General features: G+C 59.1%; 52 protein-coding genes and 2 pseudogenes (1 of these 54 only partly in view). 31 read left to right on the forward strand and 23 right to left on the reverse strand.

Annotation, left to right across the window (positions count from 1 at the left end; translation table 11 throughout):
• The 5 genes and pseudogenes from AC1DF8_RS30460 to AC1DF8_RS30480 form a co-directional block, all read left to right on the forward strand.
• Window positions 1-72, forward strand: a pseudogene (locus tag AC1DF8_RS30460) (ATP-binding protein); the annotation flags it as partial.
• A 137-nt stretch (window positions 73-209) separates the two neighbouring features.
• On the forward strand, window positions 210-704 hold the full coding sequence (locus AC1DF8_RS30465; protein ID WP_113014308.1) for a DUF4334 domain-containing protein: 495 nt from the start codon (window positions 210-212) through the stop codon (window positions 702-704).
• A complete protein-coding gene (locus tag AC1DF8_RS30470) occupies window positions 691-1,077 on the forward strand; it encodes a c-type cytochrome (RefSeq protein WP_113014310.1) in 387 nt (128 codons plus the stop codon). The genes AC1DF8_RS30465 and AC1DF8_RS30470 overlap by 14 nt, the downstream gene beginning before the upstream one ends.
• 151 nt (window positions 1,078-1,228) lie before the next feature.
• Window positions 1,229-1,675, forward strand: a complete 447-nt coding sequence (locus tag AC1DF8_RS30475) for an SRPBCC family protein (protein WP_112545319.1) — start codon at window positions 1,229-1,231, stop codon at window positions 1,673-1,675.
• A gap of 104 nt (window positions 1,676-1,779) precedes the next feature.
• Window positions 1,780-2,838, forward strand: coding sequence for an adenylate/guanylate cyclase domain-containing protein (locus AC1DF8_RS30480; protein ID WP_478156308.1), 1,059 nt, complete (start codon window positions 1,780-1,782; stop codon window positions 2,836-2,838).
• A 63-nt stretch (window positions 2,839-2,901) separates the two neighbouring features.
• Here the strand turns inward: AC1DF8_RS30480 and AC1DF8_RS30485 are convergent, their stop codons facing one another.
• The 3 genes from AC1DF8_RS30485 to AC1DF8_RS30495 form a co-directional block, all read right to left on the reverse strand.
• Entirely contained in the window at window positions 2,902-11,397 is an 8,496-nt protein-coding gene (locus tag AC1DF8_RS30485) for a glycoside hydrolase family 94 protein (protein ID WP_478156310.1), read from the reverse strand.
• 394 nt (window positions 11,398-11,791) lie between these two features.
• The gene (gene hmpA / locus AC1DF8_RS30490) at window positions 11,792-13,006 is read right to left on the reverse strand and encodes an NO-inducible flavohemoprotein (protein ID WP_113014316.1); all 1,215 of its coding nucleotides are present in this window, start codon (window positions 13,004-13,006) and stop codon (window positions 11,792-11,794) included.
• On the reverse strand, window positions 12,999-13,685 hold the full coding sequence (locus AC1DF8_RS30495; RefSeq protein ID WP_113014318.1) for a TehB-like domain-containing protein: 687 nt from the start codon (window positions 13,683-13,685) through the stop codon (window positions 12,999-13,001). Before AC1DF8_RS30495 ends, hmpA begins: the two co-directional genes overlap by 8 nt.
• Window positions 13,686-13,713: 28 nt before the next feature.
• Here AC1DF8_RS30495 and AC1DF8_RS30500 point away from each other — a divergent pair, with 28 nt between their 5' ends.
• Entirely contained in the window at window positions 13,714-14,208 is a 495-nt protein-coding gene (locus AC1DF8_RS30500; protein WP_478156313.1) for an RrF2 family transcriptional regulator, read from the forward strand.
• Window positions 14,209-14,236: 28 nt separating this feature from the next.
• Here the strand turns inward: AC1DF8_RS30500 and AC1DF8_RS30505 are convergent, their stop codons facing one another.
• Window positions 14,237-15,256, reverse strand: coding sequence for a LacI family DNA-binding transcriptional regulator (locus tag AC1DF8_RS30505; RefSeq protein WP_478156315.1), 1,020 nt, complete (start codon window positions 15,254-15,256; stop codon window positions 14,237-14,239).
• Between the two features lie 142 nt (window positions 15,257-15,398).
• Here AC1DF8_RS30505 and AC1DF8_RS30510 point away from each other — a divergent pair, with 142 nt between their 5' ends.
• The 5 genes from AC1DF8_RS30510 (at window position 15,399) to AC1DF8_RS30530 (ending at window position 21,815) form a co-directional block, all read left to right on the forward strand.
• Window positions 15,399-17,732 (forward strand): family 78 glycoside hydrolase catalytic domain, encoded by a 2,334-nt coding sequence (locus AC1DF8_RS30510; RefSeq protein ID WP_478156317.1) that lies wholly within the window; start codon window positions 15,399-15,401, stop codon window positions 17,730-17,732.
• A gap of 69 nt (window positions 17,733-17,801) precedes the next feature.
• Window positions 17,802-19,082 carry an ABC transporter substrate-binding protein gene (locus AC1DF8_RS30515; protein ID WP_478156319.1) on the forward strand — a complete coding sequence of 427 codons (1,281 nt, stop codon included), beginning with the start codon at window positions 17,802-17,804 and terminating at the stop codon, window positions 19,080-19,082.
• Between the two features lie 64 nt (window positions 19,083-19,146).
• Window positions 19,147-20,010: a carbohydrate ABC transporter permease gene (locus AC1DF8_RS30520; RefSeq protein WP_112545311.1), complete on the forward strand. Its 864-nt coding sequence runs from the start codon at window positions 19,147-19,149 to the stop codon at window positions 20,008-20,010.
• Window positions 20,007-20,831, forward strand: coding sequence for a carbohydrate ABC transporter permease (locus AC1DF8_RS30525; RefSeq protein WP_112545310.1), 825 nt, complete (start codon window positions 20,007-20,009; stop codon window positions 20,829-20,831). Before AC1DF8_RS30520 ends, AC1DF8_RS30525 begins: the two co-directional genes overlap by 4 nt.
• A gap of 3 nt (window positions 20,832-20,834) precedes the next feature.
• The gene (locus AC1DF8_RS30530) at window positions 20,835-21,815 is read left to right on the forward strand and encodes an ABC transporter ATP-binding protein (protein WP_478156321.1); all 981 of its coding nucleotides are present in this window, start codon (window positions 20,835-20,837) and stop codon (window positions 21,813-21,815) included.
• A 2-nt stretch (window positions 21,816-21,817) separates the two neighbouring features.
• On the opposite strand, the gene AC1DF8_RS30535 is transcribed toward AC1DF8_RS30530, so the two are convergent.
• Window positions 21,818-22,102, reverse strand: a complete 285-nt coding sequence (locus AC1DF8_RS30535; RefSeq protein ID WP_113146390.1) for an acylphosphatase — start codon at window positions 22,100-22,102, stop codon at window positions 21,818-21,820.
• 92 nt (window positions 22,103-22,194) lie between these two features.
• The gene (locus AC1DF8_RS30540) at window positions 22,195-23,103 is read right to left on the reverse strand and encodes a helix-turn-helix domain-containing protein (protein WP_112545308.1); all 909 of its coding nucleotides are present in this window, start codon (window positions 23,101-23,103) and stop codon (window positions 22,195-22,197) included.
• A gap of 85 nt (window positions 23,104-23,188) precedes the next feature.
• Here AC1DF8_RS30540 and AC1DF8_RS30545 point away from each other — a divergent pair, with 85 nt between their 5' ends.
• The 7 genes from AC1DF8_RS30545 to AC1DF8_RS30575 all read left to right on the forward strand — a co-directional run bounded on the left by AC1DF8_RS30545 (window position 23,189) and on the right by AC1DF8_RS30575 (window position 30,204).
• Complete coding sequence (locus tag AC1DF8_RS30545) at window positions 23,189-24,463, forward strand: ABC transporter substrate-binding protein (protein WP_112545307.1); 1,275 nt, start codon at window positions 23,189-23,191, stop codon at window positions 24,461-24,463.
• Between the two features lie 80 nt (window positions 24,464-24,543).
• Window positions 24,544-25,404, forward strand: a complete 861-nt coding sequence (locus tag AC1DF8_RS30550; RefSeq protein ID WP_112970297.1) for a carbohydrate ABC transporter permease — start codon at window positions 24,544-24,546, stop codon at window positions 25,402-25,404.
• On the forward strand, window positions 25,401-26,237 hold the full coding sequence (locus AC1DF8_RS30555) for a carbohydrate ABC transporter permease (RefSeq protein WP_478156324.1): 837 nt from the start codon (window positions 25,401-25,403) through the stop codon (window positions 26,235-26,237). The genes AC1DF8_RS30550 and AC1DF8_RS30555 overlap by 4 nt, the downstream gene beginning before the upstream one ends.
• A gap of 11 nt (window positions 26,238-26,248) precedes the next feature.
• Window positions 26,249-27,334, forward strand: coding sequence for an ABC transporter ATP-binding protein (locus tag AC1DF8_RS30560; protein ID WP_478156326.1), 1,086 nt, complete (start codon window positions 26,249-26,251; stop codon window positions 27,332-27,334).
• 36 nt (window positions 27,335-27,370) lie between these two features.
• Window positions 27,371-29,374, forward strand: coding sequence for an aldo/keto reductase (locus AC1DF8_RS30565; protein ID WP_478156328.1), 2,004 nt, complete (start codon window positions 27,371-27,373; stop codon window positions 29,372-29,374).
• A gap of 171 nt (window positions 29,375-29,545) precedes the next feature.
• On the forward strand, window positions 29,546-29,764 hold the full coding sequence (locus tag AC1DF8_RS30570; RefSeq protein WP_112970293.1) for a hypothetical protein: 219 nt from the start codon (window positions 29,546-29,548) through the stop codon (window positions 29,762-29,764).
• Between the two features lie 65 nt (window positions 29,765-29,829).
• A complete protein-coding gene (locus tag AC1DF8_RS30575) occupies window positions 29,830-30,204 on the forward strand; it encodes a hypothetical protein (protein ID WP_112545301.1) in 375 nt (124 codons plus the stop codon).
• 18 nt (window positions 30,205-30,222) lie between these two features.
• Here AC1DF8_RS30575 and AC1DF8_RS30580 read toward each other — a convergent pair.
• The 3 genes and pseudogenes from AC1DF8_RS30580 to AC1DF8_RS30590 form a co-directional block, all read right to left on the reverse strand.
• Window positions 30,223-30,447: pseudogene (locus AC1DF8_RS30580) on the reverse strand (DUF2934 domain-containing protein); the annotation flags it as partial.
• Window positions 30,448-30,488: 41 nt separating this feature from the next.
• Window positions 30,489-30,671, reverse strand: a complete 183-nt coding sequence (locus tag AC1DF8_RS30585; RefSeq protein WP_183879865.1) for a hypothetical protein — start codon at window positions 30,669-30,671, stop codon at window positions 30,489-30,491.
• Window positions 30,672-30,803: 132 nt separating this feature from the next.
• A complete protein-coding gene (locus AC1DF8_RS30590) occupies window positions 30,804-31,574 on the reverse strand; it encodes a siderophore-interacting protein (protein ID WP_183879863.1) in 771 nt (256 codons plus the stop codon).
• A 317-nt stretch (window positions 31,575-31,891) separates the two neighbouring features.
• Between AC1DF8_RS30590 and AC1DF8_RS30595 the strand changes: the two genes are divergently transcribed.
• Together AC1DF8_RS30595 and AC1DF8_RS30600 are read left to right on the forward strand one after the other, a co-directional pair.
• Window positions 31,892-32,155 (forward strand): DUF982 domain-containing protein, encoded by a 264-nt coding sequence (locus AC1DF8_RS30595; protein WP_112545298.1) that lies wholly within the window; start codon window positions 31,892-31,894, stop codon window positions 32,153-32,155.
• 101 nt (window positions 32,156-32,256) lie between these two features.
• Window positions 32,257-33,177, forward strand: a complete 921-nt coding sequence (locus AC1DF8_RS30600; RefSeq protein ID WP_113114323.1) for a lytic transglycosylase domain-containing protein — start codon at window positions 32,257-32,259, stop codon at window positions 33,175-33,177.
• Between the two features lie 738 nt (window positions 33,178-33,915).
• Here AC1DF8_RS30600 and AC1DF8_RS30605 read toward each other — a convergent pair.
• A complete protein-coding gene (locus AC1DF8_RS30605) occupies window positions 33,916-34,062 on the reverse strand; it encodes a DUF1127 domain-containing protein (protein ID WP_112545296.1) in 147 nt (48 codons plus the stop codon).
• Between the two features lie 639 nt (window positions 34,063-34,701).
• On the opposite strand from AC1DF8_RS30605, the gene AC1DF8_RS30610 reads away from it, so the two are divergent.
• On the forward strand, window positions 34,702-35,622 hold the full coding sequence (locus AC1DF8_RS30610) for a TIGR03571 family LLM class oxidoreductase (protein ID WP_478156332.1): 921 nt from the start codon (window positions 34,702-34,704) through the stop codon (window positions 35,620-35,622).
• Between the two features lie 16 nt (window positions 35,623-35,638).
• Here the strand turns inward: AC1DF8_RS30610 and AC1DF8_RS30615 are convergent, their stop codons facing one another.
• Complete coding sequence (locus AC1DF8_RS30615; protein WP_113146506.1) at window positions 35,639-36,418, reverse strand: DUF1194 domain-containing protein; 780 nt, start codon at window positions 36,416-36,418, stop codon at window positions 35,639-35,641.
• A gap of 225 nt (window positions 36,419-36,643) precedes the next feature.
• Between AC1DF8_RS30615 and AC1DF8_RS30620 the strand changes: the two genes are divergently transcribed.
• Entirely contained in the window at window positions 36,644-36,886 is a 243-nt protein-coding gene (locus tag AC1DF8_RS30620; RefSeq protein WP_112545294.1) for a DUF6074 family protein, read from the forward strand.
• 6 nt (window positions 36,887-36,892) lie between these two features.
• Here the strand turns inward: AC1DF8_RS30620 and AC1DF8_RS30625 are convergent, their stop codons facing one another.
• The 3 genes from AC1DF8_RS30625 to AC1DF8_RS30635 all read right to left on the reverse strand — a co-directional run bounded on the left by AC1DF8_RS30625 (window position 36,893) and on the right by AC1DF8_RS30635 (window position 38,324).
• Window positions 36,893-37,195, reverse strand: coding sequence for a hypothetical protein (locus tag AC1DF8_RS30625; protein ID WP_112545293.1), 303 nt, complete (start codon window positions 37,193-37,195; stop codon window positions 36,893-36,895).
• Window positions 37,196-37,336: 141 nt separating this feature from the next.
• Window positions 37,337-37,558 (reverse strand): hypothetical protein, encoded by a 222-nt coding sequence (locus tag AC1DF8_RS30630; protein WP_112545292.1) that lies wholly within the window; start codon window positions 37,556-37,558, stop codon window positions 37,337-37,339.
• 46 nt (window positions 37,559-37,604) lie between these two features.
• The gene (locus AC1DF8_RS30635) at window positions 37,605-38,324 is read right to left on the reverse strand and encodes a Crp/Fnr family transcriptional regulator (protein ID WP_183879859.1); all 720 of its coding nucleotides are present in this window, start codon (window positions 38,322-38,324) and stop codon (window positions 37,605-37,607) included.
• Window positions 38,325-38,443: 119 nt separating this feature from the next.
• Between AC1DF8_RS30635 and AC1DF8_RS30640 the strand changes: the two genes are divergently transcribed.
• Window positions 38,444-38,677 carry a DUF6894 family protein gene (locus AC1DF8_RS30640; protein WP_478156336.1) on the forward strand — a complete coding sequence of 78 codons (234 nt, stop codon included), beginning with the start codon at window positions 38,444-38,446 and terminating at the stop codon, window positions 38,675-38,677.
• Between the two features lie 260 nt (window positions 38,678-38,937).
• On the opposite strand, the gene AC1DF8_RS30645 is transcribed toward AC1DF8_RS30640, so the two are convergent.
• Entirely contained in the window at window positions 38,938-40,281 is a 1,344-nt protein-coding gene (locus AC1DF8_RS30645) for a PQQ-dependent sugar dehydrogenase (RefSeq protein ID WP_478156399.1), read from the reverse strand.
• Window positions 40,281-40,724, reverse strand: a complete 444-nt coding sequence (locus tag AC1DF8_RS30650; RefSeq protein WP_478156338.1) for a DUF2231 domain-containing protein — start codon at window positions 40,722-40,724, stop codon at window positions 40,281-40,283. Before AC1DF8_RS30650 ends, AC1DF8_RS30645 begins: the two co-directional genes overlap by 1 nt.
• A 144-nt stretch (window positions 40,725-40,868) precedes the next feature.
• Here AC1DF8_RS30650 and AC1DF8_RS30655 point away from each other — a divergent pair, with 144 nt between their 5' ends.
• The 3 genes from AC1DF8_RS30655 (at window position 40,869) to AC1DF8_RS30665 (ending at window position 43,939) form a co-directional block, all read left to right on the forward strand.
• The gene (locus AC1DF8_RS30655) at window positions 40,869-42,029 is read left to right on the forward strand and encodes an HlyD family secretion protein (protein WP_478156340.1); all 1,161 of its coding nucleotides are present in this window, start codon (window positions 40,869-40,871) and stop codon (window positions 42,027-42,029) included.
• Between the two features lies 1 nt (window position 42,030).
• On the forward strand, window positions 42,031-43,641 hold the full coding sequence (locus AC1DF8_RS30660; protein ID WP_478156342.1) for a DHA2 family efflux MFS transporter permease subunit: 1,611 nt from the start codon (window positions 42,031-42,033) through the stop codon (window positions 43,639-43,641).
• A gap of 106 nt (window positions 43,642-43,747) precedes the next feature.
• On the forward strand, window positions 43,748-43,939 hold the full coding sequence (locus AC1DF8_RS30665) for a hypothetical protein (RefSeq protein WP_162710117.1): 192 nt from the start codon (window positions 43,748-43,750) through the stop codon (window positions 43,937-43,939).
• 121 nt (window positions 43,940-44,060) lie between these two features.
• On the opposite strand, the gene AC1DF8_RS30670 is transcribed toward AC1DF8_RS30665, so the two are convergent.
• The 6 genes from AC1DF8_RS30670 to AC1DF8_RS30695 all read right to left on the reverse strand — a co-directional run bounded on the left by AC1DF8_RS30670 (window position 44,061) and on the right by AC1DF8_RS30695 (window position 50,200).
• A complete protein-coding gene (locus AC1DF8_RS30670; RefSeq protein ID WP_478156344.1) occupies window positions 44,061-45,131 on the reverse strand; it encodes an ABC transporter ATP-binding protein in 1,071 nt (356 codons plus the stop codon).
• Window positions 45,128-45,955 (reverse strand): carbohydrate ABC transporter permease, encoded by an 828-nt coding sequence (locus tag AC1DF8_RS30675; RefSeq protein WP_112545285.1) that lies wholly within the window; start codon window positions 45,953-45,955, stop codon window positions 45,128-45,130. Before AC1DF8_RS30675 ends, AC1DF8_RS30670 begins: the two co-directional genes overlap by 4 nt.
• The gene (locus tag AC1DF8_RS30680; protein WP_007823320.1) at window positions 45,952-46,854 is read right to left on the reverse strand and encodes a carbohydrate ABC transporter permease; all 903 of its coding nucleotides are present in this window, start codon (window positions 46,852-46,854) and stop codon (window positions 45,952-45,954) included. Before AC1DF8_RS30680 ends, AC1DF8_RS30675 begins: the two co-directional genes overlap by 4 nt.
• 99 nt (window positions 46,855-46,953) lie before the next feature.
• Entirely contained in the window at window positions 46,954-48,186 is a 1,233-nt protein-coding gene (locus AC1DF8_RS30685) for an ABC transporter substrate-binding protein (RefSeq protein WP_112970280.1), read from the reverse strand.
• A 65-nt stretch (window positions 48,187-48,251) separates the two neighbouring features.
• Complete coding sequence (locus AC1DF8_RS30690) at window positions 48,252-49,154, reverse strand: sugar phosphate isomerase/epimerase family protein (protein WP_112545283.1); 903 nt, start codon at window positions 49,152-49,154, stop codon at window positions 48,252-48,254.
• Between the two features lie 11 nt (window positions 49,155-49,165).
• Entirely contained in the window at window positions 49,166-50,200 is a 1,035-nt protein-coding gene (locus AC1DF8_RS30695) for a Gfo/Idh/MocA family oxidoreductase (RefSeq protein ID WP_113114331.1), read from the reverse strand.
• Between the two features lie 287 nt (window positions 50,201-50,487).
• Here AC1DF8_RS30695 and AC1DF8_RS30700 point away from each other — a divergent pair, with 287 nt between their 5' ends.
• A complete protein-coding gene (locus tag AC1DF8_RS30700) occupies window positions 50,488-51,534 on the forward strand; it encodes a substrate-binding domain-containing protein (protein ID WP_112545281.1) in 1,047 nt (348 codons plus the stop codon).
• 96 nt (window positions 51,535-51,630) lie between these two features.
• Here AC1DF8_RS30700 and AC1DF8_RS30705 read toward each other — a convergent pair whose 3' ends face one another.
• Window positions 51,631-52,224, reverse strand: coding sequence for a transglutaminase-like cysteine peptidase (locus tag AC1DF8_RS30705; protein ID WP_112545280.1), 594 nt, complete (start codon window positions 52,222-52,224; stop codon window positions 51,631-51,633).
• A gap of 326 nt (window positions 52,225-52,550) precedes the next feature.
• Here AC1DF8_RS30705 and AC1DF8_RS30710 point away from each other — a divergent pair, with 326 nt between their 5' ends.
• From AC1DF8_RS30710 to AC1DF8_RS30725, 4 genes are all read left to right on the forward strand, one after another.
• Window positions 52,551-53,984 carry an O-antigen ligase family protein gene (locus AC1DF8_RS30710; RefSeq protein ID WP_478156349.1) on the forward strand — a complete coding sequence of 478 codons (1,434 nt, stop codon included), beginning with the start codon at window positions 52,551-52,553 and terminating at the stop codon, window positions 53,982-53,984.
• Between the two features lie 252 nt (window positions 53,985-54,236).
• The gene (locus AC1DF8_RS30715; protein ID WP_478156351.1) at window positions 54,237-55,448 is read left to right on the forward strand and encodes a polysaccharide biosynthesis/export family protein; all 1,212 of its coding nucleotides are present in this window, start codon (window positions 54,237-54,239) and stop codon (window positions 55,446-55,448) included.
• Between the two features lie 219 nt (window positions 55,449-55,667).
• Window positions 55,668-56,222, forward strand: coding sequence for a hypothetical protein (locus tag AC1DF8_RS30720; RefSeq protein ID WP_478156353.1), 555 nt, complete (start codon window positions 55,668-55,670; stop codon window positions 56,220-56,222).
• 147 nt (window positions 56,223-56,369) lie between these two features.
• Window positions 56,370-56,946, forward strand: partial view of a hypothetical protein gene (locus AC1DF8_RS30725; RefSeq protein WP_478156355.1) — the 5' portion only. The gene runs 194 nt beyond the window's last position; the window shows 577 of its 771 coding nt (coding positions 1-577); it begins with the start codon at window positions 56,370-56,372; its stop codon lies beyond the right edge, outside the window.

Below are 56,946 nucleotides of genomic sequence, written 5' to 3' on the forward strand. Positions count from 1 at the left end.
GAAAAGCGCCGTTCCGGCCTTCTGCAGAAGGCCGGAACGGCGCTCGAAACTAACGAAACCGCAAACCAATGAGGGGGTCAGTTCTTCAATTCGCCAAGGGGGTCAATTCTTCGCTTCGCTTGACAGGAATCTCCGCACACAAGCGCTACGTCATTTCTGGTGTGACCATAGAAAAAGGTGAAGCCGTGCAAACGGACCTGCAGAAAGACATGACGGATTGGTTCCGGTCGCTCGAGCCTGTCGATCCGCTTGAGATGACCGGGCTTTGGAGAGGCGCCGGCATTCCGTCGGGGCATCCACTGGACGGCGTTCTCGAGAATTTGCGATGGTTCGGCAAGCGCTTTCACCCCGACAGGCGAGCGGACGCCCTGCTCTTTCAGTGGCTTCCCGGGAGGCTTGTGGCCGTTGATCCACGCTTCGTTCCTCTCGGGCTTGCAATCAGGCTTGCGCCGTTGGGACGGACGTCCCTTGCCCGAAGCCTGTTTTCGCTTCTGCACAAGGCGTTCCGCGCGCGGGGCACGACAGCAGCCCTGGAAGTTCGGGCATTCGAGCACGTCGCAAGCGCTGCAATGGTTTACGACAGGCAACCGATCGTCGACCATTTCAGACGGGTGAACGATAACACGCTGGCTGGGATGATGTGCGTGCGCGACGACGAAAGGCGGTTCTTCTTCAAACTCACCAGGATCGATGCGCAGGCCTAGAACGACGTTGAAAACAATCGCATTGGCAACTACGGCAGCTTCAGTTGCGAGCAATAGTTTCGCGGCTGATGCAGATCGTGGTGCGAGAATTTTTCGGGCCTGTTCTTCGTGCCACATTGTCGATGACACCAGAAGTACATTTGGCCCCTCTCTGAAGGGTGTCGTGGGAAGGCGGGCAGCTGGCCTAGACGACTACGCCTACTCCCCTGCCTTGAAGAAAGCCGGCGAAGAGGGGCTCGTGTGGAACGAGCATGAACTTGCCGAATTTTTGGCAGCGCCGAACAGAAAAGTCCCGGGAACAAAGATGCGCTTCTGGGGATTGTGGAGCTTCGAAGTCGACGATCTTATCGCCTTTCTAAAGGCAAATCCGTAGATCGCCCGTCATCTGCATAGGCCCTGACGGCAACCATAATTCTCAAGACGATCACTCACGACGCCCTTGCTGGGAGAGATCTTCCCCCTAGAATAATTGAGGACACCGCGTCGTGGCCTCAATCGGCGCAGACCAATTTAGGGAGAAAACGATGCAGGAAGCTCTCGTTGTTCGCCGCGAAACGCATCTTTCTGCGCCGCCTGCAGCAGTGTTCGCCCTGCTGACGGATCCGGAAAAGATCCTCCGCTGGATGGGAACAGAGGCGGATATCGAGCCCCAGCCCGGAGGGCTTTATCTCGTCAACGTGACAGGTGCGCGTTTCGCGCGCGGATCGTTCCGTGAAGTGGTGCCGGTCCACCGCCTGGCCTACAGCTTCGGCTGGGATGGCAGCGACGTGGTGCCGCCGGGATCGAGCCTCGTCGAGATCGATCTGATCGAGCAGCCTGATGGAACGCTCTTGCGTCTGACGCATACCGGCTTGCCCAATGTCGAGCAATGCGCCGGCCATGCCGAAGGCTGGGCCCACTACCTTGGCCGCCTGGAAGCAGTGACGGCGGGACGCGACCCGGGACCGGATATCTTTCACGGCAGGAAGTGACCAAGCTTATCATTTGAAAGGGAAGCCAGGTTCACGAAGAAGGCGCGTCCGACTGTCGCAGTCGTCTGGCTGACATCAGGCGGGCGCTATGGCATGATCGAGGAATGGATTTGCCCGCCCACCTCGCCTGGCTGGTCGATGAGGCCAGTGCCTCGTCCAGCCCCGAACAATTCATAGCCGAGCTTGGCCGCCAGTTGCTTGCCGACGGTCTGCCACTTGCGGGCGGGGCTCTCACTCTTTCCATTCCGCATCCGATCATTGCGCGTCGGACCTGGTTGTGGAGGGCTGAAACCGGCGCCGTCATCGAGGCACTCGATTTTGCCGGCAGCTCGCTCAACAAGGCTGCGGGCGACTGGCTTGCCGGACTTGGACCAATATACGAAGGAAAGATCGGCCGAGGCTCTGACAATCCGATATTGGGCTGGGCCGGATCCCGCTCGTTCACCTCGTCCGAGACAGAGCGGCTGGACGAAGCCGCGCGTTTTGCAGCGGCACCCTTAGCGGCACTAACCGCCCGTACAGCGCTGACAACCCTTCTTGAAGCTTATCTCGGCAAACGCAGTGCCGCACAGGTACAGGCCGGGGCGCTCGGCCGCAACAATGGTGAAACCATTCGCGCCGCTTTGCTCTGTGCTGACCTCCGCGATTTCACGGCGCTCTCGGAAGCGACCGACCCCTCCCTCATGATCGCCACCCTTGACGCGTGGTTCGATCGTATTGCGGGTGCAGTGCATGCTTTCGGGGGCGAGGTGCTGAAGTTCATCGGGGACGGCGTTCTGGCGATCTTTCCCGTTACCGGAACGCCCGCTGAGGCCTGCGAAGCGTCTCTGCGTGCTGTCGCTGCCGCCCGTGCAGGCATGGTCCATCTCGACGCCACACGGCAAGCACAGGGCCTGGTCCCGTTGCCCTTCGGCGTGGCGCTGCATTTCGGCGAAATGCTCTGGGGCAATATCGGTGCTGCCGACCGGCTGGATTTCACGGCCATCGGCCCCGCGGTCAATCTGGTCAGCCGGCTGGAAGGGCTCTGCAAGTCCCTTGGTCATCGTGTGCTGATATCAGGTGCGCTGGCAGCAGAGACGACAACGCAGCTGGTTCCACTGGGTGAACACCGATTGCGCGGCATCGCCGATCCCTGCACCGTCTTCACCCTGCCGACGGATTGAAAGAGGCTGATCGCGGCATTCGCCGGGGCAGTGACAACAGTCAGACTGCCCCGGCAACAAGTTTTACTTGGCCGCCAGCAGATATCCTTCGTTCAGATCATCAACTGCCGCGCCGTTGATGGTCACGGAGCAGCGATCCGAGTCCACCTTCGAAACGGAAACCTGATATTTCCCGCTCGGCAGATCGAGTTCGGCGGAGAAGCCGTCCCATCCGGCCGGCAGAACCGGCTTGACGTGCAGTCGGCCATTCTCCGAGCGGATGCCGAGGATGCCCTCGACGGCCACGCGGTAGAGCCAGCCGGCCGAACCCGTGTACCAGCTCCAGCCGCCACGTCCCTTGAGAGCACCTTCGCCATAGACGTCGCCGGCGATCACATAGGGCTCGATGCGATAGACGTCTGCAGACGATTTATCGAGCGAATGATTGATCGGATTCAGCATCTCGAAAGCGCGCCAGGCGTCTTCGGCCCGCCCCATGCGGGCGAGAGCGAGCACGGCCCAGGTGGCGGCATGGGTGTACTGGCCACCGTTTTCGCGAACACCGGGCGGATAGGCCCTGATCACGCCGGGATCGTTGACCGGCTTGACGAAAGGCGGCGTCAGCAGGCGGATGAACTTGCCCTCCTCATCGACGAGTTTATCGAGGACGGCCTTCATCGCCATGCCGCTGCGTTCCGGATTGCCCTCGCCTGACAGCACGCTCCAGGACTGGGCGATCGAATCGATCTTGTCCTCTTCGGATTGGCTGGAGCCGAGCGGCGCGCCGTTGTCGTAATAGCCACGGCGGTAATATTCGCCGTCCCAGCCCGCCGTTTCGATCGCGCTCTTGAGCTTCTCCAGATGTGCGGTCCAGTGGCTGACACGCTGCGTGTCGCCACGAGCTTCGGCATAGGCAATGAAGCGGCGCAGGGCACCGGCGAGGAACCATCCAAGCCAGACGCTTTCGCCACGGCCGGCCATGCCCACCCGGTCCATCTTGTCACACCAGTCGCCGCTCATCATCAGCGGCAAGCCGTTGACGCCGGTGCGTTTGATCGCAAGATCCAGCCCGAGGGCCGCATGCTCGTAGAGCGATGCGGTATTGTCGGAAACACGCGGCTGGATGAAAGCATCGTACTGACCGGGGCTGAGCTGCGCGCCCTCGACGAAGGGCAGCATCTCGTCCATGATCGCGCCGTCGCCTGTCGCCGTGCAATACTGATCGACGGCATAGGCAAGCCAGACCGGATCGTCGGAGATGTTCGTGCGAACGCCGGCGCCGCTGTCTGCCAGCCACCAATGCTGGAAGTCACCTTCCGGAAACTGGCGCCGGCCGGTGTTGAGGATCTGCTTTCGGGCGATTTCCGGCGAATGCAGAAGGAAGGCCAGCGAATCCTGCAACTGGTCGCGCAGGTTCCACGCGCCGCTCGACTGGTAGAAGGCGGTGCGAGCCATGATACGGCAGCCGTAGGTCTGATAGGGCAGCCAGTTGTTCACCATGAAGTCGAGACGCTGATCCGGTGTCGAAACACGCGTCTTGCCGGTAAAGTTCTTCCAGAAATCGCGGGTCTGACCGAGAACCTCTTCGAAGCCGACGGTGCGGATCTCGGCGATCAGAGCGGCCGCTTCCTCCTGCGAGGCGGCATCGCCCATATAGAAGCAGATGTCGCGCACTTCGCCAGGCCCGATCGTCAGATCGAAGGCCATGGCGGCTGCCGGATCACCATCGAGATCCAAAGCGTTGGAGAGACGCGAGCCCGCAGAAACGGTGCGCGGCTGCTGGATCGTCCCGTGACGGCCGATGAACTCGCGGCGGCTGGTGGAAACGCTGGACGGCGTTTCGCTTGCCGCAAATGCGGCGACACGCGTGCCGAAGTTCACGCTGAACGGATTATTCGCAAAGACCGCCCCACTCGCACTGTCGAAGTTCGAGATAATGAAGGGCTTGCTCTTCGTCGGGTTGTTGCCGAGGATCCATTCGGCATAACCATAGAGACGCAGTTTGCGCGTCTCACCCGCTTCGTTGCGGATGCGCAGCTGCGTCAGCTTGACCGACTTCTGCATATGCAGGGTCTGCGTAACCTCCAGGGCGATTTCGTCCTGAACCGTCGAGAACACCGAGTAGCCGAGGCCATGACGGGCCTCGAAGCGCGTGTCGGAACGCTGCGCCAGCGACGCATAAGGCACGATGACCGAGCCGCGGTCGAGATCCTTCAGGTAGAAGGCCTCGCCCGGCCGGTTGGTGACCATGTCGTTGGTCCAGGGTGTCAGCTGATGGTCGCGCGAGTTCTGGCTCCAGGTGAAGGCGGCGCCTTCGGCCGAGACATGGAAGCCGAAACTGTCATTGGCCATGATGTTGACCCACGGATGCGGCGTCTGTTCGCCGCCCGAGAGGCGCACGACATATTCGCTGCCATCGGCCGCAAAGCCGCCGTAGCCGTTCCAGAAGGCGAGATCGCTGCCATCGGCCGAGGTCGCATCGCCTGCGTTGCGAACCATCCTCGGAACGAGGGTGGAATCGCCCCACTGGCCGAGCAGCGCCGGAGAGCCGGCAACGGAGCGGGCCTTCTGCACCTGATCGATCAGGCTGCCGTCGCGGCCGCGCAACACGACACGCGAGGCGGCAATGATGGCATCATAGGCTTCCGGCGTCGTCAGATCCTTGCGCAATACATAGATGTTGCGCTGGATGCCGGCGATCTCGCTGGCGTGACGCGCGGCGTCACAAAGCTGGTCGATCGTGCGCTGCATCTCGCCAGCCGCCTCACCGGCGCGCTCATTGAAGACAACGAGATCGACCTCGACGCCGCGGGCCTGCAGGAGGCCCTGGGCGCGCAGCAGTTCCTTGACAAGATCGGTGCCGAGCTCATCGGTGATGCGCAGCGTCATCAGTGGTGTGTCGCCGGAGAGCGTTGCGCCCCAGAGCACGGACTGCGACTTGAGGCCCTCCCGAACCAGCTTGCTGTCGGCGCGCAGCGCCATGTCGGGATAGATGATGTAGCGGGCAAACCGCTGATAGGCGGCCGCTTCCTTCGAGTTGACGCCAATCTGGCGCAACTGGCTCTGCGTTCTCGTCCAGGCCTGGACGAGGCCCTGGGCAAAGCTTTCCGGCTGGCGATAGTGCTCGAGCGCCGCTTCGAGTTCGGCGCGTTCGCCTGCAGCAACGGTCCAGAAGGTCACGCTGACCTTTTCGCCGGCAGGCACGCGAAGCGTACGGCGCAGCGACACGCAGGCGTCCATGGTGAAACCGTCCGTGCCTGACAGCTTGGCATCGGCATCGAAAGCCGCAGCTTCGGTCAGGGTACGGCCGCGACCGAGGAAGCGCATGCGGTCAGTCTCATATTGCGTCGGACCGTTTTCGCCTGAGGTATCAACGACAAGCTGCGCGATGGCGACATCGGGATCGGTCAGGCCACGCTTCTGGCGCTCGACGACGATCGCGTCGCCGGCTGCGGCAATCTCGGTCTTCAGGAACATGCGGGCAAAGACCGGGTGGCCCGTATCGACGATATCGAGTGTCGCGACCGGCTCCATATAGGAGGTCACCTCGATCACGCGATCTTCCGTGCCGGTATTGGTGATCGTCAGACGGCGGCCTTCCGCATCGTGATCGCTCGCGACGAAGACCTCCATCTCGCTCGTCAGTTCACCGACGGTCTTGACGAATTCGGCCTTGTCGTCGCTGAAGCTGACGCGCACGTGCTCGTTGGCAATCGAGCGTGGCTCGGCGGTSGCGGACCACCACTCGTTCGATGCGGTGTCGCGCAGGAAGATGAAGGAACCCCAGCGATCCTCGGTCGGATCGGCCCGCCAGCGGTTGACGGAGAGGTTCTTCCAGCGGCTGTAGCCGGATCCTGTCGCCGTCAGCATGGTCGAATAGCGACCGTTGGAGAGCAGCAGCAATTCGCGTTCGCGCGACGCCGGGTCTTCCAGGCGGCGCACTTCCGGGCGCATGAGATCGCCCTGGATGGTGGCAGGCGCATCGGTTTCGTGCTTGGCCGCCATGACGGGGATGTCGCGCGGTGCCTTTTCCTGCAGCAGCAGCTCCGCTGCTTCGATGACCGGATCGGCGTGGAAGAGTTCGCGCAGCATGCCGTCGAAGGCGACGTTGGCAACGGCCGCAATCGACATGCCGTGATGGTGCGCATAGTAGTTGTAGACCACAGCGCACTGCTTGCCCTCAGGCACGCGGTTCGGCGTGAAGTCCACGGCATCATGGAAACCATACATGCCGAGCGCGCCGACGGCCCGCAGCCTGTTGAGGTTTTCGAGTGCTGCGACCGGATTGTATTGGCTCGCCAGCAGCGAAGCGTAAGGGGCGATGACGGCATTCTGGCCGAGACCGCGCTTCAGACCGAGCGTCGGCACGCCAAAATTGCTGTACTGATAGTTCATCTGGTGGTCGCGAGCATTGAAGGCCGCTTCCGAGATGCCCCAGGGGGTGCCGAGCTTGCGGGCATAATTCATCTGTTCGAGAACGATCAGATTGTTGGTCTGGTTGAGAATACCACCGCTGCGCTCCTGCATGACGAGCGGCGGCATCAGATATTCGAACATCGAACCGGACCAGGAAACGAGCGCCCCGCGCGGGCCGACAGGCACGACGTGACGGCCGAGCTTGTACCAGTGCTCCGTCGGAAGATCGCCCTTGGCGACGGAAAACAGGCTGGTCAGGCGCGCTTCCGAAGCAAGAAGGTCGTAGCAGGCCGCATCGACTTCTTCCGTCTCCACGCGGAAGCCGATCGACAGGAGCCGACGCTCGGGGCGATAGAGGAAGCTGAAATCCATGTCGAAGGCGATTTCGCGGGCACGGTTGCCGACGCGCGTCAGCCTTTCGCTGATGGCATCCACCTGCGAAGGATCGAAGGCTTTATCTACCTGATGAAGCTCGCAGGTTGCCACGAGCTTCTCGGCCCAATGAACAACCTCGTCACTCTGCGCCGTCTTGACCTCCCGGTCGAGGCTGCCGGCGAGTTCGCGAATTTCCCGCGCCTGTCCGGCGAACCGCTCGATCAGGCCCGAAGAGAACTCCTTCTCGCGTTTGCCGGTGGCAACCGCAGCTTCGAGGTCGGCGATCCGGCCATCCAGACGATCGTGAAGGGATCGGACAGACCTGTCTGCTTCCCGAAGCTCGTTCAGCACCTCGCGAAGAATGGCCGCGACATCGCCGATGCCATCAAGGTCAGTGTGAATATGGGCAAGCGGCGACTGCGCCCAGATGCGGCAAGCTGACGATACCGCAATCAGATGACCGGCAAAATTGCCGCTGTCGACCGATGACACATAGCGCCGGCCAAGCGGCTTCAGGGTGTCTGTATGATACCAGTTGAAGAGATGACCGCGATACTTCTCGAGCCGGTCGACGGTTTCGATCGTCTGCTCGATACGCTTGACCGCGTCTTCGAAGGAAATCCAGCCAAAACGGCGCGCCGAAATCACCGACAACAGGTAGACGCCGATATTGGTCGGCGACGTGCGCATGGCCACGACGGCATGCGGCGTCTGCTGGACATTGTCCGGAGGCAGGTAATGCTGGCCGGGAACCACGAAGTGGTCGAAATAGCGCCAGGTACGCCTTGCGATCTTGCGCAATTCGTTGCGGACAGTCTCCGGCACATCGAGCCGGTCTTCGGTTTCCGCCGTCTGGCTGACCGTCCAGGCGATAGCCGGCGAGAGCGCCCACAGAATGACGAAGGGAAGACCGACCATCCAGGCGCTGTCGCCGGAGGAAATGACGAAAAGCAATGCCAGGATGGCAAGCACCGGAGCCCGCCACATGACCTTGTAGTGGCCGAGGATGGTCGTCTGCGCCATGGCCTGGGCGCTCGCGGCCGTACGCCACTGCAGCATCAGCTTGCGGCTGACGAACAGTCGATAGAGCGAGCGGATGATTGCGTCGGCCATCACGCAGGCAATGTCGGCGATGAAGACGATGCGCATCGCCACCTGGGCGTTGGCATTCTCGATGTCTTTCCAGACCGTATGCAGGTGCGCCTGAAGGATGATGTCGCTGGTGCGAGGGATGATACCATTGATCAGCGACAGGGTCGGCGCAACGAACAGGCTGAAAATCAGCAGGATCTGCCAGATGAGCGCACCAAGCGGGTCCATCCAGTACCAGCCGAGAACCGATGCCAGGAACCAGGCGATCGGGGTCAGCGAGCGGCGCAGATTGTCGAACATCTTCCAGCAGCCGAGCGCGGTGACGCCACGGCGATCATCGAAGATATAGGGAAGAAGTTGCCAGTCGCCGCGGGCCCAGCGGTGCTGGCGCGAGACTTCCACCTCATAACGGATCGGAAAATCCTCGACCAGTTCGCAGTCCGTCACAAGTGCGCAGCGCGCCATCGAACCTTCGAGCAGGTCGTGGCTCAGAACGGAGTTTTCCTTGATCCGGCCCTTCAGCGACGCCTCGAAAGCATCGACGTGATAGAGCCCCTTGCCGGTAAACGTGCCTTCGCCGGTAATGTCCTGATAAACGTCAGAGACGGCAAAGACGTAAGGGTCGAGACCGCGGTTGACCGAGAAGACGCGCTGGAAGGTCGATGCATCCTTGCCCGTCGTCAGCGACGGCGTCACGCGGGGCTGGAGCACGCCGTAACCATCGACGACACGCTGTTTCTTTTCGTCGAAGACAGGGCGGTTGATCGGATGATGCAGCTTGCCGACAAGCTTGGTCACCGTATCGCGGACGATACGCGTGTCACTGTCGAGCGTCATCACATATTTCACGTCCTGCGGCACGACATCGGCGCCCGGCAGGAAACTCGTATTCGGCTCGCCACGCAGCAGCATATTGAGTTCGTGCAGCTTGCCGCGCTTGCGCTCCCAGCCCATCCAGGCGCCTTCGGCGGGATTATATTGGYGGCGGCGATGCAGGAGGTAGAAGCGCTGCTTGCCGTCTTCGGCGTAACGTGCCTCCAGATTGGCAATCTTGCTCAACGCATAGTCGAGCACTTCCAGATCGCGGGCGTTCTGTTCTTCCTGTGCATCCGGCCAGTCGCTCAAAAGCGCGTAGTAGATCTCACCGCGCGCATTGGCGAGGTAATGAACTTCGAGGTTACGAACGAGTTCATCGACATGTTCGCGCTTGCCGATAAGGCAGGGAATCGTGACGAGCGTGCGGGCTTCCGCCGGCAGGCCCTTCTTGAATTCGTAGCCGACGAGGCGGTCGGGCGTGATGAAGAAGGTGGCGAAGAAGTTGAAGAGGCCGGTCGCTCCCTCGGAAGCCGGAAGCGCAAACATCAGCAGCAGCACGATCGTCGCAAAAAGCGGCATGCCGGCGTCAACGAAAATCGCATCGGTGATGACCAGCGCCAGCAGCGTCAGCAGCAGAACCGGCACCGCAATCGCCAGCCAGTTCAGCTTGCGGATCACGCGCATGAAGCGCAAGCCGAGCGGTGGCCGGAAGCCGATCTCGGTTTCGAGCGCCGGACGTCCATTGCCGACGAAATAATAGCCGACATTGCCGGCTGAAGCCGAAAGATCCTGGCTGTCGGCCTTCGCGCGGTCGGCCAGGCGCACGGCCGCCTCGGCGATATCCATTTCCGTCTTGTCGGAGCGCTTTGCGAGCTTTTCGATCTGGCGGCGATAGCTGTTGCGGGAACCGGAATCGAGCTCGGCATAATCCGTCTGCTGCCAAAGCAGCTTGTCGATGGTGCTGACCTCTTCGACCCATTCGGACCAGTCGGTATCGTTGATCTCGCGCAGGCTCTTGATGATACTGCCCATCAGAGCATTGGCCGCGCCAAGACGGGTCTGTTCCGCCGACATGACGGCTTCGGCGTCGGTCCCCTTTGCGGCAAGCTTGCTCTCAAGCCAGCTCAGCGCAGATTCGGTCGGCTCGAGCGCATTGCGCAGGCGATAATGCAGCTGGGTGACGAAGGTCGTATCGTTGAGGCTGGCAGCCAGCGTCTCCAGATGATCGGCCGCGCCTGCGTCGCCGAGCGCGATCGCCTGGGTCGCCGCGGCATTGGCGCTTGCCCGCATCAGGCGGCTCTTGTCGATATGAGACGCGACGCGGCGAAGGTTGTCGATCAGCACATAACGCACGAGCGAGGGTAGCGCCCAGAGTTCGCCGATGCGCAGCGTTTCCTTATCTTGGAACCCTTCCGTGACGGCTGCCATGCCGGCATTGCTGATATTGCTGTGGGCATGCGCCATGTAGAGCCAGGCGAGCGCCAGCGTACGCGGCACTTCCGTCCCGTCGAGCGTAATCTTGCGCAGCTCGCGATAGAACTTCTTCGGAAAGTCGCGACGGACTTCCTGGATCGCCTCTTCGACGATGTAGTGATTGTCGAGCAGCCATTCGGTGGCGGGCGTAATGCTCTCGCCGGCATCGACGTCAGCGGCAGCGGCGCGGTAGACCCTCAGGATCTCGGCCTCATTCTCCCGGTGGCGCTGGAAGAAATCAAAATTCTTGAAATTCGTTACATCAAGCGCGCGGCTTTCCGCAAACTGCGCAGCCCTGACCCTCAGCTGGTCGTTCGACAGGAGCGGCGCGCGAATGCCGAAATCAGGATCCGCGGACGATGCTTGAACATGCACGCTCGTAGCACCCATAACATTTTGAGAGGTCATAGTGTTTTCTCTTCTACTGGGTTCGTGTCCAACGAATGCATTCTTGCGGAACTGGATGCGAGCAGGAGCACGAGCGTTTCGAATTAGGCATCTTCATCGCTTTTGAAAGGGAGTTTACATTCAAACTGGGATTGTTCGAAATGGCGGATAGCGGTCAATAGCGACCACAAAATGAACAGGCGATTAATCGGGTTGCTCGCCGGATAAAATGGCCTCGCCAGGGATCGGCAACCTGCCGAAAAGGCGAACTCCTCGCCTGACAAGCGGATGCCAGCTCCGTCCAATTTATGGTGTCAAGAAGGTCTTTATAACGAAAGCGACCAGGCGAAGCCTATGCTGGCTTCGCCTGGTCGCGAATCTGGAGGTGCTGGAATAGACGGCTGAGCAGATAGCTTCAGGCGGCCAGCGCCTCATCGGTCGGTCCGAAGAATTCGTAGTGAATGCGATCGCGCGAAACGCCAAGGCTCAGCAGGTCACCGACTATTGCCCTCAGAAACGGCTTCGGTCCGCAGAGATAGAAATTGGCCGTTTCAATCGGCGTATTTGCGGCCAGCCATTTCCCGGTAACGAAACCATCCTCGTCATGAGAATAGCCCGCGGCATCCTGAGCCGTCGGTTCACTGTAGAAGGTGCTGACCGATACCCGGCCGTGGCTTTGCGCAAGGGAGCGGACGTGCTTGTCCATCGCATGCGTCGAGCTGTTGAGCGCGCCGTGTACGAAATGCGCTTCGACTTCGGGATAATCGGCAGCGATCGCTTCCAGCATGCTGACCATGGGCGTAAGACCCACGCCGCCGGACAGCAGAACCATTTCGCTGGTCGGCTCTTCCGGCAGGTAGAAGTCTCCGGCAGGCGGAGTGACTTTCAAGATCGCCCCCACCTCGACATTATCGTGCAGATAGCGCGACGCGCCCTTGCCGTTTTGTTCCCGCTTGACCGATATGCGGTAGAAATCCTGGTTCGGGCCGGATGAGATGGAATAGTTCCGCTTCATCTTGACGCCTTCGGGAAGGCTGAAATCGAAGGTCAGGTACTGGCCGGCACGATGCAAGGCCACCGTTTGTCCGTCGACAGGACGCAGGACAAAGGAGGTCACGACGTCGCTTTCCTTGATTTTTTCGGCAACCCTGAATTCGCGCCATCCGTTCCAGCCGCCTGCCCGCTTTTCGAGTTCGGCTCGTATCTGCTCCTCTCTTTCGATCAGAGTGTCGGCAAGGAACCAGTAGGCTTCACCCCAGGCATTGATAAGTTCCTCGGATGCTGCTTCGCCCAATACTTCACGAATTGCCGCCAGCAACGATTTGGCGACGTAGGGATAGTGCTCGGCGAGGATATGAAAACCGATGTGCTTATGGGCGATCCGTTCGATGACGGGCACGAGCGGTGCGAGGTTGTCGATATTCTGTGCATAGCCGACGATTGCCGCCGCCAGTGCATGAACCTGAGAACCATTCTCACCGTGATTGGCCTGATTGAACAGCGCCTTGATGTGCTCATCCTTGAAGAGCAGCCCGTACATTGTTTTCGTAATGTCGCTTGCATGGGCGGCGACTGCCGGGGCGCTCTGCTTCACCAGTTCGATGGTGCGCGGCGAAAGTGGCTTAGGCATATTCTTTCCTTTCAATGCTGTCAGTGTGGAGAGGATCGCGATCGAAGAATTCGATCTGAAATTGAACCGGGCCGTGGAGTTCCAGATGATGCTCGACCTCAGGCAGGACCCGGCCGATACAATCGGGGCTCAAGGAGCTCACGGTCTGCCCTGTCACCAGACGCACGCCGCCCCTCAGAACGCGGATGAGCGCCCAAGCGCCGGACTTGAGCCGATGGCTTTCGAGAAGCGCCGTCGGCACAGTCGTTTCATCGAAGATCTTTGTCGTCTTGTATGGCGTCAGCGCCAGCACTGCATCTGGGGCCCGTAATTCAAGCACCTCCCCAGTCAGCGCCAGGTTCAGGCGCGAGGCAATCCGCCCCGCCTTGATTTGCATCTCCTGCGCAACCGAAGGCGGCAGCATCTCGTTCGTTGTCTCGTGCCATATCGCAAGCCAGCGTTCGAACATCGCGGGCTCTATTCTGTCGGCATGGATCAGGTGCATCGCGACGGGATTGCCCTTGTATTTGCCTGATGTCAGCATCAGCGAAGACCAGAAGTCGGTTAGTCGCTGCAAATGCTCCGGCCAATCCGCAACCACGGCGAAAACCGGGCCAAGCATCGGATCACGCCGGACCTTTTCGTAAAACCGCTCCAGTACCGGGAGGATCTGCCCCTCTTCCAATTTGGCCGTATCCATCGCGTTGCTCCATAATCATGCATCTTGAATGCATGTATACGAAGCCGATAAAAGATGCTATTGGAATGCATCATTTCTTTTCGGGCGTTTTGACGCAGGTGCGATGAAGCTCACACGCTATACAGACTATGCGATCCGCGTGATGATTTACCTTGGGTCACATGAGGGAGAGATCTGTTCGATCCGACAGGTCGCCGACGCTTATGACATCTCCCAGAACCACCTGATGAAAGTCGTTCAGGATCTCGCCAAAGCCGGGTTCGTGGAATCGATCAGAGGCAGAAATGGCGGAATCCGGCTCGATCGTCCGGCGGCCTCCATCAATCTTGGCAGTTTGCTCCGACATACCGAAGGTCTGGACAATATTCTCGAGTGCTCTTCCTGCTCCATCAGACAAGGCTGCGGCATGCCCCCTATCCTGCGGGAAGCGACGGCCGCTTTTGTCGGGGTCTTCGATCGCTACAGCGTTGCCGACATTATAGAGCGGAAAGACGTCTTAAGAACGCTCTTTGCCGCGGCATAGGCTGCAGACCGCAGAAAGGCTGTAGCGTTCAGGTGCTTCCGCGCATCTCGACATGCGGTTCGATCAGCACGTGACGAGCCTCTTCGCGGCCATCAATCCTGCTGAGCAATACCTCGGCAGCGGTTCTGCCCAGTTCGGCGGCGTTCTGGTCCACGCTGGTCAGGCCGACGAGCGGTATGACCGCCATCGGCGAGTTGTCGTAGCCGATAATCGCAAGATCTTCCGGAACCCGTATACCGCTCATGCGCGCGGCATTGATGAGCGGCACGGCATCAAGATCCGACCAGACGAAGACCGCGCGCGGGCGGTCCTTCAAGGCCAGGAAATCATTGATCGCGGCGCGGCGGTCAGCTCCCACCAGAGGCAGACGGATGATGCGAGCCGCCAGACCCGCCGTCTTCATGCCGTCAAGATAACCCTTCTCGCGCTGGAGGGCGACGATGGTCGGCGGTGAATCAGCGAGCTCATAGCTCAGCATCGCGATGTTCTCGTAGCCGGACCGCAATGCCGCTTCCACGGCCAAAGTTGCACCCTTGCGATCATCGGAATTAACGGTGTCATAGGTCTGGGCGTGCAGCTCGTGATGGGCAATGACGACGATCGGGATCTGACGTGCATAGCGCTCCAGTACCTTGCCCGATATGCGGGGCGCGATGATCAGTACGCCATCCATGCGATTGTCGATCATCGACTCGATCATCGATGCCTCGATCGGGCTCGTGGAACGACCAATCCCGATCAGCGCCTTGAAACCGTTTTCGGCCAGGGTGGCATTCGCCTCCTCTATGACCCCGGCCAGGAAGGGGTTGGACAATTCGATGACCAGCACACCGACTGTCTGCGTCCGGCCGCGCATGGCGCGCGCTGCCACAGAAGGTCGGTAATTCAGCTTCTCGATCGAGGTCTCGACCTTTGTTCGCAAGACTTCGCTGACGCCGTAGGCATTGCGCAGAACCTTCGACACCGCAGCGACGGAGACACCGGCATCCTGCGCCACGTCCCGGATGGTGATCCTGTCCCTCGTCACGTTAACGGCCTGATTTTTCATTCCAAAATGCCTTACTCTCAAGTGTGGTGAAAACTATACGCACAAAAGCTCTTGCGCGGCAATCGATAGTGTAGAATGATATACATAGAACGATACACACGGAGTGACCGCCGGAGGAATTGGCGGTTGAGGGAGGTTCTCAATGAAGACTGTTTCGGCCCACGGCATCGCCGGGGAGGACGGCCTTGCCGGTTCTGCTTTCCGGTTCACGGCGTCAATGATCGGCCCGTCCTGCGACGGTGGCCAGGCAACATCGGGCACGTTTGTGTCGCGTGAATTCGCACTCGATGCCGTTCCTGCCGAAGCAACGCTGCGTATCTCCGCACTCGGCCTCTATCGTGCCTTCATCAACGGACAGCGCGTGGGCGATGATCTTCTGACGCCCGGATGGACCTGCTATGACGACCGGATCGCCTACCAGACCTATCATGTCGCGAAACTCTTGCAGCCCGGCGACAATCGCATCGAGATCTGGCTCGGCGACGGCTGGTATCGCAGCCAACTCATGTGGGCGTCCAATCCGATCATCAATTGCTGGGGCGAGCGAACGGGGGCGATCGCAGAATTAAGCGCGGGCGGCGAAGCGCTCCTTAAAACCGACGACAGCTGGAAGAGCGGCTTCACTCCCGTTACGCGCAACGGGATCTATTATGGCGAAGATTATGACGCCCGCATCCGCCCGCGGGACAGCCACGGTATCGATGTTCTCTCATTCGACAAGGCTTTGCTCGTTCCGCATGAGACCGGCGCAGTCAAGGAACTGCCCGGCCTCGCTCCTGTCGATCGCTGGACCGAGAGCGACGGCCGGATCGTCTATGATTTCGGGCAGAATGCGGGCGCCTATATAAGGCTGCGGCTCGAAGGTACTGCCGGAGCGCAGGTGCGCGTCGAGCATTCCGAAGTGCTCGGCGCTGACCGCTTTTTCGACAATCGCAATTACCGCAGCGCGCGTGCCGAGCTGATCTATACGCTGTCGGGCGAAGGCGAAGAGGAATATGCGCCGCTCTTCACTTTTATGGGCTTTCGCTATGCACGCATTACCGTCACCGGCCAGGCCGAAGTGATCGCGGTCACCATGGTCCCGGTAACCTCGGTGCCGACAAGCGCCGGCGGTTTCACATCAGGTATTGCCGCCGTCAACAAGCTTGTCGACAACACCATCTGGTCGCAGCGCTCCAATTTTATAGAAGTGCCCACCGATTGCCCGCAGCGCGACGAACGCCTCGGCTGGACCGGCGATGCGCAGGTCTTCGCCGGAGCGTCCTGCTGGCTTGCCGACAGCCAGTCCTTCCTCAAGAAATATCTTCGCGATGTGATCCACGACCAGCGCGCCAATGGCGCCGTTTCGCATTTTTCACCCGATCCCACTCGATTGCACCCGATCGACAGACGGGGTGACTGGGCTGGCTCGACCGGCTGGGGCGACGCGATTGTCATCATTCCCTGGCAGCTCTACCTGCATTACGGCGATAGCGCAGTGCTGGAAGAATGCTTCCCGGCGATGCTGGGCTGGCTCGAGTATCTCTGGGGAATTTCGGATGGACCGATCATACGCCCGCCCGCCGTCTGGGGCGAGCATGGCTTTACCTTCGGTGACTGGCTCCAGCCGGTGGGCGACAACAGGAAGCCACGGCCGACCGTAGCGGATGATTGCGCAGCCACCCTCTACCATTTCATTTCAACGCAGCTGACGGCAAAAATCGCCCGCATTCTTGGAGAGACTGTCGAGGCCGCTCGGCTGGAAAAGCGTGCCAACGAGATCAGGGCAGCATTCAGGAACGAGTTCTTTTCACCCTCCGGCCGCATTGCCCATAACGACCAGACATCCTGGTCTCTGGCGTTCCTCCATGGCCTTGTCCCGCCCGAATATGAGGAGGCCGCTCGCGGCTATTTCCGCAGAGTGGCAGAAGAGACCGACGGCGTTATCGGTACCGGATTCATTGGCACCCCTGCCCTGCTACCTGCGCTAACGCGGCTCGGCATGCTGGATCTTGCCGAAAAGATGTTCCTCAACCGGAAGGTCCCAGGCTGGCTTTATCAGGTCGAACGCGGCGCGACATCGATCTGGGAACGATGGGATGCGCTTGCCGAGGACGGCACGATCTATGATCCCGATATGAACAGCTATAACCACTATGCCTACGGCGCGGTGTGCCAATGGCTCTTCGAAGATGTTGCCGGCATCAAGCCGCTGGAAGACAAGCCCGGCTTCGAGGAAGTGGTCTTCGACCCCGCGATTCTGCCTGCTCTCTCGCCGGTTTCGGCCTGGCATGACACACGCTTCGGTCGCATCGAAGCTGGATGGACCCTGGAGGAGGGAACCGTCACATGCCGCCTGGTGCTGCCGCAGGGCGTGACCGCGCGTCTGCAAGGGAGAGGCGATCGCAAGTCACTGCAGGCAAATGGCGCCCCGATCGAGCAAGGTGAGGAGACCAGGCTCGATGCAGGAGAACATACGATTACGTTTTCCATCTGATGCGATTGCCCGCGGGTTTTGGATCCGCGGGCAATCAGCCCAACGCATTCCGGTCTTCAAGAGGAGGAAATGACTATGCGAATGACGAAGTGCAGCATCCTTGCAGCCAGCATCATGGCTCTTGCCGCTGGAGTGGCACATGCAGATGTGACCCTCAGCGTGCTGATCGATACCAATCCGGAATCCATTGCCTCGTTCGATGCCGTTTCCAAAGCCTATATGGAAAAGCATCCGGACGTCACATTCGACGTCGAACAGCGTGCCGGTGGCTCTGAGGGTGATAACATCATCAAGACCCGGCTTGCTACGGGCGAAATGGCTGATATTTTTCAGTATAATAGCGGTTCACTCTTCCAGGCATTGAAGCCGCAGGAGACGATCGCAGATCTTTCTGACCTTCCGTCTGAAGCCGGCATTCTCGACAGTTTCAAGAAGGTCGTCACCAGCCCCGACGGCCACGTTCGCGGCCTTCCTTTTGGTCCCGCCATGGGCGGCGGCATCTTCTATAACAGAAAGATCTACGCCGATCTCGGCCTCACCCCGCCGAAGACCTGGGCGGAGTTCATGAGCAACAACGAGAAGATCAAGGCAGCCGGCAAGGTAGCCGTGGCCCAGACTTACGGCACGACCTGGACGTCGCAGCTCTTCGTGCTGGCGGATTTCTATAACGTTCAGGCCGAGGTTCCGAACTTCGCGGGCGACTACACAGCCAACAAGATCAAATATGCCACCACACCTGCCGCATTGCGCGGTTTCGAACATCTCGAGGAGGTTGCGAAAGGCGGGTTCCTCAATGCGGACTTCGGCGCGGCCACCTTTGACGACGGTATGCGGATGGTGGCCACGGGAGAAGCCGCGCACTATCCGAATCTCACCTTCGGCATCGGCACCATCCAGCAGAATTTCCCTGACAACCTGAAGGACCTGGGCTTCTTTGCCCAACCCGGGACGGACGCTGCCAAGAACGGCCTGACCGTCTGGATGCCCTCGGCGCTCTATGCTTCCGCCAAGTCCGAAAACCTGGAAGAGGCCAAGAAATTCCTTGATTTCGTCGGCTCCAAGGAAGCCTGCGATCTGATGGCGAAAGCCGTTCCCTCAGGTCCCTATCTCGTCAAGGGATGCGAACTTCCGAAGGATATTCCGCCGGTCGTTTCCGACATGCTGCCCTACTTCAATGCTGACGGGCACAATGGTCCCGCACTCGAATTCCTGTCGCCGGTGAAGGGACCGGCGCTCGAGCAGATTACCGTCGAGGTCGGGACCGGCATACGCTCTGCCAAGGACGCAGCCGCTCTCTACGATCAGGATGTCGAGAAGCAGGCCAAGCAGCTTGGCCTGCCGAACTGGTAACCTTCCAGCCGCTCCCCCGCTCACCGCGTTGAGCTCTGAGTGGGGGACGCTTCACGGTGTCCGCATGACAACACGCAAGTCGCCTTATCCCTATTGGTTCGTGCTGCCGGCGGCGGTGATATTCACCGTCCTCTTCCTGGTGCCGACGATCGCATCGTTCTGGTTCAGCCTCACACGTTGGGATCTCTTCACCACGCAGTTCATCGGTCTCGAGAACTACCGGCAGTTCTTCCGCGAGCCCTTCCTGATCCAGGGCCTGGTCAACACGATCATCTATGCGGTTCTGACGTCGGGCACGAAAACCGTCCTTGGTCTCCTTCTCGCGGTGCTATTGACGTCAGGCCTGTGGGGACAAGGCCTGCTGCGCACCGTGATCTTCTTTCCGGTTCTTGTCTCGACAATCGGCGTCGGCATCACCTTCTCGGTGCTCATGCATCCGACCCGCGGGCTGATCAATGTCGCGCTTGCAGCCATTGGCATCCACGGCCCCGGCTGGCTGACCGATCCGGCTCTTGCGCTCTACTCCATCGTCTTCGTCGATCTCTGGAAAGGCATCGGGCTTGCGACCGTGATCTATATTGCCGGGCTGGCCTCAATCAGCCCGGACTATTATGAAGCCGCCCGTATCGATGGCGCGACCCGTACGCAGATGTTTTTCCGTGTCACGGTCCCGCTGGTGCGCCCCGCCACAGTGACCGTCGTGACGCTCTCGCTGATCGGCGGGCTCAGAAGTTTCGACCTGATATGGGCAATGACCCGCGGCGGGCCGGGCTTTTCCTCGGATGTGCTCGCAAGCGTCATCTACAAACAATACCAGGCAGGCTTCTATGGCCTTTCGACGGCCGGTAACGTGATCCTCTTCCTGCTCATCGGCCTCATCGTCCTGCCACTGACGGCCTGGTTCAATCGCAAGGAGGTGGATCTATGAGCCGCCGCCAGCTTTATACCGGGATCGCCGCACTGGCCGCCTGCGGCGTGATCTTCGTGCTGCCTTTCCTTTTCATCTTCGTAACGGCGGCCAAGACGAAACAGGATGCTGCTGCGCTGAAATTCAGCTGGCCGGCCGAATGGCAGCTCTGGCAGAATTTCATGGAGGTCGTGCAGACCCGCAACTACATGCTGCTGCTCGCCTATTTCAATTCGACCGTTATCACGGTGGCGGCCGTCAGCCTGCTGGTATTGTTCGGCGCGATGGTCGGCTACGTGCTGCAGCGCCGCCCCTCGCGTTGGAATACGGTCATTTACGGATGTGTGCTCGCCGGCCTGATGATCCCGCCGGCCATTGTTCCGACCATCTGGGTACTGCAGCTGCTCGGCCTCTTCAAGACACTGTCGGGCATGGTGCTCATCCAGGTCGCCTATGGCCTCGGCTTCACGGTTCTGCTGTTTCGCAGCTTCATCGCAACCATTCCGCGGGATCTCGATGAGGCAGCGATCATCGACGGGGCAAAGCCGTTCCAGATCTTCTTTCGGGTCATTCTGCCGCTTTTGAAACCGGTTACCGTGACTGTCATTGTCGTCCAGTCGATTGCCATCTTCAATGATTTCACCAATCCGCTCTACTATCTGCCGGGCCGCGAGAACGTGACCGTGCAGCTGACACTTTATAACTTCCAGGGCCAGTTCCAGACCCAGTTCAACCTGCTGTTCATGAACATCCTCCTGGTAACCATTCCGCCCCTGATCGTCTTCATCTTCTTCAACCGCCAGATTGTTGCAGGCATGACTGCCGGCGCAGTCAAGGGATAGGCCATGACATCAGTTGTTCTCGAAAGTGTCCGCAAGAATTTTGGCAGCCTGGAAGTCATGAAGGGCATTGATCTCACCGTTGAGCCGGGTGAGTTCTGCGTCTTCGTCGGCCCGTCCGGCTGTGGGAAATCGACGCTGCTCCGCATCATCTCGGGATTGGAGACGACAACATCGGGGCAGGTCTTCATCGACGGCAAGGACGTGACCGATGCCGAGCCATCCGAGCGCGGTATCGCCATGGTCTTCCAGTCCTATGCCCTCTACCCGCATCTGACCGTGGCGGAAAATATCGGCTTCGGCCTGTCGCTTGCCAGGCGCCCAAAGGCGGAAATCGCCGAAAGGGTGAAGCAGACGGCCGATATCCTGCAGCTTTCGCATCTGCTCGAGCGCAAACCAAGGGCGCTTTCGGGTGGACAACGGCAACGCGTCGCAATCGGCAGGGCGATCATCCGCAACCCCAAGGTCTTCCTGTTCGACGAGCCGCTTTCGAACCTCGACGCGTCGCTGCGTTCGCAGATGCGCATCGAGTTGACCGAGCTTCATGCCAAGCTCGGTGCCACGATGATCTACGTCACCCATGACCAGGTCGAGGCGATGACGATGGCCGACAAGATCGTCGTTCTGAACGGCGGCCAGATCGAGCAGGTCGGGACGCCGATGACGCTCTATAACAATCCGGCGAGCCCCTTCGTTGCCGGCTTCATTGGCTCCCCGAAGATGAACCTGTTCGACGGAGAGATCGCTGCGCGGGAGAATTGCCGGACCTACGGTATCCGGCCGGAGCATATCGCGCTCTCATCGATCGAAGGAAAGTGGCAGGGCAAGGTACGCCACATCGAGCGGCTCGGTGCCGACACGGTAGTCTATCTCGATGTACCGGAATTGCAGACGCTTGTTGTACGAACGGATGGCGACCGGCCGATCAAGATCGGAGAAATGCAATTCGCCTCGCCACTCACCGAGAAGGAACACAGGTTCTCCTGATCTTACCGGACGATACGAAAGTCGCTCGGCACCTCGTCGAGCGCGGCCTCCTCTGTTTTCACCTCCGATACGGAGGAACCGGCGGGACCGCTCCAGAAACGCTCAAGCATGGAACCGGTGGCGGCTGGAGAGCCGACAATCAGAGCGCTGACCGAGCCGTCGGCCTCATTCCGCACCCAGCCGGTCAATCCGAGCTGCAGGGCCTGACCGCGGGCCCAGGCGCGATAACCGACGCCCTGCACCCCGCCGGTAATGCGTACACGAAAAGCATCCTGGCTGGTTGTCATTTTGAAGTCCTCTCTGACAACCGGATAGTCATTCCAGGTTGTCGCTCGTTCCAATCGCGTGAACGGTTCCGAGAGGCAGATCGAACGGCATCTCAACCGGCGACGGAGATGTTTCCTATCACTGAGCGTATATCGCGCCGGAAGTCGGATGGGGACATGCCCGCAATATTCCGGAACGACTTGTTGAAGGCACTGATCGACCCGAACCCACTATCCATCGCGATCTGAAGCACATTCGAGCCCTCGCCCATCAACTGTGCCTGGGCATGCGAAAGACGCAGCAGATTGAGATATTTACTGATCGTCATGCCGGTCGTTTTCTTGAACAGGTTCATCGCATATTTCGGATGGAGCTCGACCGCGCGGGCGATCTCGACCGTATCGATATCCTGCAGGAAATTGCTCGCGATGAAATCGCACATGCGAGCAACGCTGCGGGATAGATGTGCGTTGGGCTGCTCAAGTTCGTCGGCGCTATCGTCGGGCGTCATCGAGTAGGAATCCAAGGCAATCCGCTCGATGCGGAGAAGCAATTCGTCAACGGCATGCTGCGTTTTCCGCGGGTCGCCGGACCTGGCATAGTCATACCAACGCGGAAAATTTGCCTCGTCGGCCGCATCGGTCGCAGATGTCAGCAGGATCTCCCCCTTCATCAGACGGGTGCCTATGGTCGGAGGCAGCCGCATCTTGAAGAAATAAACGAGCGGCAGGTGCGCGCCGGCATAGAGAGAATCATCTGAGGATTCGTCCATCTGATGCGGCTGTCCGCCCCAAAACAGGCACATCTGACCGGCCTTGAGGCTGACTTCATGGCCATTCATGCGGTAGTGAACGTCGCCGCGCATGATATAATTGACCTCGACCTGCGCATGCCAGTGCGGCATCGCCATGACCGGCGGATGGGCATAAAACATCTGAAGCGCCATCGGCATGCCTTCAATGGTGCTCGCACCAGGCTGGTAAACAGGTTTGCCGACGACCTTACTTTCCGCCAATTCGATATTCCCTTTTTATGAGACAGCCGTTTCCGCCGCGTTAGATTAGCCACGTTCGCACAGCGACAGCAATTGAAAAGGGAGGATTTTCATGCGCTCTAAACTCATAACGGCAACGACAGCGCTCGTGCTGCTTGCATCCGGATCTGCCTATGCGCAATCCGCTACGCTTACCATCTGGAGCTGGAACGTCGCAGCTTCCGCTCTCAAATCGACGATCGAGGGCTTCAACAAGCAGTTCCCGGACATCAAGGTCGATGTCCAGGATCTCGGCAACCAGCAGGTCTTCGACAAGACGCTCGCAGCCTGCGCCGCCGGCGGCGACGGCCTTCCCGATATCGTGACGATCGAGAATTTCGAGGCGGAAATCTTCTGGAGCCGTTTCCCGGATTGCTTCGCCAATCTGAAGGATCTCGGCTACAACGCCGACATGCAGTCGAAATTCCCCGATTTCAAGCGCACCGAGCTTGAAATCGGGGATGTCGCCTATGCCATGCCGTGGGATTCCGGTCCGGTTACCGTCTTCTATCGTCGCGATTACTACGAAAAGGCCGGTGTTGATCCGAAGTCGATTGCAACCTGGGACGATTTCATTGCCGCCGGCAAGAAGATCTCGGCAGCCAATCCCGGCGTCGTGATGGGCCAGGCCGATTTCAACGGCGACAGCGAATGGTTCCGCATGCTCGCCAACGAACAGGGCTGCGGCTATTTCTCGACCGACGGCCAGTCGATCACCGTCAACCAGCCGGCTTGCGTCCAGACGCTGGAAAAAGTCAAGGCGATGAAGGATGCCGGCACGCTGACGGCAGCAAACTGGGACGAAAAGATCTCCTCCAACACCGCCGGCAAAGTCGCAAGCCAGGTCTTCGGCGGCTGGTATGAAGGCACGATCCGTTCCGGCTCTCCCGATCTGTCGGGCAAGTGGGGTGTCTACGCCATGCCCGGCATGAGCGCGGACAGCCCGCATGCTGCCAACCTCGGCGGCTCCTCGCTCGCCATCAATGCCAATTCGCAGAACAAGGAAGCAGCCTTCAAATATCTGACCTACGCACTCACCACCAATGAGGGCCAGGTCACGATGCTGAAGTCGTTCGGCCTCGTGCCGTCGCTGCTGTCGGCCGTGCAGGATCCCTTCGTCAACGAGCCGCAGCCCTATTGGGGCGGCCAGAAGATCTGGGCCGACATCCTCGCTACCCTGCCGAAGATCGTGCCGAGCCGCGGCACGGCCTTCCAGACTGACGCGGATGCAATCTACAAGACGACGCAGACGAAGTATTTCGCCGGTGGCTATCCCGATGCGAAGGCGGCTCTCGACGACGCCGCCAAACAGATCGCCTCGGCGACGGGTCTTCCTATCGCTCAATGAATGGCAAGCCGGGCGCCTAAGCGCCCGGCCTCGCCTGCCGCGGGAGGCGGCAGGCACATTCGTTTCGGTAAGGAGGTACCATGCCGATCAGAAACCGGAGCGCCTATGCGTTCCTAGCGCCCTATCTTCTGGTCTTCGCCGCCTTCTGGGTGTGGCCGATCATCAATTCATTTCTGATTTCGTTCCAGAACACACGCATCAATCCGTGGAAATTCAGCCTGCAGGCCAATTGGGGGCGCCTCTTCGCCGACCCGGCCTTCTATAACGCCGTCTATAACACGCTCATCATCCTGGTCATTCAGGTGCCGGTCATGATTACGCTGGCAACCATCATGGCCGTACTGCTCAATTCGCCGCTTCTGAAAGCGCGCGCCCTGTTCCGTTTCGCCTTTTTTGCGCCGGTCGTGGTTGGCGAGGTCGCCTATGCAGCGGTGTTCAGGCTGATGTTCAATCTCGATTTCGGCATCATCAACAAGCTGATCGGCGCAGCCGGTCTTGCCCCCGTTTCCTGGTTCGACAATGCCAATGCCGCCATGGTCGTCATCATTATCGCCGTTACCTGGCGATGGGCGGGTTACAACGCCATCATCATTCTGGCTGGCCTGCAATCGATCCCCGAGGATGTCTATGAGGCGGCAACGCTCGATCGCGTCAGCAAGCTGCAGCAATTCTTCCACATCACCCTGCCCCTGCTGAAGCCGATCATCCTCTTCTGCGTGGTCTTGTCGGTCATCGGCACGATGCAACTCTTCGCCGAGCCCTTCCTGATCACCAATCGCGGTGGTCCAGGCGGCGGCACCGAGACACTGGGCCTGCTCCTCTATCGCCAGGGCTTCACCTCGCTGAATTTCGGCTATGCTTCGGCAATTGCCTATACGATGGCAGCACTCGCAGTGGTTATCTCGCTTCTCAATCTCTGGGTCGGGAGGGAACCGAAATGAGATCCAAGTCGCAATCGCTTCTCCTGCGCAAGATTGCCCTGCACGCTTTCCTGCTACCGCTGGCGATCATCTGGCTCTTTCCGCTCTGGATGATGTTCGTCTTCTCGACTATGCCGGATTACGGCATTTTCAGCCCGCAGATCGTACTCTGGCCCTCGACCAATTTTGTCGCGAACTTCCAGAACCTGCAGGCGGACACGAACTTCATCGGCGCCATGATGATCTCAATCGTCGTCGCCACCGTCTATACCGTTCTGTCGGTGATGCTGACCTCCATGGCCGGCTGGGCGCTCGCCCGCTACCGCTTCGTCGGCCGTTCGCTTGTCATCGCCATCATTCTTGGCACGATCACGCTTCCCTATTTCGTCGTGGTCATTCCGCAATTCATCATGGTGGCGCGCGAGTTCAAGCTCGCCAACACCTGGATCGCACTCATCGTGCCGCCGCTCTTCAATTCGCTCGGCGTGCTCTTCATGCGGCAATCCTTTTCCATGATGCCGAATGATCTTTTCGATGCAGCCCGCGTCGAGGGCGTCAAGGAGTGGCAGATCTTCATGCGCATTGCACTGCCGCTGGCGCGCCCGACCATGGCGGCATTGGCGATTATCCTCTTCCTCGCGTCCTGGAACAATTATCTCTGGCCGCTGCTGATCAATTCGAAGCCGGGCATGATGACGGCTCCTGTGGCACTCGGCGTGCTGATCGGCCTCACCAAGGTTTCCTGGGGCGGCATCATGGCGGGTGCGGTGCTTCTGACGGCACCGATCCTCGTCGTCTTCGTGGCTCTGCAGCGTCACTTCATCGCCGGCATTGCGGCCGGCGCAATCAAATAATCGAGGGGCCTATGGCAGAGCTTTCACTCAACAATATCGTCAAGCGCTACGGCGCGCTTGAAATCATTCACGGCGCCGACCTCGCCGTGAAGGACGGCGAGTTCGTCGTCTTCGTCGGCCCCTCCGGCTGTGGCAAGTCCACGCTCTTGCGCATGATCGCCGGCCTTGAGGATATTACCGGCGGTGAATTGAAGATCGGCGGCCGTGTCGTCAACGACGTCGAGCCGGCCGACCGTGGCATCGCCATGGTCTTCCAATCCTACGCGCTCTATCCGCATCTAACCGTCGAGGAGAACCTGAGCTTCGGCCTGCGTATGAATGGCAATCCGAAGGCAGATACCGAACGGCGTGTGCGCCATGTCGCAGAGATCCTGCAGATTACTGAACTGATGAAGCGTCGGCCGAAGCAGCTTTCCGGCGGCCAGCGGCAGCGCGTGGCGATCGGCCGGGCCATCGTGCGCGAACCACAGGTCTTCCTGTTCGACGAGCCATTGTCGAACCTCGACGCGGAACTGCGGGTGCAGATGCGCGTCGAGATCTCCAGGCTGCACAAGCAGCTCGGCACGACGATGATTTATGTGACGCACGACCAGACGGAGGCAATGACGCTCGCCGACAAGATTGTCGTTCTGCGCGCCGGCAATATCGAACAGATCGGCACGCCGCTCGATCTCTATGACGATCCGGCTAACCAGTTCGTCGCCGGCTTCGTCGGCTCGCCGAAAATGAATTTCCTCAAGGCCGAGGTCGCCGAGATACAGGCAGGCAAGGCGACAGTCGTGCTTGCGGACGACAGAATGGTGCGCCTCGAGGTACCATTGCACGACCCGTCCATCACATCGGGGACATCAGTCACACTCGGCATTCGGCCGGAGCATTTCGGTGAGGCAGGTCGGGGCGAAGCGGACCTGACGGTTGCCGTAGATGTCGCCGAGCACCTCGGCAACACCAGCTACATCTACGCAAATTTCGGCGGCGACCAACTCATCATAGAACAGCCAGAATCCCGCAACCTCGGCAAGACCGAGCGGCTGACGGTGTCGCTGTCCGCCGCCCGCACCTTCCTGTTCGATACCGCCGGCAAGCGGCTTCGATAACGTGATCCCAAGACTGAAATACGAAAGAGGATAGTCATGACTTCAGATAATCCGATCCGCTGGGGCATTATCGGCCCCGGCACTATCGCCCGCACCTTTGCCGATGGCGTCGCGCATTCACGCACCGGCAAGCTCGTGGCCATCGCGACCCGCAATCCCGATAAGCCGGGCCTCGCCGACGGCTTTCCTGGCGCGCGTATCGTCAATGGTTACGAAGCACTGCTAGGGGACAACGAAGTCGACGCGATCTATATCGCCACGCCGCATACCGGCCACGCCGAATGGGCCATCAAGGCGATCCGCGCCGGCAAGCATGTGCTGGTCGAAAAGCCGATCGCTCTCTCAGCCTATGATGCCGAGGCGATCTACTATGAGGCGAAAAAGGCCGGCGTCTTTGCCGGTGAAGCCTTCATGTATCGCGTCCATCCGCAGACCGAAAAGCTGGTAGAACTCGTCAAGAGCGGCGTGATCGGCGAAATCCGCATCATCCGCTCGAGCTTCGGCTTCAGCATGGGGACATACAGGCCGGAACACCGCCTGTTTGCCAATGAAACGGCTGGCGGCGGCATTCTGGATGTCGGGGGCTATCCCGTTTCCATGGCCCGGCTGATCGCGGGTGCGGCGGCGGACAAACCCTTCCTCGATCCGGAAAAGGTTTCGGGTGTGGCCCATCTCGGCCAGTCCGGTGTCGATGAATGGGCGTCGGCCGTACTCAAATTCCCCAACGAAATCATAGCCGAGGTCTCATGCTCGATCATGGCGCAGCAGGACAATGTGCTGCGCATCATCGGCTCGCAGGGCCGTATCGAGGTGAAGGATTTCTGGTTCGCCTCCGGTCACAAGGGCGGGGTCGGCAAGATCGAGATCTTCAAGAATGGCGAGCAGGAAACAATCGAAGTCAAGGAAGACCGCTGGCTTTACTCCTTCGAAGCGGATGCTGCCGGTGACGCGATCCGCGCCGGCGAGAAGGAATTCCGCTCACCCGGGATGAGCTGGGCGGACTCGATCAACAATCTGAAGGTGCTCGACCAATGGCGCGCTTCGGTTGGCCTCGAATATGGTGTCGAGAAAGCCGCCAAGCGCACCGTGAACATTGCCGGCGACGCCGTCCGGCGCGGCAACTCCATTCCGCTGCGCCAGATCCCCGGCATTTCCAAGCCCGCTTCGGTCGTCACCCTCGGTTTCGAATTCTTCCCGAGTTTCGCATCCGCCTCCCTGACGCTCGACACCTTTTATGAAGCCGGTGGCAATGTCTTCGATACGGCCTTCGTCTATGGCGGCGGCAAGACGGAGAGCATTTTTGGCGACTGGCATACAAGCCGGCAGGTGCCACGCGAGGAGATCGTCCTGATCGGCAAGGGCGCCCATTCGCCGCTCTGCTATCCTGATGTCATCAGCAAGCAGCTCGACCAGTCTCTCAACCGCCTGAAGACCGATTATGTCGATATTTACTTCATGCATCGCGACAATACCGACGTACCTGTCGGCGAATTCGTCGATGCCATGGATGCCGAGGTCAAGCGCGGCCGCATCCGCGGCATCTTCGGTGGCTCGAACTGGACGCGCGAGCGCTTCGACGAGGCGATTGCCTATGCCAAGAAGAACGGTAAGGCAGCGCCCGCCGCGCTTTCCAACAACTTCTCGCTTGCTGAAATGCTCGATCCAATCTGGGCCGGCTGTGTTGCCGCCTCCGATGACGAGTGGAAAAAGTGGCTGAACGAAAAGCAGATCCCGAACTTCGCCTGGTCGAGCCAGGGCCGCGGTTTCTTCACCGATCGGGCCGGCCGCGACAAGCGTGATGACGACGAGATCGTACGCTGCTGGTATTCGGATCGCAATTTTGAACGGCGTGATCGCGCGATCGCGCTTGCCAAGGAGCTTGGCCGGCATCCAATCCATATCGCACTTGCCTATGTCATCGCCCAACCCTTCCCGGTCATTCCGCTGATCGGGCCGCGCACGATCGCGGAACTGGAAGACAGCCTTTCGGCGTTGGACATCAAGCTGACGCCCGAACAGGTGAAATGGCTGGAAGCCTGATACCCTCTTACGGAGAACGCGTTACGATAAGCGGCAGGCCTCAGCGCCTGCCGCTTTTCTGTTGCGCGACGGCGCACGGGCCGACGACAACTAATCCGTCAGTGTTGCATTCTCGCCATTGCCCTCAACCATAGGTCATCTAGTGTGTGCCCCGCACCAGGGAGCAAGGCAATGACGCGAACGGTTTGGCCGAAAGAAGTCCTGACGTCGGAGACGATGAATTTTCTCGACGGCATTCACCAGGAATGGTGTGCGGCCGCGCGTTGCGGCCGTAGCAGCAATCTCGGAATGGCAAAGGCGAAAGCGCTGGTCGACTGGTTCGAATTCGGTGTGCGCGATCGCGGTGAATTGCTCGGCCTGCTGTCGGAAGATTTTTCCGGCGCCGCCTGATGGCCCCACTTGTTTTTGCCGTATCGGCGCTACCTCACTCAGAACGATACAATGAGGAGACGCGCTTGCGTAAACATCTAGTATTATTCGGCATTATCCTGTTTCCAGCGGCAGCTTTCGCGCAATCTCCGGATCTGGAGGCGACATGTCAGTCAGTCGCCAAAGGCTTCTTCATGAGCGATCAGCTTTTGATCGGCACCGTTCAATCTTTCCCGGAACTCAAGCCACCGGGCGTCCGCATGACCTATTCGACGCGACCGGGGACCGCACCGGGAGAGATGACCGACGAGTTCGAGTGCGAATTCGACAAAGCCGACAAGCCGCATCATCTCGCGCGGTTCTGCGTGTCGAATACCTGTTATTCGCCGAGTGAAGATGATGCCGATCGAAAGCGCCGCTTCGAGGAAGCCCGAATTCTACTGGAGCGAACCGAGAAGTAATCTACCTATGCGCGACTAGCGGCGCGTATGAATGTCTCCGCTCTCACCGGCGCCTTGGAGCAAAGCAGCATCGTCGCGATCGTCCTCATCGATCAATTCCTGCATCGTCTCGTGTTCGTCGTCGTCGCTGAATTCGTCGGATGCCTGGAGCCAATGCCGAAGCGCCGCTCCTTCCGGTCGGCCCTCCTGCTCCCAAATCTCGTAGGCGCGCTGCCGAATTGCTTCTTCTTTGTCCCTAGCCATTCTGTTACCTCCAACCGCTCCAATCTGCCGGCGTCTTCTCGTCAGTGAGCAACGCCGGTGATCGGATCGACGATCGGCCGCTCGCTTTCATCCCTTGCGCCTGGCGGCTGGATGGTCGGCGGGGCAATGGACTCCCTGTCTGCACGATCCGCTGTTTCCGCAATCGGTCCGACATCCCTCGGACGGCGTTGTTCGGCTTTGGCGTTGGTGTCCTTCGTGCCCATGACGCATCTCCTTTTTCAGAAAACACCGGCATTCGTTCGAGGTTCCACCGTAGAGTTCAAATGAGGGTCTTGCCAGGCCGCTCCGGCCGACTGGCGGGAGCGATATGGCGGAGCCGAGGATTTTCTCGGCTATCAGAACTTTTCGGTCGTATCGGCCTTGCCGTTGACCCAGTAACCTGAGGCCTTGATCCAGCTCAGCGGATAGCCGCGTTCTTCGACAAGATAGGCACGGATTGCCCGCACCACCGACGCCTCTGCTGCAATCCAGACGAATGTCTGGGGAAGGATGTCGATCCCGGCCAGAGCAGCAATCAGCGGTTCGGCATTCGTTGCATCGGAAAGAGGACGGTAGATCCAGCGGATCGTGAGTGCCGCTGATGTCTGGAAGGATTGCTGTTCTCCCGAATCTGCGACCGCGGCGATTGCCGTTATGGTCGTGTCGGCACCGCTCTCTTCGATCCGCCGGCCGATGGCGGGCAGCGCCGTCTCATCGCCGATCAGAAGCCATCTCTTCACGCTGCCGGCAACCACGGCGGAGCCGCGCGGGCCACCGATCTCAAGAGGCGCGCCGGGCTGGGCGTCGACCGCCCATTGCGTGGCCGGACCCGCCTCGTGCAGGGCGAAGTCGATCGTCAGGCTGCGGGCGGCGTTATCATAGCTGCGCGGCGTATAGTCCCGACGTTCCTCGGCGCCGCCGACGCCGGGCACGATGATCTTGATGTGATCATCCGGTGCAAGGCTGGTGAAATCGGCAAGATCATCGCCTTTCAACACGATGCGCCGCATGCCGGGCGTGATATCGGCCACACTCTCGACAATCAGCGAACGGCGGCGCAATTCATGGCGTACCCGCTCGATAGTGGGTGCTGGAAACGGGTGATGTGCGGATTGTTTGTTATCCATTTTGTCCTTCCGGGGCTTCGGGAAACGATCCGCAGGACACAGTCGCGCAGATCGAAGCCGCAAAGCCGTTCGATCATACGCGTTGAGTGACGTTAACGCTTACGTGGCCGGATCATCTTCGGCCAATAACGATCCCTGTTTAGCGAAGGCGAAAACGGGACGCAATAAAAACTTGAGTTTCAAACTCCATTTTGTGCATGATCCACACGTCAAATTCGGCCCACAACCCTAAATCTGTCGGATGCACGATTTTCACACGCGATCGGTATGGTTCTTGCAACGTTACCAATATCCTTACGTTGGGGAGACCAAGTGTAATGGAATGGAACACATACGAACGCTTTCCCCCACTGGTGCTGATGCTGGGTGGCCGGGAAAAATACAGGGTCCTCAGGACGTTGAGAGACGCCGCTGAGGTTTTGATAGCGGACTGGCCGTCCGAGGACGGTGAGGAATATGTCGTGGCCGTCAAGGCCTGCGTCGATGCGATCACGGGACAGATCGATGTCGGTGAGCTGCAGGACGCCATTCGCCGTGCGGCGGCTGAAGCCGGCATTGCGATCTTGACGGTCGTGCACTGAAACCCGTCGCCCGTGGCCTAGGCCGCGGGCTGACAAAGGAAGCTTGCCGTCTCGCCCGAAAACCGCGACGATGCTGTCAGGCAAGGTTTGGCGATGATGAGATGGGCATAGGCCTGACGGCAACGGCGCTGGTTTCTGCCGTGTGGGTTATCATGGCGTCCGCGGTCAGCGCGGCCGAGCCATCCGTTCCCGAACCGGCTTGCCTTTACCGGGGCAACGCCGAGGACGGGCAGACGCTCTGCATTCGAAAAGATCACTTTAATGCCGATCTCTGCGCCGTCATGGACCGTTTCGCAGCAACCCATAACATTCCGCCTGCCTTCTTTGCCCGGTTGATCTGGCGCGAAAGCCTGTTCCGCCCGGAAGCGGTTAGTCCGAAGGGTGCCGAGGGCATCGCGCAATTCATGCCCGGCACAGCCCGAATGCGAGCGCTGGAAAACAGCTTCGATGTCGTCCAGGCGCTCAAAGCGTCATCCGCCTACCTCGACGAACTCAGGCTTCGTTTCGGCAATCTCGGACTTGCAGCTGCCGCCTATAATGCCGGAGAATCCGGCCTCAGCCGGTTTCTTTCCTCCGGCCGCCTGCCGATCGAGACCCGCGACTATGTGTTCGCAATTACCGGACAGACCGTCGAGACCTGGCGGGACAGCCCTCCGGAGGCCGCTGCGCCTGAGCTGCGCGACGGGATGGCGTTCCGCGAGGCGTGTGTGGCGCTTGCAGAGACGCGGCAGATGAACGAGCCGGTCCTGACGGGATCGGCCGACTGGGCACCATGGGGCGTACAGCTTGCCGCCCATTACAATCCGTCCGTGGCTGACCGGCTCTTCACCATATCGCTGGCAAAGCTTCCGGAACCGCTGAACGCCGAACGCGCCCTGATCGTGCGCCAGAGGGGCGGAAACTTTGGCTATCGTCCACGCTATGCCGCGAGAATCGGTCGGGAGACACGAGCCGAAGCGACCAAGCTTTGCAGCACGATCCGCTCGGCCGGTGTTGCCTGCACAGTCTTCCGGAATCGCTGATCCGAAGCACATTACAGCTCGCCCCTATCCGACAGTTTAGTGCCGACCTGCCGCCAGGCTTGCTAAGTTGGTGAGATTACGCATCAAGGGGATTGAAATGATCAGACCTGTAGAAACTGCCAACAAGCATAACAGGACAGATACATCCGCACAGGAGCAGGACGACTTTCTCGAGGAGTCGCTCGAGGAAACATTCCCGGCAAGCGATCCGATCGCACCCGGTCGCCCGTCGCGGCAACCGCCAAAGGATGTCCCTCCAACTGACGGGACGTGATCGACAACCACCAGTATCGGTCCAGGAGCCGGCCGCTTCCAAGCCAAAAAATGAGTGCATCCCCAGTTGCTGCAATTCAGCCTGCGACTGCACGGATCGTGCATGATGCCTGCAAAGCACTGAGCTTGTTGAGACTATTGGGGAGTGTGCTATCGCCCGAAATTAATAAGGCGTCTGCCGGGGGAGGAGATCCAGCAGACGCCCTTATCACGCGTGGCGACGGGAGGAGGATGCCGCCACGTAGACGCTGGCTCGGGAGGAGGTAAGCCGCGTCTCCGACAAAGCGACGAGGGAGGAGTTTCATCGCTTCAGTGATTTTGAATATAGGATGATCGCTGCCGGCCTTCTAGGCATATATTTGCAAAGCTGCCATGCGCTATGCGTTAGAAGAAGAGCTTATATGATACAAAAACGCGCCCGCCTTCATCCGGCGAGCGCGTTTGACATCAATCGAAAACTGGGTCTTAGCGGCCGGTAGCCGCGCGTGCGACGTCACGAATATCGCCACGAGCGATACCCAGGTCGTTCAGTTCACGGCTCGACATACGGCCAAGCTCAGCAACCGTTTGACGATACTTGCGCCAGTTGTTGAAGGTGCGTGCGATGCTCATTGCAATCCCCTTTCCGTGGGTCCAGCGACAGCTGCCAGGTAGCGGCGCTTCGTTCGCTTTGATGAGAAATATATAATATGGGGCCGCGAAAATGAGTAGCGTTCAGACTACAGCTCACCCATGCATAAAACGCATAGATAAGCAGCCCATTGGCTGCTTATGAGGCAGTTTCCTATCCATGAGTATAGTTGAAGGAGGCCCACCGAAGCCCCACGTGAACTCACGATCCTTCAAAGCCGCTCAGGGGCAAATCGATGTCTAGCTCAGTCTGCGAAACCTACCCCGGAATATGCAGTAAATCCCGCCTCGCATACCCACGTCCTCTCCGCCTGCACCATCCCGCAAACGACAATATAAAAAATGCGATCCGGCCATCTGTTGTCACTCTAACGACCAGCCTTCCAGTATTCCCGGCCAACCCGATATCTGCCCTGGAAGTCGGATCGGCGATTTCAATGCTGGGGCTGCTTGTCTTCGCCGCTCACGAGGAGATCGTGGCCGTCGCCCCCGCGGTCGCTTCCGCTCTCGAGCAGTTTTTTGCAAGCGCACCCGCCGCCCTCTGGTAGCCGCAACATCACGTCCTGTTGCAAAGCTCGTCAGCATTACCCAAGTGCAGGCAGGTAGCGCTGGATATGACCGATGCTCTTTGAAGATTCACGGCTGACAATTGGTGTCGTACTCCCCATGCAGGAGCGAGAACGGGGCGACATCGACTTCGGCCTTCAGCTGGAGCTTGCCCGTCGTGCCGATGAGTTTGGCTTCTCCGCAATCTGGGTCCGCGACGTCCCCTTGAACAGTCCCACCTATCCGGATCCCGTCAGTCATTCCGATCCGTGGGTATTACTTGGTGCACTGGCGGCATCTACCCGCTCGATCGCGTTGGCGACCGGTGCGATCGTCCTGCCCTTGCGTCATCCGCTTCATATCGCCAAAGCGGCCCTGTCGATGGAAGTGCTATCATCGGGCAGGTTCGTTCTCGGACTTGGCTCCGGCGACCGTCCGTCAGAGTTTGCGGCATTCGACCGCAATGTTGACGACCGGCGCGAATTGTTTCGGTCCAACTGGGCCGTACTCAGCGATGCGCTTGAGGGCCATGCCGGCTCACAGACCGGCGAGGACCAGTTCGAGATCCGCCCGCGCAGCGGGCGGCGTGTGCCGCTGGTGGCCGTSGGYTCGTCSTCGCAATCRCTCGAATGGATCGCCAGRAACGCCGGCGCCTGGATGACCTACCACCGCCCCCTTAGCGCGCAGAAAGATCGGATAGCACTGTGGCATGGAGCGGTGCAGCGCACGACCACCGAATTCCGTGGCATGGGTCAGGCGATGGCCCTCGATCTTGTGGACGCCTCATCAGACCATGTCGACGAGATCGCACTCGGATATCGAACCGGACCAGAAGGATTGCTCGCCGCACTCCGAGCCCTGCGCAATCTCGGCGTTCACCACGTCGCGTTCAACCTGCTGGTCAATGGGCGCAAGGCTCTCACAGATCTCGAGACTATCGCACGGGAAGTTCTGCCGCGGCTGAACCAGGCCACAGAACTGCAGGCGTCGCGATGATCTGCGGAGTGAGCGATTAGCGGTCGAAGAAATTCTGCCAAAGCTTTTCGCCAACAAGACAATCCGTTGTCGGCTGGTTCATGGCAATTCTGCGGATCTGTGCTGGTGGCTCGAGTCCGCTTACTTCCCAGACGAGCTTCCGGCGGACGGCAACGGCGAAATCCTCGATCTTGTGCACCGGCAGAACGAAGGAGCCGGGGCCGCCGATCACGCAATCACCATAATATTTGTCGAGCCCTTCGGGCACGTCAGATGGCCGCAACATGATGGCCAGTCCATTGATGATGATGCCCGCCTTCAAAGCAGCATCGCGTGCGGGTGTGACGGGATCGCCGGAATTGTTGGGACCGTCGCCGGAAACGTCGATCACCTCACGATTTCCTTTATAGGGGCTCGCCGCAAGCATCGTTGCGCCTTGAACGATCGCTGCGGATATGGATGTGCGGCGCTGGGTGGCAATCGGCCGCGCCTCCAATTTGTCGGCAAAATCCATCGCATCCTTTTCCGTCTCGATCACCTGCCAGTCGATAACGGAACCGGGCACGACATACCCGGCCCATTCAAAATAGCTGACGGCGATCCGCCCGGTCAGCCCTCCTTTCACAGCGTCGAGGAATTCCTTATGCCGCAGCGCCTCGACATACCCCTCGCGCTGGATGCGGACCTCTTCGTAATCCATCGAGCGCGACGTATCGACGGCCAGCACCAACTCGACGTCGACTTCGTTTTGGCTTGATTGCGCGATCGTGGCGGCAGCGCCGGACAGGCTCGCGAGCATCGCAAGTGTCGTCAGCATCATCACTTCCCATCACTGCGTTATGTCGAGAACTCTAACATAGCCTGGCGTGGCCGCGACTGCCGCCAGATTGCATCCTGTCAATTTTCAGTGATGTCGGGTGCCATGCGATAATCGAGCAGTATCTGAGGAGTCATGTCTCCGCGATCGGCTTCACCACTTGTGAAGAACTCATAGCCATTCTGCGGGACACTTGGCGATTCGCCCAGCAATGACGGAGATAGCATGCCGCTTCTGCAGTTTCCCGCCGACCGACGCACAGCCGATATCAGACGCTGTGCTGAGGCCCTTCAGAACCTTCACGGCGAGGCCGCCAACCGCTTCTGGCGGACGGAGATGGCCGGGTTCGCAGCCAATCTGAGAGAACAGGGCTGCAGCGATGCTGAACTCTCGCGGCAGGCCGCCCTGTTCATGGATGCGGTACAGATGGAGCTTCAGGTCGTCTACGCCGCAGCGGCAGAGCGATAAAAAGCACTATTTGGGAATGCGGTTGTAGAAGGATTGCGGGTCGTAGACGCACTCGTAGTCGAGGACGCACATTTCCCCGTTAGCTGCGCGCACTCTGGCGACGCTGTATTTGTCGCCCAGCTGGCATCGCGCCGGCGGGGAACGGAAGCTCCGGCCTCCAAGGCCCATGCGAACGAACACGGCCTTTTTCTGCTGGATAATTTGTGCAAGCTCGCGGCAGGAATGGTCGCGCGCGTTGACCTCTACGGCGTCCAGCGCAAAGGCAGCCGTAGGGAGCAAGAGGGCAGCCGCTAAAATCAAACTTCTCATAAGACCTCCTGATGCGGGCGGGTTGGCAACAGCACCTACGGGCTTCAATCACAAAAACTGGCGCCTATGTCGCGCCATAAAGGTAGGATTTGGGCGGATGGCAAACCAGATCTATCCATCCACATTGAAGACGTGCCGGCCTCAGATCTTGCCGCGCGTCGCAAAGACCAACGTCTTCAGTTGTTCCTCGTCGTGAACGCCCTGGCGGTAGAGTTCGATGATGATGGCAGCCGACCGGCTCACTTCCTCATCGTCATCAGCAAGCCCGAATTCGGCCTTCACAATATCCAGCACTTTCTGGCATGTGGCGAGATCATCCGACGTCAACGCTTCGTCGCGAGGTTTGATATGGCGGCTGATCATGATGCGTTCCCATGTTGGACCTGACACGTCGTCAATAAAGACATTTCTACCGCGCTTCGATTGACAGCGACAAATAGCCGGCGTCAAAGCCGGCAATCTTCTGCAGCTTGTCCCAGTCGATGATGGTAATCACTCTGCCCTCCCACGTGAAGGCCCTCTCCTTCCGCAGCGATTGCAGCGTCTTGTTCAGGTGAACGAGGGAAACGCCCAGAACATCCGCCATGGCGTTCTGTGTCAATGGTAGCTGAAAGCTCGGCCCATTCGTTCTGTTTACCGTTCGCAGCCGAACATAGAGCTCGCAGATAAGATGGGCGATATGCGCCTTCTTCGAGCGACGGCCCATCGCAACAATCCATTCACGGTGCACCGCGCCGTCGACAAGCGTATCAAGCCATAGCAGCCGTGTCAGATGCGGATTGGTCTCGGTTATCGCCTTGAGTTCCTGGTGATCCACCGATGCAACACGGCAATTCGAAATGGCGAGAATGCCGTGGTCCATGACCTTCAGCGGAAAGGCATGAAGATCAACGAAATCGCCGGCTACTTGCAGCGCGGTGATCTGCCGGGTGCCGTCCTCCAGAACCTTGTACCTGGCGGCAAATCCGTCGAGGAGCAGCGTGGAATGATTGGGTCGGCTTCCTTCGGAGACGAGGTCTTCGCCCGCGGCCACGGATCTTTCGCGACCGAAAATAGAGCGCAAGAGCTCGATTTCGGCAGCAGAGAGGACATCGTGACTTTCAAGATTGAGAAGGAGCGGCTCGATCACGAACGGCTCCCCCTCTTCGAGCCGGCAATTGAAAACAGATTATATTCCAACAGGGTAGAAAAAGGGAACAAATTGGACAGCCGGCACTTCATGGTGAAATATTCTGATGGTGGGAGCAGATGGCCCGATATTTTTTTGACCTTCACAATGGTGACGGCCCGATCCGGGACAATGAGGGAACGGAACTTGCGTCGCGAGCTGAGGTAGTCAGGGAAATGGCACGAATCCTGGCGGATATCGCACGTGATGAACTGCCAGCCGGAGAGAGAACTATCATATCATTGACGGTCCGGTCCGAAGGGCGGCCAATTTCCGTTGCAAGCCTCGCCTTTTCAAACGAATGGCTGGATTGACCCCACCCTGAATCAAACCGGGTAGCCGGTGAATAACTGATCGAACGTGCCAAACTTGCGCCCCTGACATGACATGCAAGACGGTGCATGCGGCAGGACCATAGCTGGCGGTCTATTTGCCAGCATTTAAATTTGACACAACTGACCACCGCTTCGAGATGTCAGTTGAACGACTTGCGATATCCCTGGACCGTCTTCGCAAGACCGTATTACCTCCTGTCCCGCCGAAATGCGCGAGGGCATTTTCGAATATCGGCGACCTACTTTGCTGCAGTCACACGCCAGACGGTGTTGCCGACATCATCGGCAATCAGCAGCCCGCCGGATCTGTCGACGGCAAGGCCGACGGGCCTGCCATGTGCCTGGTCCTCCCCTTGAAGAAAACCGGTGACGATGTCCTGCGGATTGCCGCTCGGCGTACCATTCTGGAAAGGCACGAAAACGACCTTGTAGCCATTGAATGCGTGTCGGTTCCAGCTTCCATGCTCGCCGACGAAAGCACCGCCTCGATATTCGGCCGGCAGGTTGTCAGCCGTATAAAAGGCCATGCCGAGCGGTGCGACATGCGAGCTCAGTGAATAAACGGGGGCAATCGCCTTGGCCACGAGATCTGGCCTCTGCGGCATGACCCGCGGATCGATATTCTGGCCGTAATAGCTGTATGGCCACCCATAGAAGCCGCCATCCCTGACCGATGTCATGTAATCGGGAACAAGATTGGGGCCAAGTTCATCCCTTTCGTTGACGACCGTCCAGAGCATGTGGGTTTGTGGCTCCCAACTGAGACCATTGGGATTGCGCAGCCCATCGGCGAATATCCTGAATCTGCCCGTCTGGCGGTCGACCTGCAGAATGGCGGCGCGGTTCTTCTCTGCCTCGATGCCGTTTTCAGTGATATTGCTGTTCGAACCAACGCCGACATAGAGCGTGTTGCCGTCTTCGCTGGCGAGGAGGCTCTTCGTCCAGTGATGGTCGATCGGCCCGCCGGGGAGCTCGGTCAGCACGACGCCGGGTTCGGTGATCTTCGCCTCGCCTTGCTGATAAGGATAACGCCTGATGGCATCGGTATCGGCGACATAGAGATCGTTGCCGACGAGGGCCACGCCAAAGGGCGAATTGAGATGGTCGAGGAAGATGTCCTTGACCTCGGCAATACCATCTCCATCGGCGTCGCGCAGCAGCGTAATGCGATTGCTGCCCTCGTTGCTGGAACCACCGCCCGAGGTCGCCATGGATTCGATCCAGCCCATGATAAGATCCTTGGGCCGCTTGATCGATGCAGCCGGAGGCGCAATGGACTCAACTGCCAGGACATCACCATTCGGCAGCACATAGACCGAGCGCGGATGCTTCAGATCCGTTGCCAGCGCCTTGATCTGCAGCCCGTCCGCGACCTTCGGCGTTTCGCCTTCCTTCCATCCGATGACCGAAGCGACATGCATCGGTGGGACGAGATATTGCGACTGCTCCGGCAGCTTTGGACCTGGGCCGATTTCGCTCGTCGGATCCGGTTCATTGTCACTGCAGGCTGTAAGAACGCAGCTGCCGCACATAAGAAGCAAGGCCAAAGCGCCGGAATAGGAAGGGGCAAAAGACCGGGTCATCATTCGAGCCCCCCGAAGCGCTGGCGCACAACAACCCAGCCGAGGCAGGCATTGATGACGATCAGCGCGGTTGCAGCGACCGACAGTATCAGCCCTGTCGGCACGACGGATGTCCAAGCATCGCGGCTATGAATGAAGGCGTTGAACAGCGACACCAGGAAAGCTGCGATGTTGCCGATGACATAAAGCCATCCCACACCGCGTAGCGGCAGCCGGCCGATGAAGATGTCAACGAGCCCGGCGAGAGCGGCCAGGCCACCGAGCAACAGTCCCGATGCCAGGAGCCAGGCGGAAAAATTGGTCCACATCATCTCTGCCGTTCGCCAATAGGTGATGTCCGTCAGCAGTGCCCCGATAAAGCAGCCGGCTGAAAAGTGAAGCGGGATCGAGCGTAGAGGTGGCGCCACGATCGAGGTGTAGGCGCGTGTGGTCGAATAGGTCATGTTCTTGATCCATAGAGGTCGCCCGGCGCTGGCTTAACCTTCGCCACCTGGAATTGTTCCTCAGCTACAGTCTCTCTAGGAGATGTTGCGGCATTTTGACCGGAACCGAAGCCGATGATCCGGCGTTGGTTTCAGGTTTTCATAATGAAAGACATTGCCGTGCCCCAGAACCAGCGCGCCGCCGCCGGGCAAGATCAGTCCTCCGGTCCTGCAAAAAACGAAGCACCGGACCGGGAGGTCAAGAACGAAACGGAAGCTGAGAAGCGTCCCTCCATTATCCGGCGCCATCCGATAGCGACCATACTTATCGTTCTTGCCCTGATCGTTCTTGCTGCCGTCGGCTATTTCATCTGGCTTATCTATTTCCATCCCTATGAAACAACGGACGATGCCTTTGTCGATGCCCGCAGCTTCTCGGTCGCTGCCAAGGTATCGGGTTATGTCTCGGATGTTCCCGTCTCCGATAACAAGCATGTCGACGCCGGCGCGATCATCGCCAAGATCGACCCCCGCGACTATCAGATCGCACTGGATCAGGCCCACGGCCAGGTCGGTGTCGCAAAGGCAGTGATCTCCAACGCCGAAGCGCAGATTGCAGCGGCAGCCGCAGCGATCGACGAGGCCAAGGCACAGCAAACCTCCGCAGAAGCAGCCCTTCAATATGCAGAGGATGAAAACGACCGGCAGCAGCAGCTGGTCAAAAGCGGCGCCGGCTCGGAACAGGCCGCACAGCAAGCAGCATCAACATTGAGGCAAAACAGAGCAAGTACCGCTCAAGCGCAGGCAAGCGTCACCTCGGCTGTCAAGAACAAGGCAGCTGCCGAAGCGCAACGGGCGAGCGCCGTCGCCAATCTGCATCAGGCGGAAGCCCAGGTTGAAGCGGCCGAACAGAATCTGAGCTACACGACGATCACGGCCGCGCAGCCCGGCCGTGTCGTCAAGCTCAGTGGCTCGAAAGGGCAATATGTCCAGGCTGGGCAGGCAGTCTCCATGTTCGTGCCTGACGAGATCTGGGTGACGGCCAATTTCAAGGAAACCCAGCTGACGGACATGCGGCCGGGCCAGCCCGTCGATGTTACGATCGACGCCTATCCGGATCATGCGCTTCGCGGCCGTGTCGATTCCGTCCAGCCCGGTTCGGGCACTGCCTTTTCACTGCTTCCGGCTGAAAACGCGACCGGCAACTATGTCAAGGTCACACAGCGCGTGCCCGTCAAGATCGTCGTCGACAACTGGCCGAAGGACGTGGCCATCGGTCCCGGCATGTCAGTAGTGCCAACGGTAACCGTGCGTCCGAGGAACTGACATGACCGATGCCACGACAGCCGATGGCACGCCGGCATCCGGTGCCAGGATCGCCAATCCGTGGCTGATCGCGCTCGTCGTTTCGCTCGCAACCTTCATGGAAGTTCTTGATACGACGATTGCCAATGTGGCGCTGCGCTACATCTCCGGCGGCCTTGCCGTCAGCGCCGATGAAGCGTCATGGGTCGTCACCACCTATCTCGTGTCCAACGCCATCATTCTCGTCGCCAGCAGTTTCATTGCCAAGCGCTACGGGAGACGGCGCTTCTATCTTCTGTGCCTTGCGACCTTCACCATTGCCTCTCTCTGCTGCGGCCTCGCCTGGAACCTGCAATCCCTGCTGATCTTTCGCATGATCCAAGGCTTCGCAGGCGGCGGCATGGTGCCGATCTCCCAGTCGATCCTCGCCGATTCCTTCCCGCCATCGAAACGCAGCCAGGCATTTGCACTCTTCGGCGTTGCCGTCGTCGTCGCTCCCGTCGTCGGCCCGACGCTCGGCGGCTACCTTTCGGACAATTTCTCCTGGCACTGGTGCTTCCTGATCAACGGACCCGTCGGCCTCTTTGCCTTCATCCTCGTCTATTTCCTCGTGGACGAACCGGACTCGCTGCGTCAGGAGCGCGCGCGGATGCGCCGGAAGGGCGTGCGCTTCGATGTTGTCGGCTTCCTGCTGGTCGCGACCTTTCTCGGCGCGCTCGAATTGGTTCTCGACCGAGGTCAGACGGAAGACTGGTTCGACTCGAACTTCATCATCGGTGCGACGGCAATCTGCATCGCAGCTTTTCTTCTTGCGATCCCATGGCTGATGAAAGCGACCAGTCCCGTCGTCGACCTGCGCTTGCTGGCAAGCCGGCAATTCGGTTCCTGCTTCATCGTCATGCTGGCAACGGGCGCGATCCTGATCGCCACAACCCAGTTCATTCCGCAGGTCCTGCAGCAGAATTTCGGCTATACAGCGACCTGGGCCGGCCTTGCGCTCTCGCCCGGCGGCCTGGTCACGATGGTCATGATGTTCGTGGCGGGCCGGATCTCCAACAAGGTCCAGCCGAAATATCTGATCGCGATCGGCACGGCGATCATTGCAGCTGCAATGTATGACATGACGCGCCTCAATGCCGATTTGAACTTCGGTTTCTTCGTCTGGTCGCGCATCTATCTCGGCTTCGGCCTTCCGCTGATCTTCATTCCCATGACCGCAGCTTCCTATGACGGCCTCAGGCCGGACCAGACCGACCAGGCATCGGCCCTCATCAATGCGGCGCGCAATACCGGCGGCTCTATTGGTGTTTCAATCGCATCGAACGTGCTTGCCCATCGTGAACAATGGCATCAAAGCCGGTTGGTCGAGCACATCATCCCCTCCGACCCCGCCTACAATCACGCGCTGCAGGGGGCGACCCAATATTTTGCCGACAGAGGAAACGGAGCGATCGATGCACAATCACAGGCCATGGGCTGGATCGGCCAACAGGTGCAGATCCAGGCTAGCTATCTTGCCTATATCGACGTCTTTCACACATTGATGTGGCTGTCGCTGGCAGTTTTGCCGCTCGCCTTCATTCTGCGCAAGATCGACCTCGGTGAAGGCTCAAGCCACCCCAGCGGGCACTGATCTGCCCAACATCAACAACCTCGTGTATATCCCCTAATCTGGGGGTTCATTCGAATCACCGCATGTACTATGTATGCGACGTGATATTCACACGAGACAGGTACTGATGACCCCAGAAATGTCCGGCTTTGAATGCACCCGCGGCAATGCCGTTTCCGGCAAGCTGAAGCTTTCAAGTAAACTGCCCTATTTCATCGTTGCAGGACTTGCTGTGGCTGTATGGGCAAACTCCAGCGAACGACCGCATGATACGGAAGTTGCAGCCAAGAAGGCCGCGACGGCTTCGCTCGCTCAATAAGCATAGCGATGGCTCGGCCGACGCACATGGCCGCCGAGAGCATTCAGATTTGTCGCTGATAAATCATGGCCAAGCAGGATCCCGCAGTGGATAGCTGCGGGGACCTGACTTAAATGCGACATCAAATTCTGATGCCGCTCGTCTCATCAAAGAGATGCACCTGTACCGGATCGACAGTGACGCCGATCGTCTGGCCCGGCTGAACCGATCCCCTGCCCGTTTCGACGATCGTCATTTCGGGTGTCGTAGCCGCGGTGATAAAGGTCGATGAACCCGTGGATTCAACGACCGCGACCGGCACGTCAAAGCTCCCCTGCCCCTGATTGGTGATGCCGATATGCTCAGGCCGGATGCCGGCGGTGACCTTTCGGCCCGGCTGGATCTTATGATCGATGGCAATCTGCTGCCTGACCGAGCCGAGATCGAGCGTCAGGCTTTTTCCATCCTCGCCGGCCACGGCCGGAATGAAGTTCATCGCAGGTGAACCAATGAAACCTGCGACGAATTTGTTGGCAGGCCGGTCATAGAGATCAAGCGGACGGCCCTGTTGCTCGATGATGCCGTCGCGCATGACGACGACGTGATCGGCCATGGTCATCGCTTCGATCTGGTCATGCGTTACGTAGACTGAGGTCGCGTGCAGACGATCGTGCAGCGCGCGGATCTCCTTGCGCATATGGACGCGCAGCGCTGCATCGAGGTTCGACAGGGGTTCGTCGAAAAGGAATGCCTTCGGGTGGCGGATGATGGCACGGCTCATGGCAACGCGCTGGCGCTGACCGCCGGAAAGCTCACGCGGATAGCGCTTCAGCAGATGCGAAAGGCCTGTGGTGGCAGCGACCTCCTCGGCCGCCTTCTTCGCCTCCGCCTTTGCAACACCACGCATGCGCAGGCTGTAAGTGAGGTTTTCCTCAACGGTCATATGCGGGTAAAGCGCGTAGGACTGGAATACCATGGCAACATCGCGTTTACGCGGCGGCACCCCGTTCATCATCTCGCCGGCAATCTTCAGGCTGCCATCGGAAATGGTCTCCAGTCCGGCGAGCGAACGCAGCAGGGTCGACTTGCCGCAGCCGGAAGGGCCAACGAGTGCGACGAAGGTGCCCTTGGCGATGGAAAGGTCGATATTCTTCAAGGCATGGAAGGCGCCGTAATATTTGTTGACGCCGGCAAGCTCGATCTGTGGGGTCATTTGAGGGCTCCCGAAGTGAGGCCGGACACGATGCGGCGCTGCAAGAGAACGAAGATGGCAAGGATCGGCGTCACATACATCGTGGCGTAGGCCATGATGTTGTTCCATTCATTGGTATTCGGCCCCATGAAGGAATTGAGCCCGACGCTTGCCGGCTGAAGCTCGGCGGCCTGGATCATCGACTTGGAATAGACGAACTCGCCGAAGGCCTGCATGAAGATGAGGATAGCGCTGACCAAAATGCCGTTGCGGGCAAGCGGCAGCACGATATTGAAGAAGGCGCCGACACGCGAATTGCCGTCGACGAGCGCCGCCTCTTCGAGCTCCATCGGGACCGCCATAAAGGTGGCGCGCACCAGCACGACGAAGAACGGCATGCTTTTTGCGGCAATGGCGATGATGACGGCAAGCCGCGGATAATTCAGCATGCCGATCTGCGAGAAACCGACAAAGATCGGCGTGATCATCAGCGAAGCCGGCAGAACCTGCAGCATGAGAATAAGAAAGAGGCCGATATCCACCCAGATGTTGCGGTAGCGCGCCAGCACATAGGCGCAGCCAACGCCGAGCACCGTGATGATAACGACAGCGCCAATCGCGATCACCAACGAGTTCCAGAGATAGAGCCCCATGTTCCGGCTTTCCCAGACATAGGTATAGGTGCTCCATTGCGGCGAGGCCGGCCAGAAGCTCGGGGGTGTGGCGAACATCTCCGAGCCGCTTTTCAGCGCCGTGATGTACATCCAATAGAGCGGGAAAAGATAGATCGCCGCCATGATGATGGCGATCACGAGCATCAATCGATTGCGTGCAGTCTCGCTCATCCGCGCACCTCATGGCGGGTTGAGCGCACGTAGACGACAGAGGCGAACATCACGAAGACGATCATGATGACGGAAATGGTCGCGCCTTTGGCGAAATCGTATTGGCGGAAAGACAAATCCCAGGCCCAGTATTGCGTGACGTTGGAGGAGTTGTTTGGTCCGCCTGAAGTGATGGCGGCAAAGAGGTCGAACTGCTGCAGCGTGAAGATCAGCCCGAGCGCAATGATGGCGCCAATCGTCGAGCGCATCATCGGCAGCGTGATCGTCCAGAAGCGCTGCCAGGCCGTGGCGCCGTCAAGTTCGGCGGCCTCATAGAGATCACCCGGGATCCCGGAGAGACCGACGGACAGCAGAATCATGTTGAAGGATGTGCCGAGCCAGATATTGGCGATGATGACGGCGTAGAGCGAATAGTGCGGGTCCGAGCGCCAGAAGATGTTGCCGGAGATGATGCCGCTTTCCTTCAGGATGAAGTTCAGCACACCGAAATCACCTGACAGGATCCAGTTCCAGATCGCACCAACGACGAGGCCAGGCATGACCCAGGAGACAAGAAAGAGGCCGCGCAGCCAGGAGGCGCCTGGGAAATTGACCCAGAAGAACAGTGCCAGACCGAAGCCTATCAAGAACTGGCCGGCGATCGAACCGACGACGAAGATCGCCGTATTGTAGAGGATCGGCAGCGTTTCAGGCTGTGCAAAGAGGTCCACGTAATTCTTGAAACCCACCCAGGGGCGAGAGAAGGTACCGAGGCTGAACATGTCAACCTCCTGAAAGCTCATCACCACATTGTAGATGAGCGGCAGGCCTGCCATCAGGAACAGAAAGCCGAGCGGAAAGGCGACGAGCACGATATCGAAACCGCGGCCATCCCTGACGCTGGAAAGGATCCTTCTCATGGGTCCTCCATTGCTCCGAACGGGGCTGCCCGACGCTTTCGCGGGAGACAGCCCCTGCCGGGAGGAAAAGATGGATGGCCGGTGGCCATCCGGTGATAGTTAGCCGAGCACTGCCTTGATCTTGTCGGCAGCCTGATCAAGCGCGTCCTTCGGGCTCATCTGGCCGGTGAGTGCGGCCTGAATGGCGTCCTGGATCGCCTTGGAAATCTTCGGCCACTGCGGATGCGGGCCGCGCGGCTTGGCGTATTTCAGCTGTTCGAGGAAGACCTTGAGGGCAGCATCCTTCAACGGCTGGCCGGTCTCGGGGATCGAGATATCGGAACGGGCCGGAAGCTGGCCGAAGTTCTTGAACATCTTGTCGTCCTGCGACGCGAAATATTCGAGCGCCTTGAAGGCTTCAGCCGGATGTTTGCTCGTCGAGAAAACCGCCCAGTTGAAGTCGCCCATGGCCGAGGAACGCTCAGCACCTTCTTTCGGGACCGGCAGCAGAGTGACACCCCAGTCGAACTTGGCTTCCTTCGTCATACGGTCCAGCTCCCACGGACCGGAAATCGCCATGGCAGCGTTGCCGGAATTGAAAGTGCCGGTCGAATCCCACTGGCCACGGGTCAGCGTATCCGGAGAAGCAAGCTTCTCGTCCATGATCGTCTTCCAGACTTCAAGCGCCTTGACCGCACCGTCGGAATTGATGTGTTCATAACTGCCGCCGCCCATCTGCGCCCAGGGCAGGAACTGGAAGGTGCCTTCCTCATTGGCCTTGGCCGAGAAGGCGAGACCATAGACGTTCTTAGCCGGATCCGTCAGCTTGCGGGCATCTTCGACAAGTTCGTCCCAGGTCTGCGGCGGCTTGTTCGGATCAAGGCCTTTCGCCTTGAACATGTCCTTGTTGTAGTAAAGCGCGATCGTGTTCGTTGCCTTCGGCACACCGAAATATTTGCCGTCCCACTCGACCGACTTCAGCGGTCCGGGGAAGTAGTTTTCGGGCTTGATGACCTTGGAATTCTTGATCATATCGGTCAGATCAAGGAAGGCGCCGCGCGATGAAAATAGCGCGTGCTCGGGATTGTCGACGGCGATGATGTCGGGAGCCTGGCCGGTAGCATAGGCGCGCATCGCTTCGGTAACGACGTCATCGAACTGGATCAGGCGATATTCGATGGTAATGCCATTGTGCTGGTCATTGAATTCCTTGACCAGGTTCGGCGCCGGCTGGATGTCCTTGTCGAGCGACCACAGAGTTAGCTTGACGTCTTCCGCCTTGGCGGAAAGACCGAAGAGCGAAACGCCAGCAAGCGCCAGCGCACCCAGAACTGCAAATTTGCGGATAGCCATAGTTCTCCTCCTTTGTGGTTATCCCTTGAAATGGCCGGCATGTCCTCCGTGCCGGCCATGTTTCCTCACACCGGATCGATGACGAAATCGCCGCCCCGGGCATGTTTCAGATGATTGAGCGCATAGACCTGACCGGTCATTTCGAGCGCATCACGATAGACCGGGTCATGCCAGCCTTCGATATCGATGGAACCGGACCAGCCGGCGAGCCGCAGCTCGGAAATGATGTCTGTCCAGTTGCTGTCGCCGAAGCCCGGCGTGCGCATGAAGACGAACTTCTCCTTGCCGAAAATGCCGTGTTCCTTGATCACATCCCAGCGGATGGTCGCATCCTTGCCGTGGACGTGGAAGATCTTGCTCGCCCACTTGCGGATCTGCGGCAGCGGCTCGATCAGATAGACCATCTGATGGCACGGCTCCCATTCGAGGCCGATATTGTCGTCGGGCGTCTCGTTGAAGATCAGTTCCCAGGCATCGGGGTTGTGGGCAATGTTCCAGTCGCCGGTCGCCCAGTTGCCGTCCATGGCGCAATTTTCGAAAGCGATCTTGATGCCCTTGTCGGCAGCGCGCTTGGCGAGCTCGCTCCAGATCTGCTTGTAGCGCGGCAGACTTTCGGTCAGCGGCTTGTTGCGGATGCGGCCGGTAAAACCGGCAACGCAGGTGGCGCCGAAGTGATGGGCGTTATCGATGCAATCCTTCCAGCCCTGCAGCGTCTGCAGGTCGATATCGGTCTCCTCAAGCGGATTGCCGAACATGCCGAGCGTCGAAATGGTGATGTCGCGATCACCGATTGCGTCGACGCTACGCTTGCCGAGTTCGGCGAGATCCTGGCCATTGGTGGTCTGCCAGAAAAAAGGCTCGAAGCTTTCGAAACCCATATCGGCGATCTGGGCAATGCGCTTGTCGGCGCCGCCCTTGGAGGCGCTGACCATGGTACCGATACGAATGGCTTTGGCGGGGTTGCTCACGTCATCTATCCTTATGCTGAAATTTCGACGCGACGTCCGGTCTTGGCGCTTTCGATCGCACCGAAAACCATGGCGAGGCTTCTGATATTGTCGGAACTGGCCGTCTCCGGCCGCTTGCCGGTGCGGATCGCCTCGACGAAGCTGGCGATCACGCTGGCATGGCCATGCGTTTCTTCCTCGCGCTCGGGTGCGGGAACCTCCACAGGCGAAAAGCCGTGAAGCAGGCCCGTCTCATTGCCGGAAGTAGCCGCCTTAAATCCGTCCTCGCCATCCCAGGTCAGCATGCCCCTGGAGCCGACGATCCGCCACTGGCTTTCCCAGCTCGTGCGCTCACCCTCCGCACACCAGGAGCCGCGATAGGTGAAGACGACATCGTCGGAGAATTCGAAAGTGGCATTGGCCGAGGCACCATGGCGATACCAGGACCCTCTGGGATTACGCTCAACGCAATAGACGGCGAGCGGCTTTTTGCCGGCCACATAGCGTGCAGCATCGAAAGTGTGGATCGCCATGTCCAGCAACAGGACATTGTCCATCTCTTCGCGGAAGCCACCGAAATGCGGGGCGATGAAGAAGTCACAATGAATGCCGGTCAACTCGCCGATCGCCCCGCTCTCGACGAAGCGACGCAGGCGGCGCACACCGGATATGAAACGGCGGTTCTGAATGATCGCATGGATCTTGCCGGTCTCGGCGGCAAGGTCGATGAGTGCTGCACCTTCAGCAAGCGAGGTCGCCATCGGCTTTTCACTCAGCACATGGCAACCGGCCTTCATGGCGGTCGAGACGACGTTGAAACGCGCGGTCGGTATAACGACATCGAAAACGATGTCTGCTTTGGTTTCGGCGATGACGGCGGCGAGATCGGTGCCTATGCGAGCCGCGCTCAAGCCGAATTCCTCGGCGAGCTTCTCAGCGGCAGCCGGATTGACGTCGACCAGGCCGACGACTTGGATTGCCTCGGCAAGGTCGGGCGTTTCCTTGATAGCACGCAGCCAGCCTTTGGACATAGCTCCGCACCCGCACAGAATGGCATTCAATTTCACGATTTCCTCCAGCGGTGCGCTTCAGATTTCCTCCCGAAACGCCTTCCGTAAACGTTTACGATACTAAGCGGAAACGTTTGCTGCTGTCAATGCCGGCACGGTTTGTCTGATTGCTGCGGAAAATCACAATGCGAACGGGCGCTTAGGCAAAAGCTTCGGCAATGCAGCAACAAATTTTTTTTCGGACCGCGCAAAAATACAGTCCGCCGTCACGGCAAATGCTTTCCGTAAACGTTTTCCCATGGCAATAAGATCAGAGGATCCGCCTACCGGAAGAAAGTTTGCAGATGAAGGGTATCCGCCAGCTCGCCGAACATCTCGATATATCGATCGGGACGGTTTCGCGTGCGCTGAACGGCAAGGCCGATGTCAACGAGGAGACCCGCAAGCGCGTGCTGGCCGCCGCCGAAGAATTCGGTTACGTGGCCAATCAATCCGGCCGCAGCCTTCGTCAGGGAACGACCAACGTCATCGGCCTGATGATTGAATCCAGCAAGGAGACGGTCGAAAACAGCGACAACTTCTTCCTCGGCGTCACCGGCGGGCTCCAAAGCGTGTTGTCGCGGCATAAACTCGATCTCGTCATGTTGCCCTGCCCCAGCGACGAGGATCCCTACGAGTATCTGAAGCGTATGGTGGCGCGCCGTGTCGTCGATGCCATGATCATCTCCGCAACTCAACGCATCGACAAACGCATCGATTTGCTCGTCAAGGCGAAGATCCCCTTCGTCGCGCTTGGTCGCAGCTCTTCCGGCGGCGGCAACTTCACCTGGATCGACCTTGATTTCGAAGGTGTTGCGACCTGTGCCGTCGACCGGCTCGTCGGCAAGGGGCATCGCCGCATTGCGATTGCCGCACCGTCAGGGGAGATCAATCTCGGCTATATCTTTGTCGATGCCTACCGGAAGGCCCTGGAGAAGCATGGTATCGCCTATGATCCGAAGCTGGTGATCCGCGTGAAGTCCAGTGAACAGGGCGGGTATCAAGCCGGCGACGAACTGTTGCGGATCGAGGACAAGCCCACAGCGATCATTTTGATCTACGAACTGATGGCGATCGGCCTCTACCGCCGCCTTGTCGAAGCCGGCATTGTCCCCGGCCGCGATCTCGCTGTTATCGGCTTCCGCGAGGAACCCCGCGCCAGATTCCTGCAGCCGACACTCACCTGCTTCCGCATGTCGCTGCCTGACCTCGGTGCGGCACTTGCCGAAACCTTGCTTGCGGGAATGCCTGCCTATTCGGAAACCTACAGCAATGGAGTGCGTAACCGCATCTGGCCGCTGGAACTTGTGCCCGCGGAAAGTGACGCCTTTTTGATGGAGCCCAGAACGTGACGCAATGGGCGTCACGCCATCCATGTTCCTGATACGAAACCAACGGCTCGGCTAAGAACCGTCTGTCCGGCTGGTTTTACGGTGCGGCAGATCCAATCAGAGTTCGTACCATACGCGGGGGTTATCGCCTGACTGGATCATCAGCCAGCGAAGATCCGTATCCTTCCAGCCCTTGATTGCATTCGTGCGGTTGTCGAGCACAAGATCGCCGTGATCGGTCTTGACGACCAGAACCGCGTGACCTTCGCCGTAAGGCGTCTTGGTCACCGCAATCCGCAGTGCCTTCGGCGACCAGCCCATGGCAATAAGATGATCACGCTTCGTCAGCGCGAAATCCTCGCAGTCACCCGATTTCACATTCACCTGCCAGACATCGCCCTGATCCTGGCTGTCGTTCACCGGGCGGATCGAACGGTTGACCGAGGCATTGACCGATCGAAGCTGCTTGTTCGCGAATTCATTCAGCGAAATTTCCGAAGCTCCACCGCGTGCCTCGCATTCACTGGGGTTTTGCGCACAGAACATCACATGGGCGAAAGGTGCCGTAGTCCGGCGCTTTTCGGAAATATAGCTGAATGCCGGCGCGGCCTTCAATCCGCGGGCAATACCGGCAGGACCGGCGGCCTGCGCGGTCTGAACCGCAAACAGAGATGCAAGCGTCACCGCAGTAACCAGCGCGTGCTTAAACATTTTCTTACCCCGTTTCGACGACCGCATTGCGGTCGAATGTCCATGCCGGTTGAAATCCGGCTTCCATTGGTCGAAGCTCTATCCAGCTTCAGCCAACGACGGGAACATACGGAGGCAGGGCTCTCGATCCGTTTAAATCGTTCTGGACAATTTTAGCGAACTATCTTTTTTCCGAAGCAACCGAATGTGGCGGCCAATTCTGGTACGATTGTCGCACCGGATTCGTGCGGGGTTGCAAAAGTCGCACAATTCTTGCAGAGACAAAAACAGCGGCGCCGGAGGGGCGGCCGACCTCTCAAAGTTTGGCCGTGTCTGTGACGGATAGATTGAAGACCATACTTGCCGGCCTCTACAGCGCGGTGGTGCTGGCTGCGGTCATTCCGTTCGGCCTGGTCGATGCAAAGCCGTTCGCAGCCATCGCAATCTGCATGTTCACTCTGGGTCTTGCGGCGCTATTGCTTTTCGGTGAGCCCCGACGTGCTCGCTGGGTCTTCGTCTCGGCGCTGCTTCTCCTGATCATCACCTCGGCCTGGATCGTTATCCAGACCGTCCGCATCCCCTGGCCATCCCTCGTCAATCCGATCTGGAAGGATGCCGACGGGCTCGCTGGCGCCTCAAGAGATACGATATCGGTCGCGCCGGCAGACACCCTCGCCTCGCTTCTCTATATAGCGCTACCCGGCATGACTTTTTTGACTGGCCTCATCATCGCCGATACGGACAGGCGAGCGCGGCGTATTCTGATCGCACTCGCCGTTGGAGCAGGTTTGGTTTCACTCTTCGGACTTGGCCAGTTCCTGCTCTTTCCGAAGATGCTGCTGACCGAAAACAAGCGCTATTATCTCGACAGCCTCACTGCAGTCTTCGTCAACCGCAACACGGCAGCGACCTTCCTGGGGCTGAGTTTTCTGATGCTGGCGACATTTGCCTCGGAAAACGGCCGCGCCTATTTCGGCTTTTCATCCGCGCAACCAGGCGGATCCAACGAGGGCCTGCGTTTCTGGCTTTTCGCCGGCCTTGGCCTTTCCTGCCTGACCGCGCTCATGCTCACTCAATCCCGTGCCGGACTGTTTGCCACAGGCCTAGGCTCGATCATTTACCTCCCCTATCTCGCCGGTCAGTGGAAAAGCAGACGCTCCAGGCGGCATCCTCAGGCGGGCGCCGCGGCGACCGGAAAATGGTTGACGGCAGCCGGAGCGGTCGCCCTTGTTCTCGTTTTCGCGGCGATATTCGGCGGCCGAGCCATCCTGCGTGCAGACCAGCGAGGCGCTGATGACGATCGCTTCTGCGTCTGGTCCGATACGATACACGCCCTCTCTCAGAACTGGCTGCAGGGAACCGGATTCGGCACATTCCGCACCGTTTTTCCAGTCTATCGAACGCCTGATTGCGGAATTGGCGGCATTGTGGACAGGGCACACAGCTCCTACCTCGAGGGCTTTCTGACACTGGGGATAATATTCCCTGTCGTCGCCTGCCTGATCTTTTTCGTGCTCATGCGCGCCTTCTGGAGTGGTTATCAGGACCGCCGTCGGCTGAGGCACTACTCAATTTTGGGTTGCGCAGGCACCTTGTTGACAGCGGTTCATTCCGCCGTCGATTTTTCGATCCAGATACCCGGTTTTGCCGTATTCTTCACCGCATTTCTCGCGACGATTATCTCAATTTGCTGCGGGCGCGAAGAAAGGGTCAGTGAAAACAAGAAGGAGCTGCCATCCGGCATGAGAATCGAGCGCCCCGCGGAGATCCTCGAAATATGACGATTTAAAGGCTGACGACACATAAAATCGCCACTAAAGAAGATCATAATATTCGTTTGAGTTGCATGCGAATTACCACAGAATCTTAACGCATCAACTCTCGCTAATTTACCATAATTGGAACAATCCATGTTGCCCTATTGCCACAATAACCTTCTGTTAGGTATGCAGTATCTGACAGAGTCGGATATTTACTTGTCATTTAAGTTGCCACCGGGCTAGACGGTGTTAGTGCTATTACCAAGTAGGGTCATGATGGGCATTCCTGTAACTCGACGCGGCAGCATCATTGTATCGATGCTGATCGCGCTTTCCAGCTGCACTTCTCTCCCTAGGTCCGGTCCGGACCACAAGGATATCGACCGCGATGCAGCAATTAAGGTCACAACACCCGAGCGCAAGGTTGGAATCGACTACGTTCTGATCGATCTCAACAAGGGAATCCTGCCCTATTTCGATAAGATTCCGTCCAGCTCTCTGCGGACCGGATTCAGCGGTGGCCGAGGCGGCGCTCCGGACATCCCGCTCGGCTTCGGTGATGTCGTGCAGGTTTCAATTTTTGAAGCTCAGTCGGGCGGTCTTTTCATCCCATCCGACGCGGGCAGCCGCCCGGGCAACTACATCACGTTGCCTCAGCAGACCATCGACAAGTCTGGCACCATCAGCATTCCTTATGCAGGCCGCGTTCCTGCTGCTGGCCGCATGAAGGAAGAAGTTGAACAAGATATTGAGGATAAGCTGGCGAGCCGTGCTATCGAGCCGCAGGTCGTTCTCACGACCACGACCAGCCGTTCCTCCGAAGTAGCCGTCGTCGGTGACGTCAACGACCCGCAAAAGATCGTTCTTTCGCCGGCCGGCGATCGCATCCTGGATGCGATTTCCGAGGCTGGCGGTCTCACGACTCCGAATATCGAGACAAACGTGACGCTGCAGCGTCGTGGCAAGACGGCGACTGTCGCTTACGAAACTCTGCTGAAGAACCCGGCCGAAAACATCTATCTCGCGCCGGGCGACACGGTCTCGGTCGAGCATGAGCGCCGTACATTCATCGCTCTTGGCGCCTCCGGCACCAACAACCGCATCGACTTCGAGGATTCGAACCTGACCCTTGGCGAAGCCATGGCAAAGGCCGGCGGACTCCTCGACAGCCGCGCCGATCCGCGCGAAGTCGTGGTTTATCGCAAGGTCGACCGCAGCACTCTGCAGCGCCTGAGCATCGACACCAGCCGTTTCAAGGGCAACGAGGTGCCGGTGATTTTCCGGGCAAACTTGCGTGATCCGGCGACCCTGTTCGCGGTTCAGGAGTTCCGCATGGCCGACAAGGACGTCCTGTACGTCTCCAACGCCAAGACTGTCGAACTCGTGAAGTTCCTGGACATCCTGAACTCGGTTACATCTACGGTCAGAGGCGTTTCTAACGATGCTCTCGATACCCGCGATGCAATCCAAGATCTTGGGGATTAAATATATTAAACGATACTTCGAGCGCCTGACATTGAACGGACTGGTGCTCATCGGAGTTTATGTTATAAGCGCCGATATCTTTTGGAGGCTGGAATGGTAAGGGCAGGGAAAAATATATTGAAAGGTACGGCTGTATTCGCATTCGGCACTCTTTGCCTTGCGACGTCGTCCTTTGCAGGCAACTGCTTTTCAGGCCCGGGCGCGGCAAGCGGCTCTCAGATGGACGCCTTTAATGCAACGCCAGCCAGCATTCTCACGGGCAATCCGTCCGATACCGTGCTTACTGGCTCGGTTCGCGATCTTGCGGCAACCGAAACGAACGTCACGGCAATGCTGCTGACGCTGGCAGCCAATCCTGCAACAACCGATGCTCAGAGAGCAGCTATCGGCGCCGGCCTTGGGCGTGCCGTCAACGTTTGCCGTCCGCAGCACTCCGATCTTGCCGACGAGATTGCGGCAGCCGTGGCAGCAGCAATCGTCAGCAACCCTGCGCTTGGTAGCTTCCGCACAGCATTTGAAGCTTCGCTGACCAACCAGACCGCTGTTGCAGCACTCGGCGGCGTGGGCGCAGGCCCTGCGGGTGGCGGCGACATTAGCGGCCCTGGTGCGTCAGGCTTGGGTGGACCGGCTGATGGCACAGATGGTGGCGGCGCCGCGCAGGGCGGAGGCTCGCTTCAGACCAACGCTTCAGGAGTGGGTTCGCTCCGGACGGGCGCTTCAGGTGGCGGCAATTTTACGATCATCATCAACAACTCTGTTAGCGGCAGCATTTAATCCGCTTTCAAAATTCGCGTAATTCTATCTAGAGAGGCCGTCCGGCCTCTCCTCTCCTTTCAACATTTAAAGAAAAGCTCCTATATCGCGCGAGTCGTTGCCGGCAGTGGAGCCGATCGTTCCTGCAGCAGGTCGGACCGGTAGGACATGTCTCAGCGCGCCAAGGCAAGCGGACAAACGCGGCGAAGGGCCACGGCCCGGGTTGCGCTGTCAGTTCCCTCTCCCCTATCCGTCCTTTTTAGCCTGACAGTCATTGCGCTACTGGCCTTCGCCATAGCCGATATCAGGCAGTCGGCACGCTTTGCCGATATCTTTCTTGTCGCCGAGAGACTTGAACAATCCGGACAGATCAGCCCTGAAACGCTGGCGAGGACGGCAGCCGACACCGACACGATCGTCTCCGGCGACTATTGCCGCTCGGATATCGTCATGGCAGGCACGACACTCGTGCTGAATAGACTGGATACAGCCAACGAGATCACGGGTTACGAAGCCTGGGCCAAGGCTGCAGACGACGCCGAACGCTACATGCGCCATGCCGTCTCTTGCACGCCGAGCGATAGCAATCTTTGGCTCAGGCTTGCGATCGTTCGTGCCGTAATCGCTCAGGAGCCGAAAGCAATTTCCCGGTTGATGACGATGTCAGCACGGCTCGCTCCTTCGGACGAGCTTGCCCTTCTCGCCCGATTCTACTTTTGGAACCATCTGAACATAACGACGCTTG

The sequence above is a fragment of the Rhizobium sp. 05N49 genome (assembly GCF_056396805.1).

Coding starts and splice junctions, on each gene's coding strand:
- AC1DF8_RS30465 (WP_113014308.1), top strand. CDS start 210: ATGACGGATTGGTTCCGGTCGCTCGAGCCTGTCGATCCGCTTGAGATG.
- AC1DF8_RS30470 (WP_113014310.1), top strand. CDS start 691: ATGCGCAGGCCTAGAACGACGTTGAAAACAATCGCATTGGCAACTACG.
- AC1DF8_RS30475 (WP_112545319.1), top strand. CDS start 1,229: ATGCAGGAAGCTCTCGTTGTTCGCCGCGAAACGCATCTTTCTGCGCCG.
- AC1DF8_RS30480 (WP_478156308.1), top strand. CDS start 1,780: ATGGATTTGCCCGCCCACCTCGCCTGGCTGGTCGATGAGGCCAGTGCC.
- hmpA (WP_113014316.1), bottom strand. CDS start 13,006: ATGCCTAAGCCACTTTCGCCGCGCACCATCGAACTGGTGAAGCAGAGC.
- AC1DF8_RS30495 (WP_113014318.1), bottom strand. CDS start 13,685: ATGGATACGGCCAAATTGGAAGAGGGGCAGATCCTCCCGGTACTGGAG.
- AC1DF8_RS30500 (WP_478156313.1), top strand. CDS start 13,714: ATGCATGTATACGAAGCCGATAAAAGATGCTATTGGAATGCATCATTT.
- AC1DF8_RS30505 (WP_478156315.1), bottom strand. CDS start 15,256: ATGAAAAATCAGGCCGTTAACGTGACGAGGGACAGGATCACCATCCGG.
- AC1DF8_RS30510 (WP_478156317.1), top strand. CDS start 15,399: ATGAAGACTGTTTCGGCCCACGGCATCGCCGGGGAGGACGGCCTTGCC.
- AC1DF8_RS30515 (WP_478156319.1), top strand. CDS start 17,802: ATGACTATGCGAATGACGAAGTGCAGCATCCTTGCAGCCAGCATCATG.
- AC1DF8_RS30520 (WP_112545311.1), top strand. CDS start 19,147: ATGACAACACGCAAGTCGCCTTATCCCTATTGGTTCGTGCTGCCGGCG.
- AC1DF8_RS30525 (WP_112545310.1), top strand. CDS start 20,007: ATGAGCCGCCGCCAGCTTTATACCGGGATCGCCGCACTGGCCGCCTGC.
- AC1DF8_RS30530 (WP_478156321.1), top strand. CDS start 20,835: ATGACATCAGTTGTTCTCGAAAGTGTCCGCAAGAATTTTGGCAGCCTG.
- AC1DF8_RS30535 (WP_113146390.1), bottom strand. CDS start 22,102: ATGACAACCAGCCAGGATGCTTTTCGTGTACGCATTACCGGCGGGGTG.
- AC1DF8_RS30545 (WP_112545307.1), top strand. CDS start 23,189: ATGCGCTCTAAACTCATAACGGCAACGACAGCGCTCGTGCTGCTTGCA.
- AC1DF8_RS30550 (WP_112970297.1), top strand. CDS start 24,544: ATGCCGATCAGAAACCGGAGCGCCTATGCGTTCCTAGCGCCCTATCTT.
- AC1DF8_RS30555 (WP_478156324.1), top strand. CDS start 25,401: ATGAGATCCAAGTCGCAATCGCTTCTCCTGCGCAAGATTGCCCTGCAC.
- AC1DF8_RS30560 (WP_478156326.1), top strand. CDS start 26,249: ATGGCAGAGCTTTCACTCAACAATATCGTCAAGCGCTACGGCGCGCTT.
- AC1DF8_RS30565 (WP_478156328.1), top strand. CDS start 27,371: ATGACTTCAGATAATCCGATCCGCTGGGGCATTATCGGCCCCGGCACT.
- AC1DF8_RS30570 (WP_112970293.1), top strand. CDS start 29,546: ATGACGCGAACGGTTTGGCCGAAAGAAGTCCTGACGTCGGAGACGATG.
- AC1DF8_RS30585 (WP_183879865.1), bottom strand. CDS start 30,671: ATGGGCACGAAGGACACCAACGCCAAAGCCGAACAACGCCGTCCGAGG.
- AC1DF8_RS30590 (WP_183879863.1), bottom strand. CDS start 31,574: ATGGATAACAAACAATCCGCACATCACCCGTTTCCAGCACCCACTATC.
- AC1DF8_RS30595 (WP_112545298.1), top strand. CDS start 31,892: ATGGAATGGAACACATACGAACGCTTTCCCCCACTGGTGCTGATGCTG.
- AC1DF8_RS30600 (WP_113114323.1), top strand. CDS start 32,257: ATGGGCATAGGCCTGACGGCAACGGCGCTGGTTTCTGCCGTGTGGGTT.
- AC1DF8_RS30605 (WP_112545296.1), bottom strand. CDS start 34,062: ATGAGCATCGCACGCACCTTCAACAACTGGCGCAAGTATCGTCAAACG.
- AC1DF8_RS30615 (WP_113146506.1), bottom strand. CDS start 36,418: ATGCTGACGACACTTGCGATGCTCGCGAGCCTGTCCGGCGCTGCCGCC.
- AC1DF8_RS30620 (WP_112545294.1), top strand. CDS start 36,644: ATGCCGCTTCTGCAGTTTCCCGCCGACCGACGCACAGCCGATATCAGA.
- AC1DF8_RS30625 (WP_112545293.1), bottom strand. CDS start 37,195: ATGAGAAGTTTGATTTTAGCGGCTGCCCTCTTGCTCCCTACGGCTGCC.
- AC1DF8_RS30630 (WP_112545292.1), bottom strand. CDS start 37,558: ATGATCAGCCGCCATATCAAACCTCGCGACGAAGCGTTGACGTCGGAT.
- AC1DF8_RS30640 (WP_478156336.1), top strand. CDS start 38,444: ATGGCCCGATATTTTTTTGACCTTCACAATGGTGACGGCCCGATCCGG.
- AC1DF8_RS30645 (WP_478156399.1), bottom strand. CDS start 40,281: ATGACCCGGTCTTTTGCCCCTTCCTATTCCGGCGCTTTGGCCTTGCTT.
- AC1DF8_RS30650 (WP_478156338.1), bottom strand. CDS start 40,724: ATGACCTATTCGACCACACGCGCCTACACCTCGATCGTGGCGCCACCT.
- AC1DF8_RS30655 (WP_478156340.1), top strand. CDS start 40,869: ATGAAAGACATTGCCGTGCCCCAGAACCAGCGCGCCGCCGCCGGGCAA.
- AC1DF8_RS30660 (WP_478156342.1), top strand. CDS start 42,031: ATGACCGATGCCACGACAGCCGATGGCACGCCGGCATCCGGTGCCAGG.
- AC1DF8_RS30665 (WP_162710117.1), top strand. CDS start 43,748: ATGACCCCAGAAATGTCCGGCTTTGAATGCACCCGCGGCAATGCCGTT.
- AC1DF8_RS30670 (WP_478156344.1), bottom strand. CDS start 45,131: ATGACCCCACAGATCGAGCTTGCCGGCGTCAACAAATATTACGGCGCC.
- AC1DF8_RS30675 (WP_112545285.1), bottom strand. CDS start 45,955: ATGAGCGAGACTGCACGCAATCGATTGATGCTCGTGATCGCCATCATC.
- AC1DF8_RS30680 (WP_007823320.1), bottom strand. CDS start 46,854: ATGAGAAGGATCCTTTCCAGCGTCAGGGATGGCCGCGGTTTCGATATC.
- AC1DF8_RS30685 (WP_112970280.1), bottom strand. CDS start 48,186: ATGGCTATCCGCAAATTTGCAGTTCTGGGTGCGCTGGCGCTTGCTGGC.
- AC1DF8_RS30700 (WP_112545281.1), top strand. CDS start 50,488: ATGAAGGGTATCCGCCAGCTCGCCGAACATCTCGATATATCGATCGGG.
- AC1DF8_RS30705 (WP_112545280.1), bottom strand. CDS start 52,224: ATGTTTAAGCACGCGCTGGTTACTGCGGTGACGCTTGCATCTCTGTTT.
- AC1DF8_RS30715 (WP_478156351.1), top strand. CDS start 54,237: ATGATGGGCATTCCTGTAACTCGACGCGGCAGCATCATTGTATCGATG.
- AC1DF8_RS30720 (WP_478156353.1), top strand. CDS start 55,668: ATGGACGCCTTTAATGCAACGCCAGCCAGCATTCTCACGGGCAATCCG.